The 56,764-nt window shown below is 69.2% G+C and carries 48 protein-coding genes and 4 pseudogenes (2 of these 52 only partly in view); 27 read left to right on the forward strand and 25 right to left on the reverse strand.

Going from position 1 to position 56,764, the window contains the following annotated elements:
* A protein-coding gene (locus ACIP6U_RS09790) for an FAD-dependent monooxygenase (protein ID WP_401714628.1) crosses the window boundary here: on the reverse strand, positions 1-494 show its 5' end (the start). 796 nt of this gene lie to the left of the window's left edge; 494 of the gene's 1,290 nt are visible here — the first part of the coding sequence; its start codon is at positions 492-494; the stop codon falls past the left edge of the window.
* Positions 495-757: 263 nt separating this feature from the next.
* Between ACIP6U_RS09790 and ACIP6U_RS09795 the strand changes: the two genes are divergently transcribed.
* The gene (locus ACIP6U_RS09795) at positions 758-3,892 is read left to right on the forward strand and encodes a discoidin domain-containing protein (protein ID WP_401714629.1); all 3,135 of its coding nucleotides are present in this window, start codon (positions 758-760) and stop codon (positions 3,890-3,892) included.
* A gap of 115 nt (positions 3,893-4,007) precedes the next feature.
* A pseudogene (locus ACIP6U_RS09800) lies at positions 4,008-4,463 on the forward strand (GNAT family N-acetyltransferase); the annotation flags it as partial.
* Positions 4,464-4,518: 55 nt separating this feature from the next.
* On the opposite strand, the gene ACIP6U_RS09805 reads toward ACIP6U_RS09800, so the two are convergent.
* The gene (locus ACIP6U_RS09805) at positions 4,519-5,190 is read right to left on the reverse strand and encodes a TetR/AcrR family transcriptional regulator (protein ID WP_401714631.1); all 672 of its coding nucleotides are present in this window, start codon (positions 5,188-5,190) and stop codon (positions 4,519-4,521) included.
* 112 nt (positions 5,191-5,302) lie between these two features.
* Between ACIP6U_RS09805 and ACIP6U_RS09810 the strand changes: the two genes are divergently transcribed.
* On the forward strand, positions 5,303-6,037 hold the full coding sequence (locus ACIP6U_RS09810; protein ID WP_401714633.1) for an SDR family NAD(P)-dependent oxidoreductase: 735 nt from the start codon (positions 5,303-5,305) through the stop codon (positions 6,035-6,037).
* A gap of 249 nt (positions 6,038-6,286) precedes the next feature.
* Here ACIP6U_RS09810 and ACIP6U_RS09815 read toward each other — a convergent pair whose 3' ends face one another.
* The 4 genes from ACIP6U_RS09815 to ACIP6U_RS09830 all read right to left on the reverse strand — a co-directional run bounded on the left by ACIP6U_RS09815 (position 6,287) and on the right by ACIP6U_RS09830 (position 9,656).
* The gene (locus ACIP6U_RS09815; RefSeq protein ID WP_401714634.1) at positions 6,287-7,390 is read right to left on the reverse strand and encodes a Gfo/Idh/MocA family protein; all 1,104 of its coding nucleotides are present in this window, start codon (positions 7,388-7,390) and stop codon (positions 6,287-6,289) included.
* Between the two features lie 69 nt (positions 7,391-7,459).
* A complete protein-coding gene (locus tag ACIP6U_RS09820) occupies positions 7,460-7,741 on the reverse strand; it encodes an XdhC family protein (protein WP_401715513.1) in 282 nt (93 codons plus the stop codon).
* Positions 7,633-8,862, reverse strand: a complete 1,230-nt coding sequence (locus tag ACIP6U_RS09825; RefSeq protein WP_401714636.1) for a serine/threonine-protein kinase — start codon at positions 8,860-8,862, stop codon at positions 7,633-7,635. The genes ACIP6U_RS09820 and ACIP6U_RS09825 overlap by 109 nt, the downstream gene beginning before the upstream one ends.
* Complete coding sequence (locus ACIP6U_RS09830; RefSeq protein WP_401714638.1) at positions 8,859-9,656, reverse strand: serine/threonine protein kinase; 798 nt, start codon at positions 9,654-9,656, stop codon at positions 8,859-8,861. Before ACIP6U_RS09830 ends, ACIP6U_RS09825 begins: the two co-directional genes overlap by 4 nt.
* A 686-nt stretch (positions 9,657-10,342) precedes the next feature.
* Here ACIP6U_RS09830 and ACIP6U_RS09835 point away from each other — a divergent pair.
* From ACIP6U_RS09835 to ACIP6U_RS09860, 6 genes and pseudogenes are all read left to right on the forward strand, one after another.
* Positions 10,343-10,786 (forward strand): annotated as a pseudogene (locus ACIP6U_RS09835) (LysR family transcriptional regulator); the annotation flags it as partial.
* 110 nt (positions 10,787-10,896) lie between these two features.
* Positions 10,897-11,208, forward strand: coding sequence for a hypothetical protein (locus tag ACIP6U_RS09840; RefSeq protein ID WP_401714639.1), 312 nt, complete (start codon positions 10,897-10,899; stop codon positions 11,206-11,208).
* Positions 11,209-11,419: 211 nt separating this feature from the next.
* A complete protein-coding gene (locus ACIP6U_RS09845) occupies positions 11,420-12,559 on the forward strand; it encodes a sugar ABC transporter substrate-binding protein (protein ID WP_401714640.1) in 1,140 nt (379 codons plus the stop codon).
* Positions 12,556-13,605, forward strand: a complete 1,050-nt coding sequence (locus tag ACIP6U_RS09850) for an ABC transporter permease (protein WP_401714641.1) — start codon at positions 12,556-12,558, stop codon at positions 13,603-13,605. The genes ACIP6U_RS09845 and ACIP6U_RS09850 overlap by 4 nt, the downstream gene beginning before the upstream one ends.
* Positions 13,602-14,372, forward strand: coding sequence for an ATP-binding cassette domain-containing protein (locus ACIP6U_RS09855; protein ID WP_401714643.1), 771 nt, complete (start codon positions 13,602-13,604; stop codon positions 14,370-14,372). Before ACIP6U_RS09850 ends, ACIP6U_RS09855 begins: the two co-directional genes overlap by 4 nt.
* Before the next feature lie 219 nt (positions 14,373-14,591).
* Positions 14,592-15,779 (forward strand): fumarylacetoacetate hydrolase family protein, encoded by a 1,188-nt coding sequence (locus ACIP6U_RS09860; protein WP_401715515.1) that lies wholly within the window; start codon positions 14,592-14,594, stop codon positions 15,777-15,779.
* Positions 15,780-15,873: 94 nt separating this feature from the next.
* On the opposite strand, the gene ACIP6U_RS09865 is transcribed toward ACIP6U_RS09860, so the two are convergent.
* The 4 genes from ACIP6U_RS09865 to ACIP6U_RS09880 all read right to left on the reverse strand — a co-directional run bounded on the left by ACIP6U_RS09865 (position 15,874) and on the right by ACIP6U_RS09880 (position 21,494).
* Positions 15,874-18,255, reverse strand: coding sequence for a beta-glucosidase (locus tag ACIP6U_RS09865; protein ID WP_401714645.1), 2,382 nt, complete (start codon positions 18,253-18,255; stop codon positions 15,874-15,876).
* Positions 18,256-18,389: 134 nt separating this feature from the next.
* Positions 18,390-19,286, reverse strand: coding sequence for a carbohydrate ABC transporter permease (locus ACIP6U_RS09870; protein ID WP_401714647.1), 897 nt, complete (start codon positions 19,284-19,286; stop codon positions 18,390-18,392).
* Position 19,287: 1 nt separating this feature from the next.
* On the reverse strand, positions 19,288-20,190 hold the full coding sequence (locus ACIP6U_RS09875; RefSeq protein ID WP_401714649.1) for a carbohydrate ABC transporter permease: 903 nt from the start codon (positions 20,188-20,190) through the stop codon (positions 19,288-19,290).
* Positions 20,187-21,494, reverse strand: coding sequence for an extracellular solute-binding protein (locus tag ACIP6U_RS09880; protein WP_401714651.1), 1,308 nt, complete (start codon positions 21,492-21,494; stop codon positions 20,187-20,189). Before ACIP6U_RS09880 ends, ACIP6U_RS09875 begins: the two co-directional genes overlap by 4 nt.
* 419 nt (positions 21,495-21,913) lie before the next feature.
* On the opposite strand from ACIP6U_RS09880, the gene ACIP6U_RS09885 reads away from it, so the two are divergent.
* Positions 21,914-22,921, forward strand: coding sequence for a LacI family DNA-binding transcriptional regulator (locus ACIP6U_RS09885; protein ID WP_401714653.1), 1,008 nt, complete (start codon positions 21,914-21,916; stop codon positions 22,919-22,921).
* Positions 22,922-23,478: 557 nt separating this feature from the next.
* Positions 23,479-24,234 carry a S1 family peptidase gene (locus tag ACIP6U_RS09890; protein ID WP_401714655.1) on the forward strand — a complete coding sequence of 252 codons (756 nt, stop codon included), beginning with the start codon at positions 23,479-23,481 and terminating at the stop codon, positions 24,232-24,234.
* Between the two features lie 168 nt (positions 24,235-24,402).
* Here ACIP6U_RS09890 and ACIP6U_RS09895 read toward each other — a convergent pair whose 3' ends face one another.
* Positions 24,403-25,974 carry a glycoside hydrolase family 32 protein gene (locus ACIP6U_RS09895; protein WP_401714656.1) on the reverse strand — a complete coding sequence of 524 codons (1,572 nt, stop codon included), beginning with the start codon at positions 25,972-25,974 and terminating at the stop codon, positions 24,403-24,405.
* A 173-nt stretch (positions 25,975-26,147) separates the two neighbouring features.
* On the opposite strand from ACIP6U_RS09895, the gene ACIP6U_RS09900 reads away from it, so the two are divergent.
* Both ACIP6U_RS09900 and ACIP6U_RS09905 read left to right on the forward strand, forming a co-directional pair.
* Complete coding sequence (locus tag ACIP6U_RS09900; protein ID WP_401714658.1) at positions 26,148-27,557, forward strand: extracellular solute-binding protein; 1,410 nt, start codon at positions 26,148-26,150, stop codon at positions 27,555-27,557.
* An 11-nt stretch (positions 27,558-27,568) separates the two neighbouring features.
* Complete coding sequence (locus ACIP6U_RS09905; protein WP_401715516.1) at positions 27,569-28,522, forward strand: carbohydrate ABC transporter permease; 954 nt, start codon at positions 27,569-27,571, stop codon at positions 28,520-28,522.
* 30 nt (positions 28,523-28,552) lie between these two features.
* Here ACIP6U_RS09905 and ACIP6U_RS09910 read toward each other — a convergent pair whose 3' ends face one another.
* A complete protein-coding gene (locus tag ACIP6U_RS09910) occupies positions 28,553-29,764 on the reverse strand; it encodes an RNA-guided endonuclease InsQ/TnpB family protein (RefSeq protein WP_401714660.1) in 1,212 nt (403 codons plus the stop codon).
* Positions 29,765-29,925: 161 nt separating this feature from the next.
* Between ACIP6U_RS09910 and ACIP6U_RS09915 the strand changes: the two genes are divergently transcribed.
* Positions 29,926-30,780 carry a carbohydrate ABC transporter permease gene (locus tag ACIP6U_RS09915; protein WP_401714662.1) on the forward strand — a complete coding sequence of 285 codons (855 nt, stop codon included), beginning with the start codon at positions 29,926-29,928 and terminating at the stop codon, positions 30,778-30,780.
* Complete coding sequence (locus tag ACIP6U_RS09920; RefSeq protein WP_401714664.1) at positions 30,777-32,171, forward strand: glycoside hydrolase family 32 protein; 1,395 nt, start codon at positions 30,777-30,779, stop codon at positions 32,169-32,171. The genes ACIP6U_RS09915 and ACIP6U_RS09920 overlap by 4 nt, the downstream gene beginning before the upstream one ends.
* A 238-nt stretch (positions 32,172-32,409) precedes the next feature.
* Here ACIP6U_RS09920 and ACIP6U_RS09925 read toward each other — a convergent pair whose 3' ends face one another.
* Positions 32,410-33,474, reverse strand: coding sequence for a LacI family DNA-binding transcriptional regulator (locus ACIP6U_RS09925; RefSeq protein ID WP_401715518.1), 1,065 nt, complete (start codon positions 33,472-33,474; stop codon positions 32,410-32,412).
* Between the two features lie 449 nt (positions 33,475-33,923).
* Here ACIP6U_RS09925 and ACIP6U_RS09930 point away from each other — a divergent pair, with 449 nt between their 5' ends.
* The 3 genes and pseudogenes from ACIP6U_RS09930 (at position 33,924) to ACIP6U_RS09940 (ending at position 36,595) form a co-directional block, all read left to right on the forward strand.
* Positions 33,924-34,946, forward strand: coding sequence for a DUF4331 family protein (locus tag ACIP6U_RS09930; protein WP_401714666.1), 1,023 nt, complete (start codon positions 33,924-33,926; stop codon positions 34,944-34,946).
* Positions 34,947-35,006: 60 nt separating this feature from the next.
* Positions 35,007-35,837, forward strand: a pseudogene (locus tag ACIP6U_RS09935) (alpha/beta fold hydrolase).
* 248 nt (positions 35,838-36,085) lie between these two features.
* Positions 36,086-36,595 carry a hypothetical protein gene (locus tag ACIP6U_RS09940; RefSeq protein WP_401714667.1) on the forward strand — a complete coding sequence of 170 codons (510 nt, stop codon included), beginning with the start codon at positions 36,086-36,088 and terminating at the stop codon, positions 36,593-36,595.
* An 87-nt stretch (positions 36,596-36,682) separates the two neighbouring features.
* On the opposite strand, the gene ACIP6U_RS09945 is transcribed toward ACIP6U_RS09940, so the two are convergent.
* Positions 36,683-37,618: an SDR family oxidoreductase gene (locus tag ACIP6U_RS09945; protein ID WP_401714668.1), complete on the reverse strand. Its 936-nt coding sequence runs from the start codon at positions 37,616-37,618 to the stop codon at positions 36,683-36,685.
* A 54-nt stretch (positions 37,619-37,672) separates the two neighbouring features.
* Positions 37,673-38,305, reverse strand: a complete 633-nt coding sequence (locus ACIP6U_RS09950) for an NADPH-dependent F420 reductase (protein WP_401714670.1) — start codon at positions 38,303-38,305, stop codon at positions 37,673-37,675.
* Between the two features lie 160 nt (positions 38,306-38,465).
* Here ACIP6U_RS09950 and ACIP6U_RS09955 point away from each other — a divergent pair, with 160 nt between their 5' ends.
* Positions 38,466-39,377: a LysR family transcriptional regulator gene (locus tag ACIP6U_RS09955; protein ID WP_401714672.1), complete on the forward strand. Its 912-nt coding sequence runs from the start codon at positions 38,466-38,468 to the stop codon at positions 39,375-39,377.
* A gap of 108 nt (positions 39,378-39,485) precedes the next feature.
* On the opposite strand, the gene ACIP6U_RS09960 is transcribed toward ACIP6U_RS09955, so the two are convergent.
* The 3 genes and pseudogenes from ACIP6U_RS09960 to ACIP6U_RS09970 all read right to left on the reverse strand — a co-directional run.
* Positions 39,486-40,331, reverse strand: coding sequence for an SDR family oxidoreductase (locus tag ACIP6U_RS09960; protein WP_401714674.1), 846 nt, complete (start codon positions 40,329-40,331; stop codon positions 39,486-39,488).
* An 86-nt stretch (positions 40,332-40,417) separates the two neighbouring features.
* Positions 40,418-40,855, reverse strand: a complete 438-nt coding sequence (locus ACIP6U_RS09965) for an SDR family NAD(P)-dependent oxidoreductase (protein ID WP_401714675.1) — start codon at positions 40,853-40,855, stop codon at positions 40,418-40,420.
* 103 nt (positions 40,856-40,958) lie between these two features.
* Positions 40,959-41,363: pseudogene (locus ACIP6U_RS09970) on the reverse strand (SDR family NAD(P)-dependent oxidoreductase); the annotation flags it as partial.
* Between ACIP6U_RS09970 and ACIP6U_RS09975 the strand changes: the two are divergent.
* Positions 41,362-42,243, forward strand: a complete 882-nt coding sequence (locus ACIP6U_RS09975; protein WP_401714677.1) for a helix-turn-helix transcriptional regulator — start codon at positions 41,362-41,364, stop codon at positions 42,241-42,243. The pseudogene ACIP6U_RS09970 and the gene ACIP6U_RS09975 sit on opposite strands and share 2 nt — an antisense overlap.
* A 110-nt stretch (positions 42,244-42,353) precedes the next feature.
* On the opposite strand, the gene ACIP6U_RS09980 is transcribed toward ACIP6U_RS09975, so the two are convergent.
* Both ACIP6U_RS09980 and ACIP6U_RS09985 read right to left on the reverse strand, forming a co-directional pair.
* Positions 42,354-43,469 carry an acyltransferase family protein gene (locus tag ACIP6U_RS09980; protein ID WP_401714678.1) on the reverse strand — a complete coding sequence of 372 codons (1,116 nt, stop codon included), beginning with the start codon at positions 43,467-43,469 and terminating at the stop codon, positions 42,354-42,356.
* A gap of 457 nt (positions 43,470-43,926) precedes the next feature.
* Positions 43,927-44,337, reverse strand: coding sequence for a winged helix-turn-helix transcriptional regulator (locus ACIP6U_RS09985; RefSeq protein WP_401714679.1), 411 nt, complete (start codon positions 44,335-44,337; stop codon positions 43,927-43,929).
* A gap of 103 nt (positions 44,338-44,440) precedes the next feature.
* On the opposite strand from ACIP6U_RS09985, the gene ACIP6U_RS09990 reads away from it, so the two are divergent.
* Complete coding sequence (locus tag ACIP6U_RS09990; protein ID WP_401714681.1) at positions 44,441-45,352, forward strand: alpha/beta fold hydrolase; 912 nt, start codon at positions 44,441-44,443, stop codon at positions 45,350-45,352.
* Here the strand turns inward: ACIP6U_RS09990 and ACIP6U_RS09995 are convergent.
* Positions 45,349-46,002 carry a CatB-related O-acetyltransferase gene (locus ACIP6U_RS09995; RefSeq protein ID WP_401714683.1) on the reverse strand — a complete coding sequence of 218 codons (654 nt, stop codon included), beginning with the start codon at positions 46,000-46,002 and terminating at the stop codon, positions 45,349-45,351. The two genes, ACIP6U_RS09990 and ACIP6U_RS09995, sit on opposite strands and share 4 nt — an antisense overlap.
* Positions 46,003-46,095: 93 nt before the next feature.
* On the opposite strand from ACIP6U_RS09995, the gene ACIP6U_RS10000 reads away from it, so the two are divergent.
* Together ACIP6U_RS10000 and ACIP6U_RS10005 are read left to right on the forward strand one after the other, a co-directional pair.
* Complete coding sequence (locus ACIP6U_RS10000) at positions 46,096-46,731, forward strand: TetR/AcrR family transcriptional regulator (RefSeq protein ID WP_401714685.1); 636 nt, start codon at positions 46,096-46,098, stop codon at positions 46,729-46,731.
* Between the two features lie 441 nt (positions 46,732-47,172).
* Complete coding sequence (locus tag ACIP6U_RS10005; protein ID WP_401714686.1) at positions 47,173-48,567, forward strand: cytochrome P450; 1,395 nt, start codon at positions 47,173-47,175, stop codon at positions 48,565-48,567.
* A gap of 83 nt (positions 48,568-48,650) precedes the next feature.
* Here ACIP6U_RS10005 and ACIP6U_RS10010 read toward each other — a convergent pair whose 3' ends face one another.
* Positions 48,651-49,445, reverse strand: a complete 795-nt coding sequence (locus ACIP6U_RS10010; protein ID WP_401714687.1) for an FkbM family methyltransferase — start codon at positions 49,443-49,445, stop codon at positions 48,651-48,653.
* Between the two features lie 209 nt (positions 49,446-49,654).
* On the opposite strand from ACIP6U_RS10010, the gene ACIP6U_RS10015 reads away from it, so the two are divergent.
* Both ACIP6U_RS10015 and ACIP6U_RS10020 read left to right on the forward strand, forming a co-directional pair.
* The gene (locus ACIP6U_RS10015; protein WP_401714688.1) at positions 49,655-50,260 is read left to right on the forward strand and encodes a TetR/AcrR family transcriptional regulator; all 606 of its coding nucleotides are present in this window, start codon (positions 49,655-49,657) and stop codon (positions 50,258-50,260) included.
* Between the two features lie 203 nt (positions 50,261-50,463).
* On the forward strand, positions 50,464-51,234 hold the full coding sequence (locus ACIP6U_RS10020) for an SDR family oxidoreductase (RefSeq protein ID WP_401714690.1): 771 nt from the start codon (positions 50,464-50,466) through the stop codon (positions 51,232-51,234).
* A gap of 37 nt (positions 51,235-51,271) precedes the next feature.
* Here the strand turns inward: ACIP6U_RS10020 and ACIP6U_RS10025 are convergent, their stop codons facing one another.
* The 3 genes from ACIP6U_RS10025 to ACIP6U_RS10035 all read right to left on the reverse strand — a co-directional run bounded on the left by ACIP6U_RS10025 (position 51,272) and on the right by ACIP6U_RS10035 (position 55,339).
* Positions 51,272-52,636: a pyridoxal phosphate-dependent decarboxylase family protein gene (locus ACIP6U_RS10025; protein ID WP_401714691.1), complete on the reverse strand. Its 1,365-nt coding sequence runs from the start codon at positions 52,634-52,636 to the stop codon at positions 51,272-51,274.
* A 73-nt stretch (positions 52,637-52,709) separates the two neighbouring features.
* On the reverse strand, positions 52,710-53,996 hold the full coding sequence (locus ACIP6U_RS10030) for a cytochrome P450 (protein WP_401714693.1): 1,287 nt from the start codon (positions 53,994-53,996) through the stop codon (positions 52,710-52,712).
* A 29-nt stretch (positions 53,997-54,025) separates the two neighbouring features.
* The gene (locus tag ACIP6U_RS10035; RefSeq protein WP_401715519.1) at positions 54,026-55,339 is read right to left on the reverse strand and encodes a glutamine synthetase family protein; all 1,314 of its coding nucleotides are present in this window, start codon (positions 55,337-55,339) and stop codon (positions 54,026-54,028) included.
* A 377-nt stretch (positions 55,340-55,716) separates the two neighbouring features.
* Here ACIP6U_RS10035 and ACIP6U_RS10040 point away from each other — a divergent pair, with 377 nt between their 5' ends.
* Positions 55,717-55,905, forward strand: a complete 189-nt coding sequence (locus tag ACIP6U_RS10040) for a ferredoxin (protein WP_401714694.1) — start codon at positions 55,717-55,719, stop codon at positions 55,903-55,905.
* Positions 55,905-56,764 carry the 5' portion of an NAD(P)/FAD-dependent oxidoreductase gene (locus ACIP6U_RS10045; protein ID WP_401714696.1) on the forward strand. It continues 352 nt past the right edge of the window, so the window shows 860 of its 1,212 coding nt (coding positions 1-860); it begins with the start codon at positions 55,905-55,907; its stop codon lies off the right edge, out of view. Before ACIP6U_RS10040 ends, ACIP6U_RS10045 begins: the two co-directional genes overlap by 1 nt.

Here is a 56,764-nt window from a genome sequence, read left to right on the forward strand (position 1 = left end):
CCGCCCGCGAAGACCACGTCGACGCCGTCCGCGTCCTGGGCGAGCTCGGCGATCCGGTCGCCGAAGACGTACTCGACGCCGTCGCGGGTGTCGTCGTAGAGCACCTGGGACAGGTCCCCACGCAGGATCTCGATGTCCGCGATGAACCCGTCGCCACCGTCGTCCTCGGCACGAAAGGTCTCCAGCACCTTCCCGTCCGCGTCCACGGTGTACGCGCCGGCGGTGTCGGTGCATGCCGCGCGCACCGCCGCGTCCAACCCCATGCGCCCGATGACCTCCTTGGCGATCCCGCGCGCGTCCACCGCCTGCCCGCCGGGACGCAGCTCGGGAGCCCGCTCCACCACGGTCACCTCAGCGCCCCGCCGGCGCAGCCAGTGGGCCAGCGCGGGTCCCGCGACGCTCGCCCCCGCCACCAACACCCTGGGACCGCTCACCCGCGTCCCCTGCCCACCCGTCCGGATCGCGTGCCCCTGGTCGGAGTCGTCGACGCTCATCACAGCCTCCATCTGCTTCCTCCCGAGCGGGAACATCCCCAGCACGGGCCCACCGCTGTCGGTGCATCCAGGTCTATTGACCATGGATCCGCACGAGACTCATCGACCACAGCAGACATTGACGAGAAACGCCGACTACGAGTGCGGGCTCTCTGTGAATCAACGGCCGCGTCCGCCATGACCCTTGACTCTTCGAGAACCAGGACTGAAGAATTGCCGCCACTCCGGCTGACAACGTTGTCTAAGCCCGAAAGGCACCACGAATGGTCCCGAGATCACAGCTCGACCGCCGCCGATTCGTCCAGTTCCTCAGCGCCTCCGTCGGCCTGGCGACCCTCCCGATCGCCGCAGGAGGCAGTGCCGCCCAAGCCCAGGAAGACGCGCCTTCGACCCCGGCCTCGACCCCGGACCCGGTGGCGGAGACCTACTACCGCGTCCTGCTGAACCACACCCACTGGTCGGAGACCCAGTGGGACGCGGCCCGCGGCTACTACACCGCCAAGGACTTCGGCTTCGCCGTGGTCCTCGGCAACGCCGTACTGCTCACGCACGGCACCTACGACGGCGACCGGGCCGGCGTGGACGAAGCGACCCTCAAGTCGAGGACTCTCGCCACGATCAAGCACTTCGCCGCGAGCAACCGGCTCACCGGCGGCACCGAGTGGGGCCGGACACTGTTCTTCGACACGACCTTCCAGCTGTACTTCCTGCTGGCCGCCCGCCTGTTGTGGGACGACCTCGACAGCGCGACGCGCGCCGACATCGAGACCATCACGCGCGAACAGGCCGCCTACACCACCGGGTTGGGCACCGCCAACGACCCCGGTTCAGGCGGGTGGACCCCGAACGGACTGCTCGGCGGCTACGAAGCGGACACCAAGCTGGAGGAGATGGGTGTCTACGCCCAGTCCCTCGCCCCGGGTCTCGCCTGGGCCGCCGACGACCCGCGGCACGCGGACTGGGCGAAGGCGTACGGTCGTTGGTCGCGCAACGAAGCCGGCCTGCCGCAGGCCGATGCCGCGAACCCGGCCCTCGTGGACGGCGTCCGGGTCTCCGAGAACACCGCCCACAACACCTACGACACCTTCATCGTCGAGAACCACGGCTCGTTCGGACCGCACTACCAGGAAGAGCTCTGGCGCACGTCGGGCCGCAATGCCGCCCACTTCATCACCGCGGGCCGGCCACTGCCCGAGGTCCTCACCAGCCAGCCCAACGCCGACGCGCTGTGGCGCACTCTCCTGAGCGTCATGAGCGACGCGGGTGAGCCGCTGATGCCCATGGTCAACGACCGGGAGCATCTGTACGGACGCGATGTCATACCCCTCGCGTTCCTGGCCCAGGTCGGCGGGGACCGCGCGGCGGCCCGGGCCGAGACGGCCCTCGCGGAGCGGCTGGAGGCGTATCAGCAGTACCCGCCGCAGTACCGGCTCGCGAAGTTCTCCGGTGAGCCGAAGTACGAACCCGAGGCGCGCGCCGAACTGGCCATCAGCTACCTCCTGCACCACTGGGCCCGAGCCCACGGGCGGGTCGTCCAGCCCCTTTCCCAGGCCGAGTTGTTCGCCCGCTCGGCGGGGGTGACCGACTTCGGCTCCGGACCCGGGCTGCTGTCCCACCAGTCCGCGGCCGCCTGGGCGGGAGCCGTCACCAAACCGGGGTTCGTGAAGTTCGCCTGGCAACCCGCCCACGACGACTGGCTGTTCCGTGTCAGTGGAGCGACCCCGATGTTCCTCCCCGGCACGTCGACCGTGGTGACAGGACGGCAGGTCCATGTGTACGACGGCCGCCGCGACGGATTCGACGGCAGTGCCACGCTGCTGCGCCTGGCGTCGGGCTACGTGGGCCTGACGACTCTGCCGACGGGAGCGGTCGTCTACGCGACGACAGGCATCGCCGCGGGTGAAGGGCGGCTGGAGGTCCACAACTTGACGATGCCGGGCGTGCCTGGCCTGACGGGTTCGCGGACCTACCGGTACGCCGAGGGCAGTACCGCCGTCACCGCCCAGGACTCCCGCCCGCCGACTCCGACGCCTCGCGTCGACGAGGTGACGTTCACGCCCGCCGAGGTTCGCCACGTGCGCATGCTCGGGGTCAGTCCGGACCCGACGTACGGGTACTCCGTCTTCAGCCTCCAGGTCCGTGACGGGGCGGGCGGAGCCGACCTCGCCCAGGGCCGTACGGCAACGGCGTCCTCCAACGACACAGGCCGGGAGCCCGCGTTGGCGGTGGACGGCAACGACACGACCCGGTGGGCGGTGTCGCGGGCCGACCGCCCCCGGGCGGACAGCTGGCTCGCCGTCGACCTCGGCGCCCCTCAGCTCGTCGACCGCGTCACCCTGCGCTGGGAAGCCGCCGCGGGCCGCGCCTACATCGTGCAGGGATCGACGGACGGAGCGACCTGGAACAACCTCGCCTCCTGGCCGGTGCCCGACATCTCCAGCCGGGGGAACTGGCTGGACATCGACGGCCGGGCCGGCCTGCGGGTCACCGGCTCCGAGCACCCGATCACCGTGTCAGGCGACGCCGTCGTGCTGGCCGACGGCCCGGCCGCACCGCTCCTTGTGGAAGGCTTCGCCGACACGTCCGTCAGCGAACTGCGCGCCCTGGCGGACGGCGCCGTCCCCCGCACCACGGCCGACGCGGTCCGTGCCGCTCTCACCGACAGCCACCTCAGCCTGTTCAACCTGTCCGGATCACCGGTCTCCACTACCGTCGACATCCCCCAACCCGGCTCCACAGCGGTCGTGTTCGAAGGCCGGCAGGTGTTCACCAGGACGGGCAGTTCCTACGAGGCACGTCTCGACGCGGCGGAGGCCCGCCTGCTCCCGCCTCGCATGACGCTGCGGGCTCTCACCGGAAACCGGCTTCCGACGGGCCTGCGGGTGGAGGTCGTCGACGGCGCGACGGTGCGCTTCACCGGTCCGGCCTGCCGGGTCCAGGTCGGCGGACAGGGGCAGAAGAAGACCGTGGTGATCCGTTCGCACCGCACCACGACCGTCTCCCTCCCGAGGGCAACCGCCTACCCCTTGGACAATCTCGCGCTCGGCCGCGTCGTGTTCCCGACCAATCCCCTGCCGCCCGGCATGGCTGATCCCGAGGCCGCCGTCGACGGCAGTGCGGCAACCGCGTGGACGCCCGGTCCGCACGGCCGAATCGTCGTGGATCTCGGCGATCAGCACCGCGTCCGTGACGTCCGCACCGAATGGACCGGAGGCCAAGTGCCGGGCCTCCGGGCGGAGTACAGCACCGACGGCCTCACCTACCGGACGGCCGGACACCTCACCGGCCACGGCCGCGACCGACGTCTCAGCACGGACCTGACCGCGCGCTACATCGCGCTGGCGACCGACGCGAAGGACGAACGGAGCGCCCGACTGATCAACCTCGTCCTGCGCTGAGAACGTCCGAGAGATGATGTTGTGGTGCCTGCCGCTCAGCCCGGCCACGCAGGGTTGAGCGGCATGGGCCTGCTCTGCGGGTCTGTGAGCCCCGTCGAGCGCGACGGCGCCTGCCATGATCGTCGCCATGGGGATACACATCGCACCGGCCCAAGTGGGCGACTTCCACCAGGTCCTGACCGACCACCCCCGTTACTGGGGCGAACGCGACCTTCGGTCGCTGCATCTGCTGGCACTGGTCCAGGAGTTCGGTTCCACCTGTCTGGTCGCCAGGGCCGAGGACGGAATCCGTGGGTACGTCTTCGGGTTCGTCACCCCGGACGGCACCGGCTACGTGCATCTGATCGCCACACGCGACGACACCCGCGGCACCGGTCTCGGGCGTGACCTTTACACGGCGTTCGCCGAAGCGGCGGAACGTCAAGGTGCGCGGCGGTTGAAGGCGATCACGTCGGTCGGGAACACCGGCTCGATCGCGTTCCATCGCAGCCTCGGCTTCGACACGAAGATCGTCGACGAGTACAACGGCCCCGGTCGACCCATGGCCGTCTTCCATCGAGACCTGCCGCTGCCGATCGATCGCCGCGCACGTGGCGATGAGGCCGGTGCGCCGACGGCATCCGTCCCTAGGCGACGACGCTGGACGGGCCGGGCGTACGTGCACGCCGTTCTTCTGCGGTCCTCGTGCGATCTTCGATGTGGTCGAGCATCGCGTCCAGCGCCGCCTCCAGCGGCCTGACCTGGCGCTGCAGTTGGGTGAGCAGCAGGCCGCCCTGGAGCGCGGCGAGCGTTGCGAGGGCGAGGTCGTCGGGGTCGGCGTCGAGTTCACCGCGGTCGTACATCCGCTGGAGACCGCTACGGATCGCCGACTCCCAGCGCAGGAAGCCGCTGGCCGCGGCGAGCCGCGCCTCGGGGTTGGTCTCGGCGATCTCGCTGCCGAGGGAGCCGATCGGGCAGCCGCCGCGGCACTGAAGCCGGAGCTGGTATTCCACCAGCGCATCCCGCCACTGCCGTAGGCCCTCCATGGTGTCGAGCCCGGCGAACAGCGGCTTCTGCATGTCCAGCACCGCCTCGGTCTGGAACTCGATCACGGCCAGCAGGAGTTCCTGCTTGTCGGCGAAGTAGTGGTAGATCTGCGAGCCGCTCACGCCGGCGGCCGCCCGCACATCTTCCAGCGTCGCCTCGGTCACACCCTGCTCGTACATGAGCTGTGCGGCGGCGGCCACGATCCGGCGCCGCGTCTCCTGCCCCTTGCGGGTCAACTTCTTCTCGGGGGGCCGCCGCGCCTCGGTACTCATGCACGCAACGCTAGCAGATTCTGGATTGGACAACCCATTTTTCGCGAACCATTGTGGGTCACCTAACCCATTCCAGCCGTCATGCGCGGCCGGATTCCTGGAAGGACCCGTCATGGAACTCTCCGACAAGGTCGCCCTCGTCACCGGCTCGACCGGTGGCATCGGCGCCGAGACGGCCCGGCTGATGGCGGCGGCCGGTGCAGAGGTGGTCGTCTCCGGCCGCAACGCCGAACGCGGAGCCGAGACCGTACGGTCGATCACGGACGCCGGTGGCAGGGCACGCTTCGTCGCCGCCGACCTCACCGAACCGGCCGCGCTGCGCCGCCTCGCCGAAGAGGCCGGACCCGTCGACATCCTGGTCAACAACGCCGCGATCTTCCCCGGGGCGCCGACCGTGGACCAGGATCCCGACACGCTCGACCTGGCCCTGGCGGCCAACGTCCGCGCCCCGTACCTCCTCACCGCGGCCCTGGTCCCCGCCATGATCGCCAAGGGCTCCGGCAGCATCGTCAACGTCAGCACCATGGCCGCCCGGATCGGCATGCCCGGGCTGTCCGTCTACAGCGCCACCAAGGCCGCGCTGGAGTCGCTGACGCGCACCTGGGCGGCCGAGTTCAGTCCGGCCGGCGTGCGTGTGAACACCGTCGCGCCCGGTCCTACGCGGACCGACATGGTCCTGGCCACCATGGGTGAGGAGGGTGCCGCGCAGGTCGCTAAGACCACCGTGCTCGGCCGGCTCGCGACCCCGCGGGAGATCGCCGAGGTGATCCTCTTCCTCGCCTCGGACCGCGCCAGCTACCTCACCGGCGCCACCCTCGCGGCCGACGCCGGACGCACCGCGGTCTAGGGCTCTGACCGCATAGGCCCGCCGGAGCGTTCAGGCTGCGGTGGCGAGAGGGCGTCCGCCCCGGCGGATGCTCTCTCGCTGCGGACGCGGGCGCGTTCTCGGCGTTCGGCGGCCAGAGTTCCGCACGCTTTCGAGGCGATCCCGTGACGCCCTACGTCTACGGACGTGCGGCCCGGGCGAGGCGCCTCGCGGAGGGCGAGTAGCGGTGGCTTGCGAGCCGGCTCCTCGGCGGCGGCCCGCCCTCCGGGGTCAACTGGCCGCCCACGGCTGCACCGTGGTCGCCACGGGCGTACCGGTACGGGCCGACTCCTCGCAGGCCAGCGCCAGCAGGTGATCCTGACAGCCGTCGGCCAGCGGGTACGGTTCCGGGCCGGCGTCCCGTACCCAGGCGCCCGTCCGGCACAGCAGGTCCACGACGGCGAGGTCGTCCTCGGACAGGCTCGCGCCCACGTACTCGTTGCGCCACAGCACTTCGCCGTCGAAGGAGATGTGGTGGACCTCGGCCCCCTCAAGGTTGAGGTCGGTGCCGGTACGGCGGCGGGTCAGCGCGGATTCCACCGGAGTGCGCGGGTCGGCCATCCGCACCACCGTGTCGTCGACGATCTCGCCGAGCGACCCCCGCACCACGATCCGGCGGGCCCGCAGCGGGTTCCACCACTGATTGTCCGTGAAGTCGTAGAGCGCCGTACGGGCCGCGCCGAAGTCCAGCAGGGCGAGGGTGGTGACGGCGTCCTTCGGAGTCAGGTCGCCGGTCCATCCGGCCGGCGTCAGCGGATCGGCCAGCGGGGCGGTGAAGGCCCGAGCGGTGACGGTCGCGGGGGCGAAACCGACGCCCAGCGTGTGCCGGATCAGCGACATCGCGTGGTACATGTGCGTCGACGACACCTGTACGGAGGTGACCTCGCCGATCACTCCTCGCCGTACGAGGGCGAGCCGGGCGGCGTGGCCCGGCATGAGCGGGTACTGCTCCGCGACCTGGACGAGGGCGCCGCCCCCTGGGCGCTGCGCGGCGCCCACCGCGTCCCACAACCGGCCGAGTCCCAGCACGTCGGGTGCGGGCGGGGTCTCGGCGAGCACCGGTGTCCCGCGCTCGACGAGTTCCTCCACGACCTGCGGCGTGACCTCCCACGGCACCGACGGGATCACGAACTCCGGTGCGGTGGAGCACAGTTCGTCGACCGTACGGAAGACCGGCACGCCCCATTCCGCGGCCACTCGGGCGGCGCGGTCGGCGGAGCGGGTCACCACGCCGGCGACCGCGAGCCGTTCGGGCAGCGCCCGCGCCAGCCGTACGAAGAACTCGGCCCGCCAGCCGCTTCCCACGATGCCGAACCGTATGGGTGTTGCGCTCACTGCCAACTCCTCCCTCGTCCGGGCCGCGAGTCTAGGTCACGTCGTGACGGTCGGCGCGGGCCGCGTGTCTCAGTGGACGCCGCTGTGGTGGATGGGCGTACCCGCTTCGCTCAGGGGCCGGCCGGTCCCGCCGCGGCGGGTCGCGACGATCTCGGCGGCGATCGACAGGGCTGTCTCCTCGGGGGTGCGGCCTCCGAGATCGAGGCCGATGGGCGAGCGCAGGCGCTTCAACTCCTGTTCCGTCAGACCTGCTTCGCGCAGCCGCCGGTCGCGGTCGACGTGGGTGCGCATGGAGCCCATGGCGCCCACGAACGCGACGGGCAACCGTAGGGCGACCTCGAGCAGGGGGATGTCGAACTTGACGTCGTGGGTGAGCACGCACAGGACGGTGCGGGCGTCGGTCGTCGTGCGGAGCAGGTAGCGGTGCGGCCAGTCCACGACGACGTGCGTCGGGGGCGGGGCGGCACCACGGACCGTTCCTCTTCGGCCCGGATTCGGGCCATCAGGCTCTCAAGGGTGTGTGCGGCACGGACGGCGTGGGTCGGGCTGAGACAGTCGGCCGCCAGGTCGCGCCAGAAGGGCGGCACACGCGGGTCCATGCGCAGCGGTGCGCGTCCGTCGGCGTACTGCTGGGCGGCGGCTGCGCGGGCGGCAGGCGTGGCACCGGGGAAGGGGGAAGAGCCTGCGGTGAAGACCTGGTGGATCATCACCCCCAGGGCCCAGATGTCGGTGCTCTGCCGTATCTGTACACCCTGTTCGCCCAGGGACGCCTGCCAGCGTTCCGGCGGTAAGTAGTCAGGAGTGCCCAGGGGCGGGATGTAGGCGTGGGTGCCGGTCAGTTCCGCCGCGAGGCCGAAGTCCGCCAGCCGTGCCGATCCGTCCGCCATGATCAGGACGTTGTCGGGCTTGAGGTCCCCGTGCACCCAACCCATCCCGTGTAGGTGCGCCAGCCCTTCACAGATCTCGGTGAGCAGCCGCGCCCCTTCACTCGCCGAGAGGGGCTCGTCGCCCAACGGAGTGGAGGACGGAGAGGGGACGGCACGGCCCGACGGGGACAGAGCCTCCAGCAATTCCCGCAGGCTCAACTCGGCTCGCTCCATCACGAGGACCACGGCTCCGTCAAAAGCCGCGCCGTCACGCTCGCCGAGCGTGACCGAGTCGTACAGCCTGATCAGCCGCGGATGCCGGGTACGCCGGCTGAGTTCGGCCTCGCGCCGGGCGGTTTCCACGAGTCCGCGCGCCTGACGCGGCGCGAGCCCGGCCGTGTGCAGGAACTTGAGGGCAACCTCCTTCGGAGGCGTCTCCCTCGGGACGGCGGGGCTGCCGTCGTCCACCTTCGCGTCGCCGGCCGGGACGTCGGCGCGTCGGGCCGCGTACACCGTCCCCCATCCGCCGGCTCCGATCAGGTCGGTGACCTCCCACTCCCCCACCCGGTAGCCGCGCGGGACCAGTTCCGCGGATTCGCTGCTCACGCTCCCGCCACCCCCGTCCGCTGGAGGAGGGCGCTCCTGGACGGCAGGAGTTCCAGGTGCTCTTCTCGCACGAGTCCGAAGCGCAGGGCGAGTCCCGCCACGGATTCCCGCTTCCCGTTGCGTCGGACGCTCTGACCCGATCCGGTCCCGGGGGCGGAGATCCGGAGCTTTTGCTCCGCCAGATAGTCGATGTGAGAACTGACCGCCCGCGCGGTCAGCCGCTCGCAGCCCGGCTGGTTCCGCAGTCGCTCGACGATCTGCGGGGTGGTCGCCACCGTCACCGTGGACTCGTCACGCAGCCGCGGTTCGCACAACGCGACCAGCACGAGGAAGTACGTGGAGGTCTCGTCCAAGGAGAATCCAGCCAGCGTCCCGGTGCCGGCCATGTCCCCCACCTGGCTCGTGCCGACGTATACGTGGTCGGGAGCGAACACCTGGAAACTCACGGGACGCCCCCCTGCCGGCAGGATGACGCGCGCGAACTCGAACGGCACGGGCGCTCCCGCCCGACGTGGCGGGACCCTGAAGTACTCCCCCGCACCCTCCGGGTTCTCCACCACGTAGGTCTGGGACGCACTGAGGTTGCTCAACTGCCAGTGGTCCTCGGTCACCCGGATCTCTCCCGCGAGCCGGGACACGGCCGGATCCGCCAGCCGCAGATCGACGGGAACGGAGACGGATCCACGCCCGAAACGGGCTAAGTCCCCGGGACCGAGTCGAAGACTCAACGGCTCCGACTCGGGTGTGATCTCCGTTCCCCCGTCCGACGGCAGGTGAACCAGTACGCCGCTCATGGTCTCCTTCTACAGTTCGAAATCCTGGCGCCCGTCGCCCTAGACCGGACGCAGCGCTCAAGGGCTGTCTGACTTAGCCCGGCGCACACGCGGCCCAGGCGCGGACTCCGTGGCCGCCTGATCAGTTCCGCGACGGCCGAAGGCGCTCCGCTCATGGAGGCAATGACGGCAGCACCTGCTCTGGCCATGGGACCGGGCGCGGCAGCATCGGGCCTGGAGCCGTACGAGGTGTCCCGAAGTGACCGGACGGAAGACAGTCGGGTCCGCCCGATACCCCGGCGCCTACCGGCCGTCGCCCCTGCGTGCGCGAGGCTCGACGGAGCGGTCCTCGGCTCGTGGCAGCCCACGCCCTGCGCCGCGTCCTCCTCCGGTGAACATCGGGCCTGCGCATCGGCAGCGCTCCGGTGGCGGCATGCTGTTCACGGTCAAGCCGGGTCCCCCGTCTGATTCCCCGCACCGAACAAGTACGGCAGCTCCCGGTCCCAAGCCAGGATGGTCAGTCCGGCGACCAGGGCGGCCTCCAGAACAGTTACATGGCAGCGGCATCGTTGTCATGGGATCAGCCATGCGGAATCCCATCCGGTCGATAAGGTATTCCTCATGGATGACCGAAGAGAGCAACTGCCATAACTGACAAGGGATCTGATAGGGCGACAGAGCCGAGCATCCACCAGCTGCGCCTGTTCGTGGTTCTCAGCGAAGAACTTCATTTCGGTCGCGCCGCCGCACGTCTGTTCATCACGCAATCCGCCCTGAGCCAGCAGATTCGGGACGCCGAACAACGCCTGGGGGTGCGGCTGTTCGACCGCACCAGCCGTGCGGTCGCCATCACCGCCGCCGGACGCGCCCTGCTCCCCGAGGCACGAGCAGCCGCCGATGCTGTGGCCCGGTTGCGGAGGTTGGCCGAAGCCCAAGCGCGCCAGCTGTCCGGCCACTTGGTCGTGGGGACCGTGGGAGCGGAGGCCGCCATGCCGCATACCCGCACCGTCTTGCGCACCTTGCAGGACCAACACCCTCGGATGACGCTGCAGGTCGTCAGCCTCAATTTCGTCGACCACCTCACCGCTCTCGTTCGGCAAGAGGTCGACGTCATGTTCCTACGACCACCCGTGCCGGCCGGCATTGAACTGCACCACCTCGCCACCGAGCCCCGCGTGGCGTGTCTTCACGTCGGCGATCCACTTGCCGACCTGCCCAGCGTCTCTCCCTGGCCCAGCTCGCCGATCGTCCTGTGGTGGCCATGCCCGAGAAGGTGCCGCAGATCTGGTGGGAATTCTGGGCGGTGGATCCCCGCCCAGACGGCAGTCCCGTACGGTACGGACCGGTCGCGAGCGACATCGAGTCCCTGCTGCACACCGTGGCCAGCGGCGAGGCGATGTGCTTCCTCCCGGCAGCCGCACGCGACTTGTTCCCCCGCCCCGGCATCCGCTACGTAGACGTCACCGACCTCACGCCGTGCAGTGCGGCCATGGCCTGGCTCGCCGAGAGACGCCACGAGTCCACCATCGCCGCCATACGAGAGGCGGCCCACGCCGCTCTCTGCGACCAGTGAACGAGAAGGGGCAACCATGACCGGTTTGGACAACTGAAATGACGGCGCAGCCCTGACGGAGCGGCGGCCGACCCATGGACGAATGTTGACGAAACCGTAGCCCGCTCAGGACCTTGACGACCTATCAGACCGGCCCTACGTTCAGCCGCACCAACCGATCCGAACGTCGTTCGAAGTATCGGACAGCAAGGCTGAACACACCGGGGTGATCATGAAGAAGATCGATCCGCAGGTGGAAGAAGCCGTCGACACGCTCAGCCTGAACGGGCTGGCAAGACGACGGCTACTGAGCGGCGCAGGAATGGTGAGCGCCTCGGCTGCCGCGGCCGCCTTACTGTCCGCCTGCTCAGCCGGCAACAAGAGCGACGACAACAAATCCGGCGACGGTGTCGGCGACTTCCCCGAGACACCGAAGTGGAGGTTCGTGTTCGTCAACCACGTCACGACGAACCCGTTCTTCACCCCGACGCAGTACGGCGCGGCCGACGCCTGCGCGCTCCTGGGCGCCTCGTTCCAGTGGACCGGATCGAAGGACTCGAGCGTCCCGGAAATGGTCAGCACCATGTCCTCGGCCGTCTCCGCGAAGGCCGACGGCATCGCGGTGGCGGTCGTCGACAAGAACGCCTTCAAATCGCCCGTCGACAAAGCCCTGGACGCCGGCATCCCCACCGTCTCGTACAACGCGGACGGCGCGAAAGGGGATCCGGGGACGAGCCGGCTCTGCTACATCGGCCAGGACCTCTACCAGTCCGGGGTCGAACTGGGTCGCCGCATCGCCTCGGTGATGCCTTCCGGCGGGGACGCGGTCGGGTTCATCGCCACCCCGGGCGCGCTCAACATCCAGCCGCGCATCGACGGTGCCACCGACGCGATCAAGGCATCCGGCAAGTCGATCAACTTCAAGTCGGTCGCCAGCGGCGCGGAGCTTCCTCAGGAGCTGTCGACCATCGACGCGTATGCCAGCGGACACAAGGGCCTCAAGGGCCTGTTCGCGGTCGACGCGGGCTCGACGGAGAGCGTCGGGAAGGTCGTGAAGAAATACGGCCTCAAGAAGAAGGGCGTGGTCGCGGGCGGCTTCGACCTGAACCCGAACACCCTCACCGCGATCAAAGCGGGTGACCTCGACTTCACCATCGACCAACAGCCCTATCTTCAGGGCTTCCTGAGCGTGCTGTACCTGTGGATGTACAAGCTGTCCGGCGGCCTGGTGATCCCGAGTGTCACCGACACCGGGCTGCTCTTCGTGACCAAGGACAACGTCGACCCGTATCTGCAGACCAGGACCCGGTACGAGGGCTCCAGCACGAAGCAGCAGCTGATCAAGCGCTCCGGCGCCATTGGCCACGCATGAGCGAGCCGGTCGTGCAGGACGCGACCGGCGGGAAGACCGCCGCCGGCACCCCGCCGGTGAGGCGGCACGGCCCGCTGCGCCTCGCCTTCGAGACGTTCGTCATCCGCCGCGAGGCCACCATCTTCATCATCGCGGTGGCCCTGCTGCTCTACTTCTGGTCCAACAACTCCGACTTCCTGGCCCGCAGCAACCTGGTCAACCTCTCCCAACAGACAGCGCCGTACGCGATCATCGCGGCGGGCATGGTGATGCTCCTGGTCAGCGGGGAGATCGATCTGTCGGTGGGCGCCGTCTTCGCGCTGTCGCCGTTCCTGATGCACTACATGATCGACTACTACGGCACGTACCCGATCATCGCCATCGTCGGCTCGGTACTGGCCGGCGCCGTCATCGGTCTCGCCAACGGCTTCGTGGTGGTCGTGCTCAAGGTGCCGTCGTTCGTCGCCACGCTGGGCATGCTCTTCCTCATCCTGGGCATCATGCTGACCACGTCGCACGCCTACCCGGCGCAGATCCCCGAGGCGGCGCACGGGGTGCGCGGCTGGTTCGGACAGTCGGACTGGTCGGAACTGATCTGGTGCCTGATCATCGTCGCGTTCTTCCACGTGGTACTCACCCGGTCACGCTGGGGGCTGCACACGATCGCCACCGGCGGCAACCCGCTCGGCGCGAGCGAGGCCGGCATCAGGACCGGCCGCATCAAGTTCGGCAACTTCATGGCCACCAGCGCCCTCGGCGCCTTCGCCGGCATCCTCGAAGCCTTCCGCGTCGACTCGATCGACCCGACCTCCGCGGGTGCGGACGGCGCCTCCCCCATGTTCACCGCCGTCTCCGCCGCGGTCATCGGCGGTACCGCGCTGGCCGGCGGCTCGGGGACGGTCGTCGGCGCGCTGCTCGGCGCGCTCGTCCTCGCGGAGCTGCGCAACGGACTGAACTTCATCGGCATCAACGCCAACCCGTTCAACATCATCCTCGGTGCGGCGATCATCCTCTCCATGGTGCTCAACGTGTACCTGGCCGGACTGCGAAGGGCGGGCCGCCGATGAGCGGGACGACCGGGACGACACCGCCGGCGCTCTCCGTGGAGCACGTGGTCAAGGGCTTCGGCGCGGTCACGGCGCTACGGGACGTGAACCTGCGCCTGGACAAGGGGGAGGTACTCGCCCTTGTCGGTGACAACGGCGCCGGAAAGTCGACCCTGTTGAAGATCCTCTGCGGCTTCCACCGGCCCGATGCCGGCCGCATCCTCCTGAACGGCGAGGAGGTGACGCTCAAGTCGGTCGACCATGCCCGCTCGCTCGGCATCGACGCGGTCTACCAGGACCTGGCGCTGGTGAACGAGCTGACGGTCTACCACAACATGTTCCTGAACCGGGAGAAGATCGGCCGCACCCGGCTGCTGAACAACCGCGCGATGCGCAGGATCGCCCAGGAGCACCTGGACGAGATGGGGGTGAACATCCCGTCGGTCGATGTCGAGGTCGCCAAGCTCTCCGGTGGCCAGCGCCAGGCCATCGCCGTGGCACGCTCGGTCTATTCCGAGGCCAGGGTCCTCCTGCTCGACGAGCCCCTGGCCGCGATGGGCGCCAAGGAGGGCGCACTCATTCTCGACCTGGTCAACGACCTCAAGGCCCGCGGCGAGGTCTCCGTCATCATCATCGCCCACAACTACGCCCAGGTCTTCGAGGTCTGCGACCGAGTCAACCTGCTTCAGCACGGCGAGATCACCTTCGACAAGCGCACGTCGGAGACGTCGGTGACCGAGCTGACCGATCTGGTGGTCGAGGAGTACCGCAAGTCCCGTACCAAATAGGCGTCTTCGGGCGGAGCCGCGCCGCAGCGAGTGTGCCGAAGGGCGGGAAGCCGGCGTTCGCCGAGCCAGGATCCCGGCATCCCGACCGTGGAACAGGCCAGCCAGGGTGCCGACTTCGGTTTCCTGCGCGGCAGCCGTGGACACGAGGTCCCTGGTGACTCCCCCACCGAGCCCGCCCCGGGCGACCGTGTCCCTTTGATCCGCAGGAGAGCATCGATCGTGGAATCGGCAGCAGCGCGCCCTCGTCCCGTCCTCACACCCGGCCCCGTCCTGCCGGAGGACGCCGACCGGGCCGCCCTCGTGGCGCGCGTCCACGACCCGGAATGCGACGGACCGTGTGTGGCCGCGGTGCGCGGCGAGGAGGTCGTCGACCTGACGGCCGTGGTCCCCACTGTCTCCGACCTCGTGGATCGCGACGACGCGGCGGCGGTCGTCCGCGAGGCCGTCGGCGGACAAGTCTGGCGCCTGGACCAGCTGTTGGAGGCACCGGCCGGCCGCCGTGACGTTCCGCATCTGCTCGCCCCCATCGACCTCCAGGTGATCAAGGCCGCGGGCGTCACCTTCGCCCGGAGTCTGCTGGAACGCGTCATCGAAGAGCGCACGGGCGGCGATCCGGAGCAGGCCGCGCGGGTGCGGGCCCGGGTCGGACAGGTGGTGGGCGGTGCGCTCGACGGCATCCGACCCGGATCGCCCGAAGCGGACAAGGCCAGGGAACTGCTCGTCGCCGAAGGGCTGTGGTCGCAGTACCTGGAGGTCGGGATCGGGCCGGACCCCGAGGTGTTCACCAAGGCCCCCGTACTGTCCGCGGTCGGCACCGGCTCCGAGGTGGGAGTGCTCGGCGCCTCGGTGTGGAACAACCCCGAGCCCGAGGTCGTCCTCGTCGTGGACGCACGCGGCCGGGTACGCGGCGCGACGCTCGGCAACGACGTCAACCTCCGCGACATCGAGGGGCGCAGCGCCCTGCTGCTGTCGCGCGCGAAGGACAACAACGCCTCCTGCGCGATCGGCCCGTTCCTGCGCCTGCTCGACGAGGACTTCGACCTCGACACCGTACGAGAGCTCGACATCGACCTGCGGATCGACGGCACCGACGGCTACGTACTGCACGGCAGCAGTTCCATGCGGGAGATCAGCCGCGACGTACTGGACCTGGTGGCTGCCACACGCGGTCCGCATCACCAGTACCCGGACGGCTTCGTGCTGTTCACCGGCACGCTGTTCGCTCCCACCGAGGACCGAGGGGCACCTGGCGCGGGCTTCACCCACGAGTACGGCGACGTCGTGCGGATCTCCAGCCCGCGGCTCGGCGCTCTGGTCAACACCGTCGTCACCAGCGAGGAGGCCGCTCCGTGGACGTCCGGCGTACGGGCGCTGATGCGCAACCTCGCCCGGCGCGGCGTGCTCTGAGCGGACGAGGGCACATGCGGCCGTCACCGCGTTCGCGGGCGTTGTGCGCAGCGCGCGCCGCCGATCCTGCGACGCGCGCTGCGCACCCCCCCGTTCATGGCCGGACGACCGGCTCCTGCCCGATCGTGGTGTGCAGGCGCCGTGTGTGATCCACGTGGCGCTCGGCTCCGGTCAACGTGACTCCGGCCGTCAGGCGCGGGTCCACGCTGGAGGCGGCCAGCCGCAGTTCCAGCTCGCCCGGTTCGACGACGCGCCGGCCGTCGCGTCCGGTGAAGGAGGCGAGGTCGGCCGGGACCGTGACGTGGATGCGGCGGGCCTCGCCCGGCTCCAGTTCGACCCGGGTGTAGCCGACGAGACGCTGCACGGGCTGGACGACGGAGGCAACCGGGTCGTGCAGATAGAGCTGGACGACCTCGGTTCCGGACCGCCCGCCTGTGTTGCGGACGGTGAGGGCGAGGGCGAACTCGCCGTCCGTCGGAGCCTCTTGGGAGTCCACGGTCAGGTCCGTCCAGTCGAACCGTGTATAGGACAGGCCGTGGCCGAAGGCGAACGCGGGGGTCGGGTCGATGCTGGAGACCTCGTTGGCTTGAGCGAGCCGCGCCCCGAGGTACGTGGCCGGCTGGGAGCCCGGCCCGCGCGGCACGCTGACCGGGAGGCGTCCGGAGGGATTGGTCCGGCCGCTGAGCACCCCGGCGATCGCGTGGGTCCCCTCCTCGCCCGGGAAGAAGGACTGCACGATCGCGGCGGACTCCTCCACGGCGCGGCCCAGGGCGTACGGCCGTCCCGCGAGCAGGACGGTGACCACGGGTGTCTCCAGGTCGAGCAGGGTGTCGAGGAGTTGCTGCTGCGCACCGGGCAGCACCAGGGCCTCGACATCGCATCCCTCACCACTGGTGCCCCGCCCGAAGAGCCCGGCGCGGTCGCCGAGTACCACCAGAGCGACGTCGGCCTCACGAGCCGCCCGGGCGGCCTCGTCGATGCCGGAGAGGTCTCCGTCGTCGATTCCGGTGCCGCGGACGACCGTGATCTCGGCGTCGGGGAACTCGGCGGCGAGTGTGTCGCGCAGTGTGGGCAGTTCGATGCCCAGTGGGGTGTCGGGGTGGCGGACGCCGATGTGCTGGGGGAAGGAGTAGCAGCCCAGTACGGCGACGGGCTCGTCGGCGTTGGGGCCCAGCAGCGCGATGCGGCGCGGCCTCCCGAGCGGGAGGGTGCCGTCGTTGCTGAGCAGCACGACCGCCTTCTCGGCGACCGTGCGGGCCAGGGCGCGGTTCTCCGGGCCGTCCAGGTCGATGCGGCCGCGCAGAGCGGCCGGATCGGCCAGGCTCGCCCCGTCCAGGGCGGCCGGCACGGGGTTCCAGTCCGGGTCGAGCAGGCCGAGCAGCACCTTCTGGGTGAGGGTCCGACGCAGGGCACGATCGACCAGCGCCTCCTGGACGCGGCCGTCGGCGACGGCCTCGGCCAGAGGCGCGCCGTATGTCTTCACGTTGGGCAGTTCGACGTCGACGCCCGCACGCAGCGCCGTGCCGGCGGCGCCGGACCAGTCGGCCGCGATGCCGTGCAGGGTCTTGAGGAAGGCGATGGCGAAGTAGTCGGCGACGACGGTGCCGTCGAAGCCCCACGTGTCGCGCAGCAGCCCGGTGAGCAGATCCTCGTCGGCCGCGGAGGGCATGCCGTCGGTGTCGGTGTAGGCGTTCATCACCGACCGGGCGCCGCTTTCACGGATCGCCATCTCGAAAGGTGGCAGCAGAACGTCGGCGCGCTCGCGCGGCCCCATGGAGGAGGGGGCGAGGTTGCGCCCGGCGCGGGAGGCCGAGTATCCGACGAAGTGCTTGAGGGTGGCGACGATTCCGGCGGATTCGAGGCCCTGCACGTAGGCGGTCGCGATGGTGCCGACGAGGTACGGGTCCTCGCCGATGGTCTCCTCGACCCGGCCCCAGCGGGCATCGCGTACGACGTCGAGGACGGGCGCGAGTCCCTGGTGGACTCCGACGGCACGCATGTCGCGGCCGATGGCGGCGGCCATGCGCCGCACCGTGTCGGGATCGAAGGTGGCCCCCCAGGACAGCGGAACGGGGTAGGCCGTCGCCCCCCAGGCCGCGAAGCCGGCCAGACATTCGTCGTGCGCGAGAGCGGGGATGCCGAACCGGTTCGTGGCGGCGATACGGGTCTGGGTGCGGGCCAGGGAGAGCGCGCCCAGGGCGGGGTCGACCGGGACCGTGCCGAAGGGCCGGGTCAGCTGGCCCAGTCCGGTGGGCAGGAGTGCGTCGAGATCGACGGCCTCCTCCATGTCGTGCTGGTGGGGCGCCACTTCACCGCCCTGGTCGGAGGCGCCCACCCACACTCCGTACAGCTGGGCGGTCTTCTCCTCAAGGGTCATCGCGTCGATCAGGGCGTCGACCCTTGTGGCGACGGGCACGGTGGGGTCGTTCCAGAGGGCGATTCCGGGGATGTTCTCTACGGCCACGTTGGCGTTCACTTTCCTCCCACGTGCGTCAGACCCTTGGCCGGGACGCGACGGGCGAACAGGTGGACGAGCAGGACTCAAGGCGGGGCAGACCGTGTGCGGGCTCCGGGAGAGGCCCGGATCCGCGGCGCCCGGCCCTCGGTCGGTCAACGGCTGAATCCGGCGGTCAGTCCGCTCAGCAACTGGCGGCGGCCGAACGCGTACAGCACCAGGACGGGCAGGGTGGTGAGGACGACGGCGGCGAGAACGGCGGGGACATTGACCCCGTACTGTCCCTGGAACGTCCACAGCGCCAGCGGCAGGGTCCGGCGGTCCGGGCTCTGGGTCAGGATCAGCGGCAGCAGGAACCCGTTCCAGATGGTCAGCGAGTTGAAGATGGTCACGGTGAGGATGGCCGGCCGGGTCAGCGGTGCCGCCAGCCGCCACAGGGTCGTCCATTCGGTGGCGCCGTCGACCCGCATCGAGTCGAACAGCTCTTTGGGCACGTCGCGGATGAAGTTGGTGAGCACCAGCACCGACAGCGGGATCGCGAAGGCGATCGACGGGAGGATCAGTGCCAGCAGATTGTCGTAGAGGTGCATTTTGATGATGATCAGGTAGACCGGGATCACCGTCGCCTGCAGCGGGATGGCCAGGCCCATCAGAAACAGCCCGTTCATCAGGCGGAGGACCCGCATGCGCCAACCGCGAACGATCGCGTAGGCGGCCATGAAGGAGATCACGACCGCCGGCACCACGGCGCCGGCGGTGACCACGACGCTGTTCAGGAAGTAGCGGAGGAAGTCGTTCTCCATGACGAACCGGTAGTTGTCCAGCGTGGGGTCGCTCGACGGCACCAGCGGGTTGCTCGCGTAGTAGCGGCTCTTGGCCTTGAAGCTGGTGATGAGGGTCCAGTACAGGGGTACGGCGACGACGACGAGCCAGAGCCAGCCGGCCAGGCCGCCGGCCCAGTTGCGGCGGCCGGCCGACCGACGCGGGCGGCGTTGCCGCTCGCGGTGGGTGGTCTTCTGTGGTTGTCGCGACTCGGTCAGGGTGGTGGTCACGTCAGGCCCCTTCGAGCTGGCTCGCGCCGGCGTCCCGGCCGCCGAGCCGGCGCAACAGCAGAGCGAGGGCCAGACCCACCAGGACCAGGATGACCGCGATGGCGCTGGCCGGTCCCATCAGGCTGGCCTGGAACCCGCGCTTGTACATGTCCAGCGCGAGGACCCGGGTGGCGTCGGCCGGGCCGCCCTCGGTGAGGATGAAGATGAGGTCGAAGAAGGTCAGCGACCCGACCACCATCAGCGTGGACGAGGTGATGATGGTGTATTTGAGCTGGGGCAGCGTGATACTGAAGAACTGCCGGATCCGTCCGGCTCCGTCCAACTGCGCCGCTTCGTAGAGGGACTTCGGGATCTGCTGGACACCACCCTGGTAGATCAGGGAGTGGAACGGGACGAACTGCCAGGAGACGACGAAGATGACGACTCCGAACGCGAGCCCGGGCCGCCCGAGCCAGTCCTTGCTCAGCGCCTGGATCTTCAGTCCGGCGCCGAGCCCGAAGTTGGGGTCCAGCAGGGCCTTGTACGCGATCGCGATGGCCGCGGAGCTGAGCATGAGCGGGATGAAGTACACGACGCCCAGCACCGCGCGGTAGCGCTGGCGGCCCGCCATGAACGTGCCGAGCAGAATGCTCAGCGGTGTCTGAACCGCCCAGGAGACGGCCATCACCAGAAACGTCACCCACAGGGCGTGCGGCAGCCCGGGGTCGGTGAGCACCGCACGCCAACTGGTCAGTCCCGACGGGTGGATGGCGCCGATCCCGTCCCACGTGGTGAAGCTCAGCGCGAAGACACCGACGAGCGGAACCACGGCGAAGCCGACGAAGACCACCAGTGCCGGCACCGCCAGCCAGGGCAGGATGCTGCGCGGTTCGCGACGCGGCCGATGGCCGGTGAGTGAGCTCATTTGCCGATGACCGCGTTGAGGTTGCCGGCGAACTGCTTGGGCGAGACGGACAGTTGGAACAACTTGACGATGTTGTCCAGCAGGGTCTCGGCGGCCGTCGGGCTGAGGGCCTGGTCCCAGGACTGCCCGAACACCTTGGCCTTGCTGGCGATGTCGTAGGTGAACTGCAGGAAGTCGGCGCTCTTGGAGGCGGCCAGCAGCTTCTCCGTGCCCATCCGGATCGGGACCGACCCGTTGTCGATCCACGCCTTCACCTCCTCTTCCTGGAGGACGCCTTTGGCGAAGAAGTCCTTGGCGACCTTCTTCTGCTCCGCGCTGGCCTTCGAGGAGATCGACAGGTACTGGGCCGGGTTGCCGACCGTGTCGCTCGGATCGCCCTTGCCGCCTTCCACGGGCGGGAAGGTCATGTAGCCCAGCGAGCCGCTGGAGACGAAGTCCCCGCCGTCCGCCTGCTGGATGCCGTACGACCAGGCCCCGTGCAGCATCATCGCGGCCCTGCCGGTGTACAGCAGCGCCTGGTCGGCGTTGGAATCGGCGGTGATCGAGGAGAAGCCCTTGACGAACCCGCGGGCCCTGACGAGCTCCTGCACCTTGGTCAGCGCGGTGATGGCGTCCGGGTTGGACCAGGCGTTCTTCTCGCCCTCGATGATGGCCTGGAACACCTCGGAACCGCCGATGCGGTCGAACAGGAACTCAAGCCACATCATGTTCGTCCACCGGGACTGGCCCCCGAGGGAGAACGGCGCTATGCCCTTCGCGTTGAACCTGGGCACCAGCGCCATGATGTCGTCCCAGGACTTGGGCGGTTCCACGCCGACCTGGTCGAAGACCTTCTTGTTGTAGTAGAGGATGATCGGCTGCACGGTCTCGACCGGCATCGCGTAGATCTTTCCGTCCACGGTCGCCGCGCCGAACGAGGACGGGAACAGCCCCTTCTTGACCTCGGGGTGCTCGTCGAACCACGAGGTGAGGTCCTCGACCTGGTCCGCCTCCGCGTAGGTGCGCAGCGTCCCGCCGCCCCAGCCCCAGATGATGGTGGGCGCCGTTCCGGCACCGATGGAGGTCTTGATCTTCGTCTTGTACGCGTCGTTCTGGAAGGTGGTGTCCTTGATCTGCTCCTTGGGGTGGGCCTTGTTGAACGCGTCCACCGCGCCGGCCCTGACGCCTTCCTGCGGCTGACCGTTCAGGTACCAGTACGTGGCCCCGCCGCTCTTGCCGGGACCGGACGAGCCGCAGGCCGCCAGCGCCGCGGAGGCCGGCACGCCGACGGCCAGGCCTAGGAGGGTACGTCGGGAGAGCGCCATGTCTTTTCTCCGCACTCGAGAGCCACAGGCTTCTCGTGAGTCATGGTGAAAGGTTTTCGAAAGAACCTTCTTGTTGCTCTGTCCGTGCAAGCTAGGTTTCGGCCTGAAGCCCTGTCAAGACATGTGCAGCGACGCATTGTCGGCCCGCATTCACCCCCGTACCATCGAGCAGGAGCCGCCTCCGAGAGACCTCGGCAGGGATCGAAACTATTTCGAAATCGTCTGATGAAGAGCAGGAGGCAATGCGATCGCTCCGTCTGCCTCACTGTCGGTGCAGGTCGTGCGGTGATCGAGGAGCCCGTCAGCACCTCCCCGGACGATCTCGGTGCCGGGCTACCGTACGGTTGACCGGTTCCACCCGCGTTGCCGGTCCGACCGGCGGCTCACCACACTGGTGGACGTACAGCTGGGAGAAACCGATGCGACCGAACGCCAGGCGCACCACCTTGGCGGACATCGCCCAAGCGGCCGGGGTTTCCGTCGCGACCGTGTCCAAAGTGGTCAACGGCCGCGGTGACGTGGCACCGCAGACCCGCACGCGGGTACAGGAGCTGCTGCATCAGCACGACTACCTCGCGCCGGTGTTCCGTCACACCGAGGCCGTCGAAATCCCGACCATCGAGGTGCAGTTCCAGGGCGGCCTCAAGTCGTACGTGGCCGAGACCCTGGAAGGCATCATCGACTCCGCCGCCGAACTGGGGGCCTCGGTGGTGATCAGCAAGGCGTCCCGTGCCCCGCACTGGGCCCGCGATCTGGTCTCGGCCGGGCGGCGCGCCGTCATCGCGGTCACCAGCGTGTACACCGCGACGCACCTGAACGAACTGGCCCGGGCCGGGCTGCCGTTGGTGGTACTGGACCCCCTGCACCTGCCGGACAGCCGGGTCAACAGCGTCGGGGCGACCAACTTCGCCGGCGGCCTGGCCGCGACCCGGCATCTGCTCTCACTGGGCCACCGCCGCATCGCCTATCTCGGCGGACCGGCCATGGCCGTGTGCAACCAGGCACGCGTGCACGGCTACCGCGCCGCCATGGAGGCGGAAGGAATACAGGTGCCCAACACCTACGTCCGGCCGGGAGAATTCACGTACGAGACGGGACTGCTCGGCGCCACGGCGCTGCTGGGCCTGGAAGAGTCACCGACTGCGATCTTCGCGGGCAACGACGAGATCGCCCTCGGTGTCATCGAGACCGCCCGCGCCCGAGGCCTGCGCATCCCCGGCGACCTGAGCGTGGTCGGCTTCGACGACACAAGCCTCGCCCAGATGGCCTCACCACCGCTGACCACCGTGCGCCAGCCGCTACGGGAGATGGGCGGTGCCGCCCTTCGCACCGCGCTCCGACTGGTCAACGGCGAAAAGATCGAGTCCCACCACATCGAACTCGCCACCGAACTCGTGGTTCGGGCCTCGACGGCGCCGCCCCGCTGACGGACTTCGGGGCGTGGGCAACCAAAGTGAGAGGCCGTCGGGCAGTTGCCCCGTAATCGACCTCCCATGCTGTGAACCGGGCTTTTCAGCTGTGGCTGAAGGGAGTTTCCACGTGTGCGGATCAATGGCAGCGTGTGCGGCGTCCGCCGAGTTCACTGCGTATCCACGGAGGAAATCCATGTGATCGAAGACGAGAGAGTTGACCACTGCGGCACTGCGCACACTGCCCAGGCCCAGACCCCGCTCGCTCCGTAGTCGGGGACCGTCGGACACGTCTTCACCGGCTCCTGGACCTGGCTGTCCGACTGGGATGCGTCTGCGTCAACGGAAGCCGGGTTCCGGGGGACGACTACGAACTCCGGGTTCGCCACTGGTGACTTCGGCCGAACGGCTCGGTCACCGCGTGAGCCGCGCACGCGTTCCATGAACCGGCCGGTGCCCGCGGCACGTCTTCACCGCCGACCACAGGATGCGACGGCCGACTGGCCGCGCACCACGCATGTCAGGGGGAAACCGTAATGCCGATCCGTTCCGCCGTCAGAACCTCTCGCGCCGCAATGCGTTCCGCGGCCGTCGTCACAGCCGCACTCACCGCGGCCGCGCTCTGGGCCGCCGCCCCTCCCGCCTCCGCGGTGAAGGGCGGCGGTCCGGCCACGACCGACGCCCGACCGTACGCCATGATGATCCAACTCGACGGCAGCCAGTTCTGCGGCGGCACGCTCGTCGCACCCACCAAGGTGCTCACCGCCGGCCACTGTGTGGAGAACGCCGGGGACATCTCCGCACTGCGGGTCATCGGTGGCCGCACCAAGGTGGACAGCACCGGCGGCACCGTGCGCGAGGTGGCGTCCTACGAACTGGACTCGCGCTACACCATGCCGGGTTACGCCTACGACGCCGCCGTCCTCACCCTGGACCGGCCGATGCCCTACCGCACGATCCCGGTGGCGGGCCCCAAGGACGCCAAACTGGTCGCCGACGGCCGGAAGGCCACCGTGCTCGGCTGGGGACGTACCGGCCCCGGCGAGTCCGCGACCCGGCTCAAGCAGGCCACATTGCTCCTCTCCCCCGTCGCCGACTGCCAGCCCTACACGGACCCCGACACGGACCCCGCGGCCATGCTGTGCGGCATGCCGAGGCCGGGAACCACCGACAGCATCTGCCCGGGCGACTCCGGCGGACCACTCGTCAGCGGTGGCAAGGTGGTCGGCATCGTGTCGTCCGGCAACAAGTACTGCGACGAGCAGTTCCCGGTGTCGGTCTTCGTCCGCGCCGACTCGGTCGCCGCGGACCTGGGCCTCCACACATCCTGACCTCGGCCGGGTGTCACGGTTCCGTTGTCCTTGACTCCAGGGACGCTCATGTCGCCGCGCTATGGACGCCCGGCTCGTCTTTCGGGACGAGCCGGGTGAGCCGATAGGTGCGACCCACGCGCCGACCGGGTTCACGCGTACGGTGTGCACGCGCACCCCTGGCCCGCCTCACACCGTGAACTCGCGTATCACCGTGTTGTGGAACACCGCGCTGCCGCCGATCGTGAACAGCGCGAGCCGGGTGTCCAGCAGGTACGGGAACACCTGACTGGTGTGCACGTAGCGGCCGTCGTCGACGAACATCTCCACCGACGTGCGGTCCACCAGGATGCGCAGCTTCACCGTGCGGGCGGACGGGTCGAACGGGGTATGGCTCTCCTGCCACTTGCCGGACGTGTCGGCATTCACTGTGTTACGTCGGTTGAGGAAGGCGTAATCGGCGTAGATCCCGGCGTCGATGTGCCGACCACCGTCGGGTGAGCGCCTCAACTGGAGGCCGGCGCCAGTGAGTTGGGACCAGGTGATCTCGGTCGTCACCTCGTAGGAGACACCGGTGTAGTCGAGCACCTTCGTGCCGTCCACGGTCACGTCGCCCAGGTTCACGGTGCGGGAGACATGCGAATCGAGGCCAGCGACGGGCCGGGAGGCCAGGTAGTAGGTGTTACCGGACGCCTTCTTCAGGGTGATCTCGCGGACGACGGAGTCGGTGCCGTTGAAGCCGTCGCAGTCGATGGTGGGGGTCGTGTTGGCGTAGTCCCAGTTGTTCACCCACCCGATCGCGTACCGGGCGGCCGAGTCCACCGTGCCGCTCGCGTCCCGCTTCTCGAAGGTGACCGCGCCGTACCAGTCCCAGCCGTGGTCGAGCCACTGCGGGTCACTCGTGTCAGCGGTGAACGCGCTGCCGTCGAAGGAACCCGTCCAGTAGGCGTACGTGTTGGGCAGCCCCGAGCCCTTCCCATTCGCGCTCACGCCGAGCACCCACTTCACGGTGCCGTCGCCCGCGGTGATGCGGAACAGGTCGGGGCACTCCAGGACACCGATGCCGCCGTGGACGAAACCGCCCACGTACGACCAGGACTTGAGGTCGTCGGAGTGGTAGAAGCCGACCTTGTCGTTCTCGGCGAGGGCCATCACCCAGCGGCCCCGGTCCTCGTCGCGGATCACCTTGGGGTCGCGGAAGTCGGCGACACCGGGGTTGGGCAGGACGGGGTCGGTCCCGTGATTGGTGAAGGTGAGACCGCCGTCGGTCGAGTAGTACAGGAACTGCTCCTGCTGGTCGGTGCCGCCGCCGGGGGACATGGTGACGATGACGACGACCGCGCCCGCGCCGAATCCGGCCGTGTTGCCCGTGTCGACCACCGCCGAACCCGACCACAGATCGCCGTTGATCGTGGTGTCCTTGGGCACGGCGACCCCGCGGTCGGTGAAGGAGACCAGGTCCGAGGTGGTGGCAAGGCGCCACGCGGTGCCGACGGCACCGGTGAAGTAGTCGGCGTTGTAGAGGTAGTAGTAGCGGTACTCGCCGTCGATCCAGACGGGCCGCTGCGGGTCGTTCTTCCACTGGTCGGGGACCGTGAAGTGGTACGCGGCACGGTAACTCGCCCCGGCCGCAACGGACTTGGCTCTGTTCTCGGCCACGGCCGTTCCGGTCGACAGCAGCGCGGCGGCGGCGCCCGCCACCGATCCCGCGAACAGTGATCTCCTGGAAATCCCTGATGAAATCCCCGAGGTTCCGGGCATGACGCATCGTTCCTCTCGTGCGGCTCCTGCGAACGAGGACTGTAGACCTAACTCGTTAAAGGTCAAGAGGCCCAACCCGTTGAAGGTCAGGCGTTCCCGACCCTTGACAGGCCTGCCACCCGGTTCCCATCATCTGGGCATCACCCCTGAACTAACACGAGTTAGGCCCGTTGATGACCGACTCGCACATCCCCCGCCGCACACTGCTGCGGTACGGCGCGTACGGGGCCGGAGCAGCCGCCCTGGCCGGCACCGCCGCGAGCTGGGACCGGCTCACGGGAGCCGACATCCCCGGCCGTGACGACGGCTCCCTCGTCGTCGCCACCCTCGGCTCCGCCTTCGACCCGGCCACCGTCGACGCCCTCACCAAGGGCTTCCACCGCCTCCACCCCGACATCCCGCTGCGGGTGAACGCGGTGCAGGCCGTCGACTGGTCGGACTTCTTCGCGAAGATCCTCACCCAGATCGCCGCGGGCACCGCCCCCGACCTCGTCTATGTGGCCACCGAGGGCGTGCAGTTGTTCGCCCAGAAACTCGGCGTACCCCTGGACCGCTGGGTACGGCGGGACGCAACGGAACTGCGCGAGTACTTCGCCGACGTCCACCCCTCGCTGGTGGAATCGATGATGTACGAGGGGAACCTCTACCAACTCCCCCTGGAGTTCAACGCCGCCGACATCTACCTCAACAAGCAGGTGCTGAAACGGGCAGGCGCTGGTTTCCCGGCGCCCGACTGGAGCCGCGACGACTTCACCGCGCTGCTACGCGAGATGAAGCGCGCCGGCGACGCCCACTTCACGCCGTACTTCTGGACCAACCGACTGTGGGGCGGCGTAGTCCCCTGGCTCTTCGCGAACGGCACGAACCTGCTGAAGGAGTCGAAGGCCGCCGGCGGCTCCTGGCTGTGGGACGCCTTCTACCCGGCCGCCGACCGGCAGGGGCGCGGCGGAGGCTTCCGCTGGACGACCCCGCAGGCCACCGCCGACCGGGTCGAGGAGGCGTACGACTATCTCGCCTCCCTCGTCCAGGAGGACCTCTGCACCCGACCCGAGGGCGGCAACGGCAGCAACCTGGTCGGCGTGTTCTCCACCGGCCGCGTCGGCGTCACCCCGGCGGGCGGCTTCTGGGCGGGCGGCCTGCACCTGGCCGGTATGCCGGCCGCCGACTACGACGTGCAGTACTTCCCGCGCTGGCGTACCCAGCGCCACCAGTTCGGCGCGGCGGGCTACGCGCTGCTGCGCACCTCAACGAAACAGGAAGCGGCCTGGGAGTTCATCAAGTACGCGGCCCGCAAGGACACCATGACCCGGCTGTTCCAGGGCAACCAGACCACCCCGGCCCGCCGTTCGATGCTGAACGCCGCACGCTACGCCGAGAGCGGCCCGGCCCACTGGCAGGTCTTCTACGACACCCTCGACCGATTCCCCGACACGGGCCCGATCCCCGCGCCGCCGCAGGTCGCCGAGGTGACCGACGTCCTGCTCAAGTACACCGGCACCGCGCTCGCCTCGCCCCGTGCGGTGGGTCCCGCGCTGCGCCGGATGCAGGGTGCCCTGGAGCAGGCCATGGAGCGTGAGATATGACAAACACTCAGATCCCCAACTCCCAGGTACCTGGCGTACGTTCGCGGCCCACAACGCCATCCGCCGCAACCGCCGTACGGCCGTCCGTTCGCGACCGCGGCACCCGGCTCCTGGCCGCGCTGTTCCTGGCGCCCACGGTCGTCGGCATCGTCGTCTTCACGGTCGTGCCGATCATCGGGTCCGTCGTGCTGAGCCTGTTCCACTGGAACGTGATCGACCCGCCCCGTTTCGCGGGCGGCGCCAACTACCGCACCACCTTCACGGATTCGACCGTCCTGGTCTCCTTCCGCAACACGCTCGTCTTCATGGTCCTCGCGGTCGCGCTGCAACTGCTGATCGCGCTGTCGCTGGCGCTCGCGCTGAACGCGCGGATGCCGGTATGGCTGCGGTCGCTGTTCCGTTCGGCGTTCTTCTTCCCGCTGGTGCTGTCCGCCGCGTCGATCTCGGTGGTGATGAAGTACCTGTTCAACCAGGACTTCGGGGTGGTGAACTGGCTGATCGGCCTGGTCGGCATCGCGCCCGTGCCCTGGCTGACCTCTGAGCACGCGGCGATGGCCACGGTGATCCTGGTCTACGTCTGGCAGCAGTTCGGCTTCTCGTTCCTGCTGTTCGTCGGCGGTCTGAACAACATCCCCAAGGAGATCCACGAGGCCGCCGCCCTCGACGGCGCGACCGGCCTGCGCAAGCACCTCGGCATCACGCTGCCACTGCTGTCGCCGACGCTGCTCGTCGCCTCGGTGGTCGGCATCATCAACGCCCTCCAGGTCTTCGAACAGCCCTACGTCCTCACCGACGGCGGCCCGGGCGACGCCACCCGCACGGTGGTGATGGTGATCTATGAACGGGCCTTCGAGCAGCTCGACTTCGGCGAGGCATCCGCGGTGGGCGTACTGCTCTTCGTGCTGATCATGGCGGTCACCGCCCTCCAGTTCCGGCTCAGCCGACGTTTCGTCCACTACCAGTGAGCCGGTGAGCCGCTTGACCTCCTCCCCTGCCTAAAGGCGGGGGATTGCAGCGGTCGCCCGCTGGGTTTCCTGCTTCACCGACGAACGCCCCGTCCGGGAGGACTCCCGTTGAGGTCTTACACCGTCTCCACAGGCAGACACCGCCAGCCCGGCGGCCAGGATATTGCGTGCCGCGTTCACGTCACGGTCATGCACCGCGCCGCAGTTGTCGCACGTCCACTCGCGGACGTTGAGCGGCAGCTTCTCGCGGACCGTGCCGCAGTTCCCGCACAGCTTGCTGCTGGGGAAGAAGCGGTCGATTACGACGAGTTCGCGCCCGTACCAGGCGCACTTGTACTCCAGCATCGTGCGCAGTTCCGTCCAGGACGCGTCGGAGATGGCGCGCGCGAGCGTGCCGTTCTTCAGCAGGTTGCGGACGGTGAGGTCCTCGATCACGACCGTTTGGTTCTCACGGACGAGTCGAGTCGACAGCTTGTGGAGGAAGTCGCGGCGCCGGTCGGCGATCCGCGCATGCACACGGGCGACCGTGCGACGAGCTTTCTCCCGGTTCGCCGAGCCCTTCGCCTTCCGCGACCACTCCCGCTGCGCACGGGCCAGCCGGGCGCGATCGCGCCGCTCGTGCTTGGGGTTGGCGACCTTCTCGCCGGTGGACAACGTCACCAAAGAGGTGATCCCGGCATCCAGGCCAACGGCAGCTGTGGTGGCGGTGGCCGGGGCGATGGTGTCCTGGCACAGGAGGGACACGAACCAGCGTCCCGCCGCGTCGCGGGACACGGTCGCCGTGGTCGGCTCCGTCCCCTCGGGCAGCGGACGCGACCAGCGGATGTCCAGGGGGTCGGCCATCTTCGCCAAGGTCAGCCGTCCGTCGCGCCACGTGAATGCGCTACGCGTGTATTCGGCCGACGCCCGCGACTTCTTCCGGGACTTGTAGCGCGGGTACCTCGCACGTTTGGCGAAGAAGTTTCCGAACGCCGTCTGGAGATGGCGCAGCGCCTGCTGAAGCGGGACCGAGGACACCTCCGTCAGGAATGCGAGCTCCTCGGTCTTCTTCCACTCCGTCAGCGCGGCGGACGACTGCACGTAGGAGATGCGGCACTGTTCGCCATACCAGGCCCGCGTGCGTTCCTCCAGCGCCTTGTTGTAGACGAGACGGACGCAGCCGAACACGCGCGACAGCTCAGCCGCCTGCTCGCCGGTGGGGTAAAAGCGGTACTTGAAAGCCCGCTTGACCTGCTGCGTCATGCCTCACACAGTATCAGCCCCTATGTGAGCGGCGAATGTCGACCTGTTGGCGGCGCACGCCGGTCCGCCCTGGCGGCGAACCGACTTCCCCTGCTCTGCTCCGCAGGAGCTTCGTTTCCTCCCCGGCCCAAAGGTCGGGGTATCCACGAAGGACAGACCCGATGAGCCAAGCAACCCCGACCCTGAGCCGCGTACATCATTCACTCGCCCCCTGGGCCCGGATCGCCGCGCTGACCGTGTGCGCCCTGCTGACGCTGGGCCCGGTCATCTGGACCGTCTCCACCTCACTGCGGACTCCGGCCCAGTCCTTCGACCTGCCCCCGCAGATCATCCCGACGCACCCGACAACCGCGGCCTACCGTGGGGTCTTCGATCAGATCGACGTGTGGCTGCTCGCCCTGAACTCCACGCTGGTGACGGCACTGATCGCGGTGGGCCAGATGATCACGGCGGGCCTGGCCGGATACGCCTTCGCGCGCCTGGAGTTCCGTTTCAAGAAGCCGCTCTTCGGCCTGGTCCTGGCGACCATGATGGTGCCGTTGCAGGTCACCATCGTGCCGGTGTTCCTGGTGCTGAAGTCGATGGGCCTCACCGACACACTCCTCGGCCTGATCATCCCGGCCTTCCCGACCGCCTTCGGCACGTTCCTGATGCGCCAGTACTTCCTCGGTATGCCGAAGGACCTGGGCGAGGCGGCCATGCTGGACGGCGCGGGGCCTTGGCGGATCTTCCGCTCGGTGTACGCGCCGCTGGCCGCGCCCGGCCTGGCGATCGTCGGCGTGCTGGCCTTCAACTACCACTGGAACGAGTTCTTCCGCCCGCTGATCCTGGAGACCTCCGGCCAGAACTACACGCTTCCGCTGGGCCTGGTCTCCCTCCAGGGCAACCTCGGCACCGGCTCGATCTCCGTCGTCCTCGCCGGTGTCGTCCTCTCCATGCTCCCCGCCCTCGCCGTGTTCGTCGTCGGCCAGCGCCCTCTGCGTGAGGGCATCACCTCGGCAGGAGTCAACCGTTGAGCCATGACCCCAACGCACCGCGTTTCAGGGTCCGTCCGCCCGCCGGCTGGATCAACGACCCCAATGGGCCGTTCCGTTGGCGGGACCGCTACCACCTCTTCTACCAGCACAACCCCGACGCACCGGTGCACGCGAACGTCCACTGGGGTCATGCCTCCAGCACCGACCTCGCGCACTGGGAGCACCACCCGATCGCGCTCACTCCCACGCCCGGCGGCCCCGACGAGGCCGGTTGCTGGTCGGGGTGCGTGACCGACGACGCGGGCACACCGACCGCCGTGTACACGGGAGTTGACCGCACCCACGCCGGACTCGGCACCATCTGCCTCGCGCGGGCCGCGGACCCGGACGACGAGCGGTTGACGAACTGGAAGCCGCTGCCGACGCCGGTGGTGGCAGGCCCGCCGCCGGGACTGGACGTGGTGATGTTCCGCGACCCGTTCGTCTTTCGTCACGCGGACCGGCGCTGGGCCCTCGTCGGGGCCGGGCACGCCGACGGCACGCCGTCGGTCCTGCTCTACGACTGCGACGACCTGACCGACTGGCGGTTCGCCGGAGTACTGCTGGACGGTAACGACCCGGTGGCGGCTGGGGTGTTCGGCGACAAGTCTGTGGGCTGGGAGTGCCCGCACGTCTACCGGACGGCAGGCGGCGACCACGTACTCCTGGTGTCCCTGTGGGACGGGGATCCCTGCTCCACCGGATACCTGACGGGCCGTCTGGAGGTCGATGGCCAGGGTGCGTTGAGGTTTGCAGCGCGCGCCGGTGGCCGGCTCGACCAGGGGCGGGACTTCTACGCTCCCGCCGTGCTCCAGGAGCCGGACCGCGCACTGCTGTGGGGCTGGTCGTGGGAGGCGCGCGCGCAGGAGGAGGCGGATCGGGCCGGATGGGCGGGCGTACTCACGGCACCCCGGGTAGTCGACATCCACCCCGACGGTTCACTGCGCGTGGTTCCGGCCCCGGAACTCGAACTGCTGCGTCCGGCCGAGCCGTTCATCACCGGGCCGCCGGGCCGGGTCCCGCTTCCCTCCACGTACGACCTGACAGTCACCGCGTGTGGACCAACCACGGTAAGCCTCCTCCGGGACGCGGCGGGGCGGGAGTTGACCATCCGGGCGGACCCTGCCTCCGGGACCGTCGCCCTCGACCGCAGCGCCTGGCCCCGCACCGGCAGGGAAGGCTCCGCTCCGATCACCGTGCACGTGTCGAAGGGGCCGGAACTCACGCTCCGGCTGCTCGTCGACGGCTCGCTCCTCGAACTCTTCGTCGCGGACCGGGCCATGGTCACCGAGCGCGTCTACCGGCGCCCCGACGACATCGCCGAGTTGGTCGTCGACGGGGCGGGGGCGCGGGTCATGGGGTGGGCGTCGGAATCAGGGAGGCGCGGTTGACCATGGGGCAGGCAGGCGCGGGACGGGCGCCCAGGTCACCGGACGGGCGGCCGGACCCACGGAGGCGCGGCTGACCAGAGTGCAGGCCACACGCGGACTCCGCGCTCGGGGCACCGGATGGGCGCCGCACCCGCGTGGGTACGACTGACCACGCACGGGCCAGGTGCCCGGGTGGGCGCCGTAGCCAGTGAGACGTGGCTGATCACGGAGCAAGGCATGTGCGGGCCAGGCGCCCAGGTCACCGGATGGGTACCGGACCCACGGAAGCCCGACTGACGACAGGGCACGCCAGCCGCCGGACGGTCGCCGGCGGCGTACGGCCGGCTTCGATGGCGTCCAGGAGCAGTCGGGCCGCCGCCTCGCCCATCGCCCGGTGCGGCAGCGCGACCGAGGTGAGCGGCGGGGTGAGGAACGCGGCCATGTGCTCCTGGTCGTCGTAGCCGACCACGGACAGATCGGCGGGTACGTCGATCCCGAGCCGGGTCGCGGCGTGCAGGACGCCCGCCGCGACCCGGTCGTTGTAGCACAGGACACCAGTGGGGCGACGGCCCGCCTCGACCCCGTCGAACAGGCGCAGCGCCCCCGCGTAGCCCGCGGAGATCTCCCCGCCGCCACGCACGATCCACTCCTTGGGCACGGTGACGCCCTCAGCACGCAGCGCGTCCCGGAAGCCGCGGGTACGTTCCACCGAGGCGATGTCGTCCAGACCGCCGAGCACGGCGAGCCGGCGATGGCCCGCAGCGAGCAGCAGCCGGGCCGCGGTACGGCCACCGGCGCGCTCGGCGGGGACCACGGAGGGCAGGGAGTCGTCCTCGGGGAGGCAGTTGGCCAGCACGGAGTGGGTGCGGTGCAGGCCCTCCGGGACGCGGACCCGGCGCAGTGACATGGCCGCGTAGATGATGCCGTCCACGCGCCGGTCGAGCAGTTCCGCGACGGCCGCGTCCTCCTTGGCCGGGTCACCGCCGGAGTCGACGGTGAGGACGAGATGGTCGCTGTCCCAGGCGGTCTCCATGGCGCCGCGCAACAGTCGGCCGGCGAACGGCGAGGACGCGATCTCGTCGGTGACCAGCCCGATCACGGCCGTACGGCGACGGCGCAGGCCGCGGGCCACCGGGTCGGGGCGGTAGTCCAGTTGGGCCGCTGCCTGCCGGATGCGATCCTGGGTGGCGGGCGAGAGGTTGCCCTCGGCTCGGCCGTTGAACACGAAGGACACCGCGGTGTGCGACACGCCGGCGAGCCGGGCGACGTCCCGTGACGTCGGGCGCCCGGTGCCCGTGCTTCTGCTCTCCTCGGCACCGCCCACGCCGTCCGCCGCCCTCACCCAGCCCGTCCCTGTCGATCACCGTCCACCCTATCCGCGGGGAGCGCCACGGCACATGGGCGATCCTCAGGGCGCCGTGGCGCGACCGGACAGTTCTTCTCGCCGATGCGTGGGCTGGAGGTATCACCCGCCCACTCACCCTCGCCCTCGCCCTCACCCTCGCCCTCACCCTCACCCTCACCCTCACCCTCACCCGGTTGACCATCTCAGTCAATTCTGATTAAGTCATCATCAAGAGGAGGCTCCCCCCAGGACCCGCAGTACCGCACGGCCAACCCGTCCCCGGATGCGGCCTCATCGGACATCGGAGCCCTCCTCCCCCAGCGGCGGCGGGCACTCTGCCCGGCGATGTCGTTCGCCCTTCCTGTATCGGAACGACGACGTCGGCGACCCGTGGGCCGGTCGGTCACCCACTCCCCGAGGTTGATCCCATGTCCCACCACCTCGACACCCCTCTCGCGGCACAAAGCGGTCAGTTGTTCATCGACGACCTGTACGTGTTTCCCGGCGTGAACAGCACCGTGTTCGTCGTGGACGTCAACTCCGACATCACCGGCAAGTACGCCACGCCCGGTTTCCATCCGGAGGCCCGCTACGAATTCAAGGTGCACTTCGGCGGAGCGGACCACGAGGAGCTGACCTACCGGTTCTCCTTCTCGGAGCCGGATGCCAACGGCGACCAGACCTACCAACTGCGCGAACTCACCGGCACCGTCGCCCAGGGAGACCTCGCCGACGCTCCGGTGCTCGCCCAAGGTCGTACCGACAACACCGTCGAGGTTGGCGGAGTACGGACGTACGCCGGGCGGGTCTCGGACTCCTTCTACATCGACCTGTCACTGCTGGCCCGGGTCAACTCGGCCGTCGCCGACGGCACCGCCCCGCAACTGGCCGACTGGGATCCGAAGGCGGCCTCGAACAGCTTCACCGGGACCACGGTCGAGACGATCGTTCTCGAAGTCCCCCACACCCACCCCGCGCTGCACCCGGGCGCCCGTATCGGAGTGTGGGCCGCGACCAAACTGGCCACCGACGCCGGAGGTTGGCGGCAGGTGAACCGTGCCGGGAACCCGATGATGTGGCCGATCTTCTGGCCCACGGACGTGGAGTTCACCAACCCGGCCAACACCCGCCATCCCAGCACGGACGTCGATGCGGCCGGCCGGCAGATCGCCGAACAGGTCGCCGCGGTGGTGCGCGCCGCCGGCACCTCGGCGGACCCCGCGGGCCACGGTCAACTGGTGGCTCAGCAGCTCTTCCCCGATGTCCTTCCCTATGTCGTGGGCACCCCGGCCGGCTACGGCCTCGCGGTGCGCAACGGCCGCACCCTGGCCGACAACGCTCCCGAGACGATGCTCTCCCTGGTCCTCAACACGGCCGTGCCCAGCGGTCTCGGCCCCTCGACCAGCCAGTCACTGCGTCGGCCGGACTTCCCCTACCTCGTACCCGCCTGAGCCACCCACCAACGGGGCCGGCAGCCGCCGGCCCCGACGCACGCCTCCGAGGAGCAGAACATGCCCCATGTCACCGTCGGACGCGAGAACACGGCGCCCATCGAGCTGTACTACGAGGACCACGGCCAGGGCCGTCCGGTCGTCCTGATCCACGGCTTCCCGCTCAGTGGCCGGGCCTGGGAACGCCAGGAGCGTGCCCTGCTCGCCGCCGGGCGCCGGGTCATCACCTACGACCGGCGCGGCTTCGGACGCTCCAGCAGGCCGAGCACCGGCTACGACTACGACACCTTCGCCGCCGACCTCGACCAGCTACTCACCGCCCTCGGGCTGGACGAGGTCGATCTGGCAGGTCACTCGATGGGCAGCGGCGAGATCGTCCGCTACCTGGGCACCTACGGCTCGGCCCGCATCCGCAGGGCCGCGATCGTCTCGGGAATCCCGCCCTACCTGCTCCGGACGCCGTAGACGCCCGACGGAGTACCGCAGGAAACCTTCGACGAGATCGCCGCCGCGCTGACGGCCGACCGGTTCGCCTACTTCACCCAGTGGAACAAGGACTTCTTCAACCTCGACGAGACACTCGGCACCAGGATCAGCGCCGAGGTGGTGCAGGACGCCTGGAACACCGCGGTCTCGGCCTCCCCGGTCGGCACGATCGCATGCGTCTCCACCTGGCACACCGACTTCCGCGACGACCTGCCGAAGATCGACATCCCGATCCTGATCCTCCACGGAACCGCCGACCGGATCCTGCCGATCGCCGCGTGCGGCCCCCGCGCGCACGAGCTGATCAAGGACAGCCGCTACGTCCCGATCGAGGGCGCCGGACACGGCCTGTGCTGGACCCACGCGAACGAAGTCAACGAGCCTTTGCTGGACTTCCTGACCTAGACCCTGACATCTGTCAGGGACACGACGTCCAAGGCGCGGTCTACCGTTCGAGGCGCTGGCTCGGAGACCTTCTGGCCGCTACGACAACTCGGGAAGAACAACACGATCGCTCCGTCGAGTATCCGTAGTAGCTGTTGTGACGACATGACGGCGATCCCGGCAGGCGGGCATTACGGCAAAGAGCGGATCTACGGGATCCGTTCGCCCTTGGCCAGCGAGAAGACATGCACCGCATCCGAAGGAGTGCCATGCATCTACGCATTCGTACCGCCTCCACGCTGGCCGTGGCCGCCTCGTTCATCGGACTCGTCGGACTGGCCCCGCCGGTGGCCGCCTCGCAGACCCCGCAGACACCGGAGGGCAAGTACTGCACCGTGGTCGTGGAGTCGGTGAAGCCGGGCGAGAAGGCTTCCCGAGTGAAGAGCCGGACCTGTTCCGACGACCGGGCGACGGCAGCAGCGGCGCGCAACACCGCTCGCACACCGCTCATGTCCTGGTACGAGCACGCCAACTACGGCGGCGGCTCGACCATGGTGTTCGGCGACTACGGCCCCTGCGACCTGTCGGGCTACGTGCTGAACACCGGCCTGTGGAGCAGGTCGATCTCGTTGTTCAGGACGTTCAGCAGCTGCGACGGCCAGCAGGCCACCCGCAATGACGGCGATGGCCCCTACCTCTACTGGGGTTATGACACGCCCTACGTGGGCGATTTCGCGAACGACGACATCTACTCCTTCTGGATCTACAACCTGCCCTAGCATCACCATTTCCCTTGGGTACGGCTGCTGGTGGCGCGAAAACGCGAAAGTGCCTTCCTGAACTGGAGCGATGAACCTTGCTTGCCGTCAGCCGGTGGGGAAATAGTGGCCGTTGTCCAAATCGGTGAGCAGGCCGGGCTGAGCGGGTTCCCAGCCGAGGGTGCGGCGGGTGACGAGGTTGGACGCCGGGTAGTTCTGCGTGACTATGTTCGCGAGGAACCCGAAGTATCCCGGCACCATCAGTACGTCCGCGGGAACGCTCACGGCGGGCAGGCTCAGACGGCTGCCGATGGCCCCGGCTATTTCGCGGAGCGGGATCGCCCCGTCCCCGACCGCGTGCCAGTATCTGCCGGCCGGCCCCTTCTCCAGCGCCAAGCGGAACAAGGAAGCGACATCGCGGACGTGCACGGCGTTCCACTGGTTCGTGCCGTCTCCGGGGTAGCCGACGAAGCCTTTCTCTTTCGCGAGCGCGATCAGCGCGGGGAGGAAGCCGGCACGGTCGGTCGTGCTGTGCGCGATGTTGGCGATCCGCACGACCGAAGACCGAACTCCCCGTTCGGCGAGGCCGACTACGGCGGTCTCCACGACGTTGCGAACCCGCAGGGTGCCCTTGTACTCGTCGCCGCCGGGAAGGGCCGGGTCCTCCTCGGTGACCGGCCGGCCCAGATTCCCGGGCGAGCCTATGCTCCCTGCCGCGACCAGCGGCTTTCCGGTTCCCGCCAGTGCCTCGCCGTACGCGAGCATGATCGGAAGCTCCGCGGCGGCCACGGCGTCGATCCCGCCGGAGGGAAGGAGATCCTGCCGGTGCGCGACGTGGATGACGCCGTCGGAGTCCGCGGCCGCCTCCTTGAGCCCGTCGAGATCTTCGAGGTCGCCGCGACGCACCTTCGCGCCGAGCGCGGACACCGCCGCCGCGGCCGTGTCCGACCGGGCCAGGCCGGTGACCTCATGTCCGGCGGCGATCAGCTCCGGGATGATGTACGAACCGGAATGGCCGGTGCCGCCAGTGACGAAAACGCGCACGCTGCTGCTCCTTGTGAATGATGTGGCGCGAGAAGTGGTGGTGCGGGTGTGCGCTCAGCTGAGAATGCTGACGCCGAGGAAGAAATTGGTGTGCTTGAGGGAGTGGGTGACGAGGCCCAGCTGCAACAGGGCGACGTTCTCCAGCGTCCGAGCCATTGCCAGCTGCCCGGTGTCCATCGGGCGCAGTCCCAAGCTCTCGATGAATGCCGACACACGTGCTTTTGCCTGCGCGTCGTCGCCCGCGATGAACACGTCCAATGGGCGACCCTCGGCCGGGCCAGCCGCCAGAACATGGGAGAACAGGGTGTTGAACGCCTTGACGACATGCGCGCCGGCGGGGGCGGCCTTGGCGATCTCCTGCGCGCCGGAACTGCCGTCGGGGGTGACAAAGCCCTGGAAATCCGGGGAGACGGGGTTGGTGATGTCGATGATGACCTTGCCGTGCAGTGCGTCCCCGTATTCGCTCACCACCGCCGCCGCGCTGGCATACGGCACCGCGAGGACGACAATGTCCCCGGTCGGGGCGGCGCCGGCGGTCCCGACGGTGGCGCCGTCGAGCGCGGCGGCGAATTCCTTGGCCTTCGCCCCGTCGCGGCCGATGATCTCGACGGCGTTGCCGCCCGAGAGCGCCCGCTCGGCGATGGCGCCGGCCATGTTCCCCAGGCCGATAATGGTGATGCTACTCATTGGTGAGCCTGCTTTCTGAAGCGGGATGTCGAATTCTTATGTCTAATTCAATTCGGCCCCATTGGGTACCTATTCAGGTTGCCATTGACCTGAGCGGGGTGTCCAAGACCTCTTTTAATCGCGGTGATACCGTGAAGGCATCACCGGACCGGGAGGCGCCATGGATCTGGACCTGCGCAAACTGCGCTACTTCGTCGCCGTGGCCGACCGGTTGCACTTCGGCCGGGCCGCCGATGAGCTGCATATCGCGCAGCCGGTGCTCAGCCGGCAGATCCGCGCACTGGAGCAGGATCTCGGCGCCTCGCTGTTCACCAGGGATCGCCACGGCGTAGCCCTGACCGACGCGGGCCGACAACTGCTGGCCGACGCCGGTCCCCTGCTCGCCTCCGCGCACGCGGCCCGCCGCCGGGTGACCGTGGCCGCCCGCGGGAGCCGGCGGCTGATGGTCGGTTTCCGGGCCGGCATCCCGGTCATCCCGGCGGCGCGGGCGTTCGAGGCCCGGCACCCGGACGTGGTCGTGGACGTACAGCGGATCGAAGGGGACGACCAGGCCCCGATGCTGCTCGACGGCCGTATCGACGTCGGCTACGTGCGGCTACCCATCGACGAGGCCGGCCTGCGCGTCACCCCGCTGTACACCGAGCCGCGGGTTGTCGTGCTGCCCGCCGGCCACCGGTTGGCCGGCAAGGAGGAGGTCACCGAGGCCGACCTGGCCGGCGAACCGCTGGTCTGGCATGCCGACCCGAGCACGCAGCCCACCAGGCGTCCGCACCCCAACGCCGGGTACGTGGTGCGCGGGGTGGACGAGACGCTCGAGCATGTCGCCGCCGGCCGGGGCATCGCGTTCCTGGCCCGTTCGACGACCGTGTTCTACTCACATCCGGACGTCATCTACGTACCCATCCCCGATCTGGCGCCCGATCAGGTGTGCCTCGCGGTGGCGGAATCGCACACCTCGCCGTTGGTCGACGACTTCCTCACGGCGGCCCAGGCGACGGCCGAGATCACGGCAGAATGCGGGAACTATGAAATGTGGCAGCTTGGCGGCGATGCCGTTTCAAAGCACGGTTGAGCGGTCCGGCTGACAACAATGGGCATCGTCGCGCGGCCGCTTCCAGGATGACGAAAATCATGAGCCACCCGTCGTCACACTGACGTTGACGATGCGCGCGGCTGGTATTCAGCCGTTGGCGACGTCGTAGGCCAGATCTCCGCCCAGTTCGCGGGATGCCTGGGCCTGGGCGAGGAGTTCCCTGGCCTTGGCTTCGACGCCTTGGATGGCATCGGCGCCGGCGACGAAGCGCAGCAGCGGCTTTTCCTGGTCGGCGATGGTCAGCAGGGCGCGGGCGAGCTTGGCGGGGTCGCCGGTCTGCTGACCGTTCATGCTTTTCCAGGCCGCGATGGTGGCCGTGGTGCGCTCGACGTAGTCGTCGATCGTCGGCTCGGGCCAGGTGGTCGAAGCGTCCACGAGGAGTTCAGTGCGGAAGAAGCCCGGTTCCACGACCGTCGTGTGGATGCCGTAGGGCTCGACGTCGTAGCGCAGCGACTCCATCCATCCCTCCACGCCGAACTTGGAGGCGGCGTACGCGACGCAGAATTCCTGACCGATCAGACCGGCGGAGGAGGAGAGCGTGATCACGTGCCCGGCACGCTGTTCGCGCATGACGGGCAGCACGGCGCGGGTGACGTTCATGGGTCCGAAGAGGTTGGTCTCGATCTGCCGGCGCATCTGCGCGGGTGTGATCTCTTCGAAGTATCCGGCGAAGAAATTACCGGCGTTGTTGATGAGGACGTCGACGCGGCCGAAGCGGTCGACGGCGGCCTGCGCGGCGGCCTCGGCGTCCTCCAGGCTGGTGACGTCCAGTTTGGTGACCAACAGGTTGTCCTGGGGTCCGCCCAGAGCCTGCTCGATCTGATCGGGGCGGCGGCCGGTGGCGACGACCTGGTGGCCCGCGGCGAGGGCCTCGCGGACGATGTCCGTGCCCAGACCGCGTCCGGCACCGGTGACGAGAATGACCTTGCTCATGAGGAGTTCCTTTCAGATGCCGTGATCAGGCATCCGGTGTTGTGCGGCGTCCCGGCGCGTGGCCGGGCCGGGACGCGAGGGACGATTCAGGCTTGGTCGGTGGGCATGATCCACAGCTCGCCGATGGAGGCGTGGCGGGGCCTGGTGACCATGTAGGTGACGCCGTCGGCGATGTCGTCGGGGGCGAGGACCGCGGTCTGCTGGTAGAGTGCGCCGATCGCCTCGCGAACCTCGGGCTTGTGGTCGTTGTGCGAGCCCAACTCGGTGTCCACACCGCCCGGTTCGAGGACGCCGACGCGGACGTGCCGCTGGGTGACCTCTTGGCGCAGGGACTCGGTGAAGCCGTTCACGCCAAACTTGGTGAGGTTGTAGACGCCGTACCCGCTCCATGCGATCCGGCCGGCGATCGAGCTGATGTTGACGATGTCGGCGACCTGGCGCGGGCCCTCGTCGGCTGACTTGAGCAGGTGCGGGAGAGCGGCGCGGGTGGTGTGGAGCAGGCCCTGGACGTTGACGGCGATCATCCGCTCCCACTCCTCGACGTCCGCACCGACGACCGGGCCCGAGCATCAGGCCGGCGTTGTTGACCAGGGTGTCCAGTCGTCCGAAGTGCTCGACGGACCGCTGTACGGCCGCTTCGGCCTGAGCGCGGTCGGTGATGTCGGCCCCCACCGCCAGCGCGGTGCCGCCCCTCTTCTCGATCTCGACAGCCAGGTCGTCCAGCCGGTCCTTGCAGCGGGCCACGAGCGCTACGGAGGCGCCGTGTTCGGCCAGCCGACGGGCGGTGGCGGCGCCGATACCGCTGCTCGCGCCGGTGACGAGCGCGACGGTGCCGCTCAGATCCAATGGGGTCGGGGAGCTCATGGGGTGTCCTGTTCTCTGGTCGGGGCGCTTGCTGCGGTGGGCCCGTAATCCAGGCAACCACCCGCTCCCCCCGCCCAGGCCGCCACAACGGGTACCCCTCCACCGGGGGTCCGGCAGTACCCCTTTGCGGACGGCCCACGGGTCAGGGCGGCCGTACGGTGGATTCATGGACCGCAGCACCGAGATCCGCGAGTTCCTGCGCACCCGCCGGGCCCGGGTCACCCCCGAGCAGGCCGGCCTCGCCCCGCACCGGGGCGTCCGCCGGGTCCCGGGGCTGCGCCGCGAGGAGGTCGCCCAGCTCGCCGGGGTCAGCGTCGACTACTACATCCGCCTGGAGCGCGGCCGGACACAGAGCGTCTCCGACGCCGTACTGGAGGCTGTCGCCCGCGCCCTCCAACTGGACGACACCGAACGCGCCCACCTCTTCGATCTGGCCCAGCCCACCACAACCCGCTCCCGCCGCGGACGGCCGCTCAGCCCGCAGCGGGTGCGTCCGGTCCTGTACCGGGCGCTGGACTCACTCGCCACTCCCGCGATCGTCCTGGGACGACGGATGGACGTTCTGGCGGCCAATCGGCTCGGCTACGCCCTCTTCACCGATTTCCAGGACCGTCCCCACCGCGAGCGCAACTTCGCCCGCTACGTCTTCCTCGACGAAGCCGCCCACGCCCTGTACGCCGACTACTGGGACACGGCCGCCGGTGACTGCGTGGCCACCCTGCACCTGTACGCCGGACGCCATCCCGACGACCCCCGACTCACCGAGCTGATCGGTGAGTTGTCCGTGCACAGCGACGTCTTCCGCCGTATGTGGGCCGACCACGACGTCCTCGCCCACACCACCGGCACCAAACGCCTCCACCACCCGCTGGTCGGCGACCTCACCCTCGACTACGTCGTCCTGGCCGTCGAGGGGGACCCCGACCAGAACCTCACCCTCCTCACCCCCGAACCCGCCTCACCCTCCGCGGACGCCCTCGACATCCTGGCCAGCTGGACGCACACGTCCGGCGGGCAGGTGGGCGAGGGGATCACGCGGAAAGGCTGAGCTTGAGGTCGGCAGACGGCCGGATCAGGCCGGGCGGATGTTCTGCGCGTGCTGGTCCTTCTGACCCGAACCGTACTTCCGAACCACGGCTGCTCCGGCGGCCGTTCGGATCACTTCGGTGGATGTGCCGCCGTCGGGGTGCTCACCGCAGAGCGGCATGCAGGCTCCGAGCGGACTCGTCGGCCTCTGTGCAAGAACGGGGTCTCGATGAGTGCGTACGACAGCAGAGCCATGACGAAGGTCAGCACCACCGTGGCCGACAGCCGACCGTCCACCACTCCGAGGGAGCCCAGCAGCCGGATGATCGGGTAGTGCCACAGGTAGATGCCGTAACTGAGGTTGCGGCCCACCCAGGCCAAAGGCGCCAGGGACAGGACTCGTGACAGCCAGGCCTCCGGGCGCAGTTCGAGCCCCATGACGAGCGTGGCGGACACCATGGCGACGGCCAGGAAACCGACGGTGTACCAGACTGGCGTCCAGGCGCTCTCGCCGCCGGTGACCGGCACCTTCCACGCGGTCAGGAACAGCAGGCCGAGCGCGGGCCAGGCCAGTCGACCGGCCCAGCCGCGCAACATGGCCAGCCGTGGATCGTCGGCGCGCAGCCGGGCCAGGACCACTGCCGCCAAAGCGCCGGCGAGCAGTTGGTCGGCGCGGGTGTCCGTGCCGTTGTAGATGCGGTGCGCCGCGTCGGGGTTCCACAGGTGCAATCGCCACAGCACCGGCAGCACGCACAAGGCCGCGGTGCACAGCAATACCGTACGGGCCTGGAATCGCCTGAGCAGGAACAGCAACGCCAGCGGCCACAGCAGGTAGAACTGCTCCTCCACGCTGAGCGACCATGTGTGCCCCAGCGGTCCGGTCAGGTCGGAGTACGGGCCGGGCTGCACGGCCCGCACGATGTTCACCACGAACGCCGCCGCGAGGCCAGCGGCCGGCCAAGCGCCGTCGAACGCCCGCAGTGACGTGGTCAGCGACAGCACCACGCACACCGCGCAGACCACCAGGAGGGCGGGGACGAGTCGGAGCCAGCGGCGCCGGTAGAAGCTCCACAGGCCGATGCCGCCCGTGCGCGCGTACTCGGCGAGCAGAAGCCTGGTGATGACGAAACCGCTGATGGTGAAGAAGACATCCACCGCGACCGAGCCGCCCGGCAACACGTCCGGCCTTACGTGGTAGACGAGAACCATCGCCACCGCGACGGTCCTCAGACCGTCCAGACCATTCACACGGCCGCGGTGCGCGGCCGCCGACGGGAAACCCCGGCCGGACGTCGCGCGTCTCGACGATCCCTCCGGTGCGGGTGAAGGATCTGAGGCATCCGGGTCCGCCACCCCCGCTTCCCGGTCGCCGGTCGTCGCCGGCACACTCCCTGACCTGCCCATGAAACGCATCGCCTCCCACCTGCCGACTGCACCGCTGGAAAGACTTCGTCTACCCAGCAACCTGCAGGTCACGCGGGTCGGCTTCCTCACGCACAGTCAAGTGGGCGGCCGACGACGAACTCCTTCCGGACGGGGAGGATCGCGGCGAACTGGTCTCTCAAGGGCCGGCAGGCTCACCACGGGAGGTGTCCAGACCGGTCGATGAGCTGTCCCGTCGGGCCGTCCTGGCCGATCGTCGCGAGGGTCACGACGGACTCCGCGCCGTCGGCGACGGCCGGGGCGAGGGAATGCCGAACCGGCCCTATCGCTCACCGACCTCCTGGTCGGCGGCTTCGTTGGCGCGGTCGATTTCGTTCATGTGCTCCTCCGCCCAGGTCCGCAGGCCCGCGAGCGCGACTTCCAGGGACAGCCCGAGTCCGGTGAGTCGGTAGAAGACCCGCGGCGGTACGGTCGGTTCGACCCGGCGCGTCACCAACCCGTCGCGGGTCAGGCCTCGCAGTGTCACGGACAGCATCTTCTGCGAGACGCCCGGCATCCGGCGTTTCAGCTCCGCGAAGCGCACCTCGTCCGGTGCGGCATCGGCGAGCGTCTTGACGGCCATGGACGTCCACTTCGTACCGATGCGGTCCAGCAACTGACGCGTCGGGCACTGGGGATCGAACAGATCGCCGCGCACCCCGCGACCGGCGGTCCGGGCTTCTTGGGCGGTCACCTGTGGCTCACCACCTTCCCTGAAAGTGCCGTCTAGGCGGCGGTCGGACGGTTACCTATCGTTTGGTGGTCACTAATGGTAACCAACCCCGGGAGGGGCCGTCATGCCCGCCACCACCTCACTCCAGCTCCGCCGCATCTCGACGAACGGCGTCCAATTCAACGTCGCCATCGCCGGGGACGGACCCGCAGTTCTCCTGCTGCACGGCTTCCCCCACACCTGGCAGCTCTGGAGCGGCATCATGGGCCGACTGGCCGGGCAGTACCGGGTCATCGCCCCGGACCTGCGAGGCTTCGGTGCCAGTTCACGAGCCGTCGAGGGGTACGACGCAGGCACCCTCGCCGCCGACGCCGAAGGGCTGCTCGGCGCACTCGGTGAGCCGTCGGCAGCAGTGGTGGGCATCGACGCGGGCGTCGCCCCCGCCGTCCTGCTCGCTCTGCGCCGCCCTGCCCTCGTCCGGCGCCTGGTCGTGATGGAGGCACTGCTCGGCCGCCTGCCCGGAGCAGAACACGTCGTCGCGGGCGGCGCCCCGTGGTGGTTCGGCTTCCACGCCGTCCCCGGCCTCGCCGAGACCGTCCTGGCCGGCAACGAGGCCCCGTACATCGACTGGTTCCTCGACTCGGGGACGCTCGGGCGAGGAGTACCCGACGACATCCGTGCGGCCTTCGTCCACGCGTTCACCGGGAGCGAGGCCCTGCGCTGCGCGTTCTCCTATTACCGGGCCCTGCCCACCAGCGCGCAGCAGATACAGGACGCCGTCGCGACGGCTCGACTGACGATGCCCACGATGGCCGTCGGCTCTCACCCCGTCGGCACCGGGCTTGAACGCCAACTCCGTCCCATCGCCGATGACTTGGTCGGACACCACCTCCAGGACTGCGGCCACATCATCCCCCTCGACCGCCCCGACGCATTGATCGCGCTCCTTGCTCCCTTCCTCTCTGCCGATCTCGTTCCCCAGCGTGCCTCCCCGCGCGACCTCTTGGCGTCCGCGAGGCAGTGCAGCGGCACCTAGCGCATGGCGATCTGCGCGGCGGCCTCCTCCAGGTCGGTGACGGTCCCCGACATGATCGTCCGTACGTGCCTGGTGATGTGCTGTACGGGCCAGTCCCACCACGCCACGGCGAGGAGCCGGGCGATGTCAGCGGTGTCGTAGCGGGTGCGGATGAGCCGGGCGGGGTTGCCGCCGACGATGCCGTAGTCAGGGACGTCGCCGGTGACCATCGCGCCGGCGGCGATGATCGCGCCGTGACCGATGCGCACACCGGGCATGACCGTGGCGCCGTGGCCGAACCACACGTCGTTGCCGACGACCGTGTCGCCCCGCCCGGGCAGGCCGGTGATCAGGTCGAAGTGCTCGGCCCAGGAACCCCCCATGGTGGGGAACGGGAAGGTGGAAGGACCGTCCATACGGTGGTTGGCGCCGTTCATGATGAACCGGGTGCCCGTCCCCAGCGCGCAGTACTTGCCGATGACCAGCCGCTCGGGACCGTAGTGGTACAGGACGTTACGCGTCTCGAACGCGGTCGGGTCGTCCGGGTCGTCGTAGTAGGAGAAGTCACCGACCTCGATCAGCGGCGACTGCACCAACGGCTTGAGCAGAACCACGCGCGGGTGCCCGGGCATCGGGTGGAGCACGGTGGGGTCGGCGGGAACGGGCGGCATCGCGGTTCCTCTCCAGGGGACCTAGAGCGACAACTGTCGCGTTAAGATGCTGGCACAGCCCTGCCGACCTCATCAACCGGATACCGACTGCCGATGACAGACCCGCTCGATACGACATCGGACCGCCGTCCGGGTGGCCGCACCGCCCGCATCCGCGCCCAGGTTCTCGACGCGGTGCGCGCCGAACTCGCCGAGGTCGGTCATCAAGGACTCACGATGGAGGGGGTCGCGACGCGGGCCGGAGTGCACCGTGCGACGGTCTACCGGCGTTGGCACGATGTCGGCGGACTGCTCGTCGACGTCATCGACGCCGCCGGCGAGATGGACTGGCAGCCGCCGGACACCGGCTCACTGCGCGGCGATCTGACGGCCCTCAACGAGGAGATCCAGGAGTCTCTGGTCGTGCAGCCGTCGTTCGCCCTCGCCCTGATGGCCGCCTCCTTCCACTTCGAACAGGCCGCGCGGGCCCAGACACGGCTGTGGACGGACCGCTACGACCAGTGCGAGATCCTCGTCGAGCGCGCCATCGAACGCGGTGAACTCCCCGCACAGCACATCGACGCACGGAGCCTGCTCATCGCCGCCACGGCGCCGCTCTACCACCAGCTGGTCCTCCTGCGCACCGATCCGGACCCGCAACTCCCGCAACGAGCCGCGGAGATGGCAGTCCTGGCGGCCGCCGCGGGCGCCTTCTCCGCCAGCCGAGAAGAGCGGCAAGAGAGCGAGTAATCGAGGAGACAGGGAGCGAACACCAGGGCTGGCAGGTGCAGTCTCATCGCTCTCAGCATCGGCTCCGTCCACGGCGGCGGAGGTGGAGTGTTACGGCGATCCGAAGTACGGCACACCGGCAAGACGAACTGGGCCGAGCGCGCTGGCGGTTGACGCATCGCACGGTCCCGACAACGACTCGGTCCTGACATCTGTCAGGACCGTGCCGTGCCGAACCCGGCCTAGTCTCAGGGTTGTTCAACACGGGGGGCTCCGGCAGCAGGCGGCCGACTGCTGCCGAGCACCACCCTGTTCCGTACGCCGAGTTCGGCCTCACCCCGCCCGCGCAGCCAAAGCAGTGGTCGTCCCTCTCCCCTCCCAACCATCTCGTCACACGTGGCGCACGACACGTCCATGACAGGGTTGCGTCGGTGAAGGAGAAGGGAAGTCATAGGGGCGCCCATGATTGCCGCGAAAGGACGACCAGTGACGTCCACTGCGCCTCCCCCCATACCCCGAGCCGCAGGATCGTTTCCGTTCATCGGTCACGCCCTGAAGATGCGCGACAACCTCGGCTTCATCGACTCGCTGCGCGAGACGCGGGAACCACTCGTCGAGATCATCCTGCAACCCGGCACGCGCACCATCGTGGTCCAGGACCCGGCCCTGATCCACCAGATGCTCAAGGCCCTGGGGCCCTCCCTCGACAAGGGCCGGCTCTACGACAAGCTGGGCCAGCTGCTGGGCGACAGCGTCGTGACGGCCGTCGGCCGGAACCACGTACGCAAGCGCCGCCAGTTGCAACCGGCGTTCGCCCACACCGAGATCAGCCGCTACGTCGACCTCATGCGCGCCGAGGTGACAGCCACCGTCGCCGGCTGGGAACCCGGGCGAACCCTCGACGTACGCGAGGCGATGGTCGGGCTCAGCCTCGACATGCTGGCCAAGACGGTGTTCGCGGGCAGTCTCGACGACGGCGTCTTCCGCCGGCTGCGCAGCGACCTGTCGGTGGTGTTGAACGACGTCGGTGTGCGCATCATGGTGCCCGACTGGGCCGAGCGCCTGCCGCTGCCCTTCAACCGCCGCTTCGACCGGGCCCGGGACGGCGTACGCGCCACCATCAGCGCCGCCGTCGACGAACTGCAGGCCTCCGGGCACGACACCGGGGACATGCTCTCGATGCTGCTGCGCGCCGTCGACGAGGAGACCGGCCAGCCGCTGACCGGACATCAGATCTGCTCCGAGATCCTCACCCTGGCCGTGGCGGGCACCGAGACCACCGCGTCGGTGCTGTCCTGGACCCTGTACGAACTCGCCCGCCACCCCGAGATCGAGGCCCGGATCCTGGCCGAGCTGGACGAGGTCGTCGGCGACCGTCCTGTCACCTTCGACGACGTGACCCGGCTGCCCTACCTGAACCGGGTGATCACCGAGACCCTGCGGCTGCACCACCCCGGCTGGCTGGTCACCCGCCGCACCACCGAGGAGACCCGGCTCGGCGGGTGGACGCTGCCCGCCGGCACCGAACTGGCCTACTGCCAGCACGCCCTGCACCGCGACCCCGAGCGCTTTCCCGACCCGGAGACCTACGACCCGGACCGGTGGACCGACCCCGCGCAGCAGCAGCCTCCGCCGGGCGCGTTCCTGCCCTTCGGGGACGGCAAGCACAAGTGCATGGGGGACCGTCTCGCCCTCACCGAGATGGTCACGGCGCTCTCGACGATGCTGCGTTCGGTACGGCTGGAACTCGCCGAGGGCCAGGTCATCCGCCAGGTCGCCCGGCTCACCGTAAGGCCGCGCACCCTGCAGATGACCGTCCGCGCCCGCAACCGTCCCCGAGCCGAGGTCGGCCTCTAGCTCCATGCCGTCGCGATTGCTTGCGGACGTACGCCGAACTGCCATGGTCCTGGGGGTGGTTCGGGTGGCTGCCGCACGTGGGGTCAGGGCCTGACCGCGAACACCATCCCGATGTCGCCGGCCCGCTGCACCGAGTCCTGCTCGGCGGTGACGGTGAGGCCATGGGCGCGGAGGACCTCGCAGATCGTGTCGCGGTTCTGCTGCCAGCCCTCCACCTCGACGACGGCCTGACGGACCAGCGGCCAGTGACGTTCCTCGATGCCTCTGAGTACCTCGAGTTCGGCGCCTTCCACATCGACCTTGAGCAGGTCGATGCGGTCGATGCCCTGCTCGTCGAGCACCGACGACAGGGGCCTGACCCTCACCCGGTGCGTCTCGAGCTGTCGCAGCACCCGCAGCTTGCGGCCGATGAGAGCGGTGAGGACGCGGGCGGGTACGCGGCGCAGGACCGGTCCCGCGCCGCCCTGGCGGATCATCTCCACAACGCTGGCGGTGACCCGGCGCCGCTCGTCCTCGATGTTCCCCTCGTCCCGCGAGGAGGACGAGAAGATCGTGGCGGCCGGGACGTAGCTGAAATCGAGCTCCTCGTCACGGGACGCCAGGCCGTAAGGGAGCGCGGTCAGACGTCCGTTGAAGAACTCGCGAGCATTGCGTTCGAGTGTCGCGTGCAGTGGCGGCATCGGCTCGAAGGCGTAGATTCGCACGTCCCCGTCCAGCCGCTCGTAGACGGCGGCCGAGAACACACCGATGTTGGCGCCCACGTCGAGGACCGTCGCGCCCGGCGTGCACTCGATGCCGTGGGTGAAGTAGCCGTCCACCTCCTCGCGCAGGAAGGACGCCTCCCAGCGATTGATGCTGTGCAGCTCGATCGCGCTCATGACCATGACAAGATGATGTATCAGGGTTGGAGCCAACAAACCAGCCCGCACCCTTCGATTCAGCCGTGTCCCGGACGACGTCGAAGTCAGCAACGGATGTCCGCTCCCTGCCGCATCTGTCCCCCAGCACTTCTGCCGCCGCTCTCCTCGGACCACCCGTACAGGTACTATGCAGGTCGACATATATGGTCGCGTGGAGAGGATGCGAGATGGGAAAGCGCACGGACGCCAAGCAGAAGATGGTGCAGGCCGCCAAGCAGCTGATCCGTCAGCGCGGCTACAGCGCCACCGCCTTCTCCGATGTCCTCGAACTCAGCGGCACCTCCCGCGGCTCGGTGTACTTCCACTTTCCCGGCGGCAAGGCGCAGCTGGCGATCGAAGCCGCCGAAGCCCATGCGTTCGAGCAGGTCGAGATCATCGACCGGGCCGCGGACCAGGCCACGTCCGCAAGCCAGCTTGTAGAGGTCTACCTCGACCTGGGCCGCGACGCGATGGCGGCAAGCGACTACGCGCGCGGCTGCGGCGTCGCACCTCTCATCACCGAGGGCGCCGCGCAGGACTCGGCCGAGATCGCCGAAACCGGCCGGCGCGCCTTCTCGGAGATGACCGACAGGCTGGCCTTCCATTTCGTCGCCTTCGGCGTGGAGCGCGCCTCGGCGAGAGTGCTCGCCGACGCCGTGATCGCGGGCGTCCAGGGAGCGATGATCACCTCCCGCGCCCTGCGCAGCCCCACCCCCTACGACTCGGTGCGAACCGTATTGGCCAGCCACGCCGCGAGCGTGTCGCCGAAGAGCACGCGGCGCACGCGCGCCTGAAGACTGCCCGCAATCACATTGGCGTTCCGCGGCGCGCTCCCGAGCACCCCCGAGACCGCAGGCCGACCTTCGCGACTTGCCGCATCACACTATGTATGCTGACCTACATACTATTCTGGCGGGCGTATGAACGGCACCCCAAGCCGACCGGCGGTTCACGCAAGGGCATGCCGCCCGCCAGTGACAGGAAAGGGGCTCCACCCATGGCTCGCGTACTCATCACCGGGGCATCCCGCGGCATCGGCAAGGGTGTCGCGACGGCGCTGCACGAACAAGGCCACGAGGTCATCGCCACCGCCCGCAGCGTGTCCATGCTCGACGACCTGCCGGCGGCGCAGAAGCTTCAGCTCGATGTCACCGACCAGGCCTCGGTCGACCAGGCGCTGGCCGAGGCAGGTCACATCGATGTCCTGCTCAGCAACGCCGGAGCGACCGTGCGGGCGCCGCTCGAGACGATCCCTCTCACCGCTCTGAGCGACCTGTTCGAACTCAACACCTTCGGCGCCCTGCGCGTCGCACAGGGCGTCCTGCCCCAGATGCGCCGACGCGGAACAGGACAGCTGATCTTCATGTCCAGCGTCCAGGGCCGCTACGTGATCCCGCTCATCGGCGCCTACGGCGCGACCAAACACGCCCTTGAGGCCCTCGCCGAGACCCTCGCCATCGAGACCCGTCACTTCGGCGTATCCGTACACGTCGTGCAACCGCCCGCCGTGGCCTCCGGTGGTGCCGAACGCGCCCAGGTCCACCTCGACGACACCAACCCCTACCGCCCGCTGCTGGACAGGCTCGGCCCCTTCCGCGCGGCGCCGGTCTCCGTGCAGGAAGTCGCCGACGCCGTGACAGCGACGATCGCGGAAGGCGACAAGGCTCCCTTCCGCATCCCCGTCGGCGAGAACGCGGAAGCCGTCCTCACAGCGCGCAAGGCCGCACCCGACACCGCGCCCTTCCTCGCCGCGCACCTCGACTGGTAGCCGCACCGCACACCAACACCAGCCGCGGACCAGCCGGTCAGCGAGTTCGGACCAGGTGTTCGATCCGTTGGTGCAGATACTCGACGTGGTCCTCGGACTCCGGCTTCATGAGCACGCTCCTGAGGATCCGGGCGCCGTCGGCGTCCCCGGTGATCCGAGGGTGGCGTGCGGTGAACGCCTCGCGGTCGGCCCTGAAGGTGCTCAGGAAGATCGGGTCGGGGCTGGTCATGCCGTCGGTGAGGATGCGGGCGGAGGCCGTGTCGATGGCGGTCAGGGTGGCCGGTTCGACGGCGGGGAAGTAGCTGACGATGTCGAGCTCCGGCCGCTGGTAGAGCCGCAGGTGCTCGGATGCGTCGATGAGGTCCGCCCACTTCAGTGCCGCACGTCGGCCAGCGGCCAGGACCTGGCCGAGTCCGTCCGGTGTGGGCGGCAGGAGTTGGAAGGTGAGCCAGAGGGCGGCTGCGGAGGCGCCGGCGCGGGAGCACTCCAGGCTGATCTCGCCGAGGTGGAGTTCGGCGGAGGTGAAGTAGGTGTAGGGCGAGTCGTGGAGGTAGAAGCGGCCGACCTCGGGGTCGCGGAAGAGGACCGCTCCGCAGCCGTAGGGCTGGAGGCCGTGCTTGTGGGGGTCGACCACGATCGAGTCGCATCGTGCGATGGCCCTCCAGGGCTCCGCCGGCAGTCCCTCGGGGCCGTCGGCGCCGGCGAGGAGGGTGAAGAAGCCGCCGTAGGCCGCGTCGACATGCACGCGGACACCGTGCCGCTCCGCGAGGGGAACAACCTCGTGGACCGGGTCGATCGCACCGAGCCCGGTGGTGCCGGTGGTGACCACGACCGTGCCCACCTCCCCGGTGCCCAGGATGTCCTCCAGGGCTTCGAGGTCCATGCGGCCGTGGTCGTCGGTGGGTACGGGGTGCCCCTTCAGGCCCAGTACGTGACACATGCGGCCGTGGGTGTAGTGGGCGTCCTGGCTGTAGGCGACGCCGCGGCCCGGGTGGAGTTCGCGGGCGACGAAGAGGGCTTCGAGGTTGGCGATCGTGCCGCTGGTGGTGAGGTGGCCGAGATGGGTGTCGTATCCGAACATCGAGGCGAGCCGGGCGACGACCTCGCGTTCCATCGCCGCGGTGGCGGGGCCGCCGTCCAGGGCGTGGTTGTTGGGGTTGATCAGCATCGCGGTGACATAGCCGACCACGGCGGCGGGGTGCGGGGGCTTGAGCATCTGGCCCGCGTAATGGGGGTGGAAGAAGGGGTAGTTGTCCTTCAGTCTTCCCGTGAGTTCCCCGAAGGCGACGGCGAAGCGGTCGTCGTCCACCAGGAGGGAAGGGTGTGTTTGATAAGGGCCGTAGGTGTCGGCCCAGTCCTGTATCGCGTGGGTGGCTCGGCCGAGCCAGTGCTGCAGATCCACTGCTCTTCCTCACGTCTTCTCTCCGATGAGCCGGAGGCCTACCGGACGATTCGGTTCGTGCTCTCACGCCTCCTCAGGCGAGCGTGACCTCCACCGGCAACTTCTTGATTCCGTTGACGAAGTTCGAGCGCACCCGCGGCACTTCGCCGACCAGGCGGATGTCGGCGAGGCGGGGGATCAGTTCCTCGAACATGATGCGGATCTCGGTGCGGGCCAGCAGGTTGCCCAGGCACAGGTGGGGGCTGCCCTTGCCGAAGGTGACGTGGTCGTTGTGCTGCCGGGCCACGTCGAGGGCGTAGGGGTCGGTGAAGACCTCCTCGTCGCGGTTGCCGGAGGCGTACCACATGACGACCTTGTCGCCCTCCTTGATCCGTTTGCCGCCTAGTTCGACGTCCCGGGTCGCGGTGCGGCGGAAGTGGTAGACGGGGGACGCCCAGCGCAGGAACTCCTCGACCGCCGTGGGGATCAGGGACGGGTCGGCCTTCAGGCGGGCCAGCTGCTCGGGGTGCTGGAGCAGGGCCAGCATGGAGTGGGTGATGGTGTGCCGGGTTGTCTCGTTGCCGGCGACGACCAGGAGCAGGAAGTAGTTGTCGAAGTCCTGCGCGGAGAGCGGGACGCCGTCGCGCGGGGTGGTGTTGACGAGTTTGGAGACCAGGTCCGCGCCCTCGCCGCCGCGCCGCTGCCTGGCCAACTCCCGCCCGTACTCGAAGACTTCGAGCGAGGCGGGCGAACGGAACGGCAGGTCGCGGTACTTCTCGCTCTCCTCGCTGTGCAGGAGCACGTCGGCGTAGTCCGGGTCGGTGTTGCCGATGATGCGGTTGCCCCAGTCGATGAGCTGCTGGTTGTCCTCCGGCGGGACGTCGAGCAGCCGGGCGAGCACGTTGATGGGGAAGTCGGCGGAGATCTCCTTCACGAAGTCGAAGCTGCCCTTGGCCAGCGCCGCGTCCAGGGTCTTCGCCGTCAGGCCGCGCAGGAAGTCCGTGTAGCTGTTGATCACCCCCGCCCCGAACTGCCGCTGGATCACGCTGCGCAGCGCCCGGTGGCGGACACCGTCGAGTTCCAGGATCGAGGCGCGCTTCTTGATCTGGTCGTCGTCGACCTCTTCGAGGTTGACGAACCGGGTGGAGGTGAAGGTGTCCGCGTCCCGGTCGACGCGGGCGATGTCGGCATGCCGGGTCACCGACCAGAAGCCGGAGTTGGGGGCCTCTTCCGGCTGCCAGTGGACGGGGTCCTCGTGGCGCAGGGTGTGGAACATGCGCCACGGGGTCACGCCGTCGGTGAAGTTGTCGAGGTCGGCGAGGTTCACGTCCGCGAGCGGCAGCGGCTCGTTCGCGGCAGTGGTCAGGGTCGTCTCGGTCATCGGTGGCTCCTGAGGGTCGTACGGGCGTGTCACAGGTGGTAGGCGTACTCGGTGAACTCCCAGTCGGTGACGTGCCGTTGGAAGCGCTCGACCTCGTTGCGCTTGTAGGCGAGGAAGGACGCGGTGAAGTCCTTGCCGAGCACTTCGGCCAGGACGGCGTCCGCCTCCAGCGCGTCCAGGGCCTCGGACAGGGTGCCGGGCAGGGTCGCGGAGCGGGCCGGGTCGTAGCCATAGCCCTCCAGCGGGGCGGGCGGCTCCTCGGCGGCCACCACGCCCAGCAGCGCGGCGGCGATCGTGCCGGCGATCGCGAGGTACGGGTTGGCGCCCGCGTCACCCAGCCGCAGTTCGAGGCGGGCTCCGGCGCCGCGTTCGGGCGGGATGCGGACCATCGCGCTGCGGTTGTCCAGTCCCCAGTCGATCAGCCACGGCGCGAGCGTGTCGGGTCCGAAGCGTTTGTAGGAGTTGACGGTCGGGTTCAGCAGCGCGGCGAGGGCGGGCGCGTGGGCCAGCACCCCGGCGACCGCATGGCGTGCGGTGGCCGAGAGGCCGTGGGCGCCGGACGGGTCGTCGAAGGCGTTGCGGCCCTCGGTGTCGTCGCACGACAGGTGGAGGTGGAAGCCGGAGCCGCCGGCGTCGTTGAACGGCTTCGCCATGAAGGTGGCCAACCGGCCTTCCTTGCGGGCCAGTTCCTTGATGGCGGCCTTGAAGCGGAACGCCCGGTCGGCCGCCGACATCGCCTCCGAGTGGACGAGGTTGATCTCGAACTGTCCGCCGTCGAACTCGTGGTTGCCGCTGAGCACGCCGATGTTCAGGTCGCGCACCTGTCGCAGGGTGCGCAGGAGGTGGTTGTCGGGGTCGGCGCGCAGCCCCGCGGTGTAGACGACACCGGGGTCGGTCGCGTACCGGCGCCAGCCTCCGTCGGGGGTGGGCTCGCACAGGAAGTACTCCAGCTCCGGGCCCACGACCGGCCGCAGACCGTGCTCGGCGCACCGCGCGAGGACGGCCTGGAGGAGGTCGCGCGGCGACTCGGGGGCGGGTGCCCCGGTCGCCGGGTCCAGCACCTCGCCGAGACAGGTGGCCACGCCGGGCTCCCACGGCAGCGGGAGGAGGGTGTCCAGGTCGGGGCGTACGCAGATGTCGGGAAGACCGGCGTCGAGGCCGCCGCTGACCGGGACCACATCGCCCTGCGGACTGGTGTGGTAGACGGCCCGGCAGAAGGCGAGTCCGTGCTCCATGGCCCGGGGCAGTTCCGCCAGCAGGACGTCACGGGCACGGTCGGTGCCGATGAGGTCGGGGTAGGTCACCCGGACCACGTCGATGCCGTCGGCGGCGAGTCGCTCCATGTGGCGGCGGACTTCCGGGATGTCTTGAACACTCACCGTTGACTCCTCGGACGGACGGTGGGACGCCTACGGGACAGGGCCCGGAGGCGGGCGGCGTGAGGCATGAGGCATGAGGCCGGGACTCGGTGGTCGCGGGCAGCCCGGTCACGTTGTTTGACGCCAAACGGTAGGAGCGGTTCTCCCGTCCCGCAAGAGGCGGCGACAAGAAAATTATCCATCCGGATAGGTATTGACCCCACCTCGGCGGCTTCCTATCTTGTTTGAAGCCAAACGAGTCAGGGGCCGGTCTTCCAGCCCCTTTGGCCGGGGCCCGGCTTCCGGGCCGGGCCCCTTCTCCCCATCACCTCTCCGACGCCCTCACCTCAGGAGGACCGGCCATGAAGGTCGTCGTCGACATGAACAAGTGCCAGGACCACGGCCAGTGCGTCTTCGCGGCCCCCGACGTCTTCCAGCTCGACGACGACGGACACCTGGCCTACGTCCCCGACCCCGACGACGCCCTGCGCGACGAGGCCGAGGAAGCGGCGGACGTCTGCCCGCTCCAGGCCATCCGGATCGAGGAGTGATGACCGGCGCGGGTGTGGTCGTCGTCGGCGCCTCGCTGGGCGGTCTGCGCGCCGCCGAACAACTGCGGACGGCCGGCTGGACCGGGCCCGTGACGGTCATCGGCGACGAGCCGCACATGCCCTACAACCGGCCTCCGCTCTCCAAGGAGGTCCTCGCCGGCAAGGCGTCCTTCGACTCCCTCGCCTTCACCCCCAAGGCGAGCGCCGCCGATGTGAAGTGGCGGCTCGGCCGCGGAGCCGTCGCGGCCGACTTCGCCGAGCACACCCTCACGCTCGACGACGGCACGACGCTCTCCTACGAGGGTCTCGTCGTCGCCACCGGTATGCGCCCCCGGCGGCTGCGCTGCCCCGGGCCGCCGGCCGGCCGCCACACCGTGCGCACCCTCGCCGACGCCCAGGACCTGCACTCCGAACTGACCCGGCCCGGTGTGCGCGTGGTCGTGGTCGGCGCCGGATTCATCGGCTGCGAGGTGGCCGCCAGCGCCGTAGGACTCGGTGTCGCCGAGGTGACCGTCGTCGATCCGCTGCCGTTGCCGATGGTGGGACCGCTCGGTGAGCTGCTCGCCGGTTCGCTGCTGCGGCGGCACCGGGAACGCGGGGTGCGGTTCGCGCTCGGCACCGGTGTCGCCGGGTTCGAGGGCGACGACCGGGTCACGGGTGTCGTGCTCAGCGACGGAACCGTCCTGGCCGCCGATGTGGTGGTGGAGTCGGTCGGTTCGCTCGCCAACACCGAGTGGCTGGAGGGCAACGGGCTGGATCTGAGCGACGGTGTGCTCACCGATGAGCTGCTGCGGGTCGGGGGGCTGCCGTCCGTCGTCGCGGTCGGCGATGTCGCCCGTTTCCCCAATGCCCGCTACGA

The organism is Streptomyces sp. NPDC088794 (genome assembly GCF_044750545.1).
Taxonomy (GTDB): Bacteria; Actinomycetota; Actinomycetes; order Streptomycetales; family Streptomycetaceae; genus Streptomyces.

Excerpts from the sequence above, each read along its gene's own strand:
- ACIP6U_RS09930 (WP_401714666.1), top strand. The coding sequence starts at position 33,924 with ATGTCCCACCACCTCGACACCCCTCTCGCGGCACAAAGCGGTCAGTTG.
- ACIP6U_RS10020 (WP_401714690.1), top strand. The coding sequence starts at position 50,464 with ATGGCTCGCGTACTCATCACCGGGGCATCCCGCGGCATCGGCAAGGGT.
- ACIP6U_RS09845 (WP_401714640.1), top strand. The coding sequence starts at position 11,420 with ATGAAGAAGATCGATCCGCAGGTGGAAGAAGCCGTCGACACGCTCAGC.
- ACIP6U_RS10010 (WP_401714687.1), bottom strand. The coding sequence starts at position 49,445 with ATGAGCGCGATCGAGCTGCACAGCATCAATCGCTGGGAGGCGTCCTTC.
- ACIP6U_RS09890 (WP_401714655.1), top strand. The coding sequence starts at position 23,479 with ATGCGTTCCGCGGCCGTCGTCACAGCCGCACTCACCGCGGCCGCGCTC.
- ACIP6U_RS09910 (WP_401714660.1), bottom strand. The coding sequence starts at position 29,764 with ATGACGCAGCAGGTCAAGCGGGCTTTCAAGTACCGCTTTTACCCCACC.
- ACIP6U_RS09830 (WP_401714638.1), bottom strand. The coding sequence starts at position 9,656 with ATGAGCGGCGTACTGGTTCACCTGCCGTCGGACGGGGGAACGGAGATC.
- ACIP6U_RS09950 (WP_401714670.1), bottom strand. The coding sequence starts at position 38,305 with ATGAGTAGCATCACCATTATCGGCCTGGGGAACATGGCCGGCGCCATC.
- ACIP6U_RS09955 (WP_401714672.1), top strand. The coding sequence starts at position 38,466 with ATGGATCTGGACCTGCGCAAACTGCGCTACTTCGTCGCCGTGGCCGAC.
- ACIP6U_RS09895 (WP_401714656.1), bottom strand. The coding sequence starts at position 25,974 with ATGCCCGGAACCTCGGGGATTTCATCAGGGATTTCCAGGAGATCACTG.
- ACIP6U_RS10035 (WP_401715519.1), bottom strand. The coding sequence starts at position 55,339 with ATGGAGCGACTCGCCGCCGACGGCATCGACGTGGTCCGGGTGACCTAC.
- ACIP6U_RS10000 (WP_401714685.1), top strand. The coding sequence starts at position 46,096 with ATGACAGACCCGCTCGATACGACATCGGACCGCCGTCCGGGTGGCCGC.
- ACIP6U_RS10015 (WP_401714688.1), top strand. The coding sequence starts at position 49,655 with ATGGGAAAGCGCACGGACGCCAAGCAGAAGATGGTGCAGGCCGCCAAG.
- ACIP6U_RS09875 (WP_401714649.1), bottom strand. The coding sequence starts at position 20,190 with ATGAGCTCACTCACCGGCCATCGGCCGCGTCGCGAACCGCGCAGCATC.
- ACIP6U_RS09915 (WP_401714662.1), top strand. The coding sequence starts at position 29,926 with ATGAGCCAAGCAACCCCGACCCTGAGCCGCGTACATCATTCACTCGCC.
- ACIP6U_RS09965 (WP_401714675.1), bottom strand. The coding sequence starts at position 40,855 with ATGATCGCCGTCAACGTCCAGGGCCTGCTCCACACCACCCGCGCCGCT.
- ACIP6U_RS09850 (WP_401714641.1), top strand. The coding sequence starts at position 12,556 with ATGAGCGAGCCGGTCGTGCAGGACGCGACCGGCGGGAAGACCGCCGCC.
- ACIP6U_RS10040 (WP_401714694.1), top strand. The coding sequence starts at position 55,717 with ATGAAGGTCGTCGTCGACATGAACAAGTGCCAGGACCACGGCCAGTGC.
- ACIP6U_RS09805 (WP_401714631.1), bottom strand. The coding sequence starts at position 5,190 with ATGAGTACCGAGGCGCGGCGGCCCCCCGAGAAGAAGTTGACCCGCAAG.
- ACIP6U_RS09960 (WP_401714674.1), bottom strand. The coding sequence starts at position 40,331 with ATGAGCAAGGTCATTCTCGTCACCGGTGCCGGACGCGGTCTGGGCACG.
- ACIP6U_RS09855 (WP_401714643.1), top strand. The coding sequence starts at position 13,602 with ATGAGCGGGACGACCGGGACGACACCGCCGGCGCTCTCCGTGGAGCAC.
- ACIP6U_RS09990 (WP_401714681.1), top strand. The coding sequence starts at position 44,441 with ATGCCCGCCACCACCTCACTCCAGCTCCGCCGCATCTCGACGAACGGC.
- ACIP6U_RS09880 (WP_401714651.1), bottom strand. The coding sequence starts at position 21,494 with ATGGCGCTCTCCCGACGTACCCTCCTAGGCCTGGCCGTCGGCGTGCCG.
- ACIP6U_RS09940 (WP_401714667.1), top strand. The coding sequence starts at position 36,086 with ATGCATCTACGCATTCGTACCGCCTCCACGCTGGCCGTGGCCGCCTCG.
- ACIP6U_RS09995 (WP_401714683.1), bottom strand. The coding sequence starts at position 46,002 with ATGCCGCCCGTTCCCGCCGACCCCACCGTGCTCCACCCGATGCCCGGG.
- ACIP6U_RS09900 (WP_401714658.1), top strand. The coding sequence starts at position 26,148 with ATGACCGACTCGCACATCCCCCGCCGCACACTGCTGCGGTACGGCGCG.
- ACIP6U_RS10030 (WP_401714693.1), bottom strand. The coding sequence starts at position 53,996 with ATGACCGAGACGACCCTGACCACTGCCGCGAACGAGCCGCTGCCGCTC.
- ACIP6U_RS10005 (WP_401714686.1), top strand. The coding sequence starts at position 47,173 with ATGATTGCCGCGAAAGGACGACCAGTGACGTCCACTGCGCCTCCCCCC.
- ACIP6U_RS09840 (WP_401714639.1), top strand. The coding sequence starts at position 10,897 with ATGCCCGAGAAGGTGCCGCAGATCTGGTGGGAATTCTGGGCGGTGGAT.
- ACIP6U_RS09885 (WP_401714653.1), top strand. The coding sequence starts at position 21,914 with ATGCGACCGAACGCCAGGCGCACCACCTTGGCGGACATCGCCCAAGCG.
- ACIP6U_RS09795 (WP_401714629.1), top strand. The coding sequence starts at position 758 with ATGGTCCCGAGATCACAGCTCGACCGCCGCCGATTCGTCCAGTTCCTC.
- ACIP6U_RS09810 (WP_401714633.1), top strand. The coding sequence starts at position 5,303 with ATGGAACTCTCCGACAAGGTCGCCCTCGTCACCGGCTCGACCGGTGGC.
- ACIP6U_RS09975 (WP_401714677.1), top strand. The coding sequence starts at position 41,362 with ATGGACCGCAGCACCGAGATCCGCGAGTTCCTGCGCACCCGCCGGGCC.